The 53,689-nt window shown below is 61.4% G+C and carries 48 protein-coding genes and 1 pseudogene (1 of these 49 only partly in view); 27 read left to right on the plus strand and 22 right to left on the minus strand.

Translation table 11 applies throughout. From position 1 onward, the window contains the following. The 4 genes from scpB to IFT99_RS23385 form a co-directional block, all read right to left on the minus strand. Nucleotides 1–136, minus strand: partial view of an SMC-Scp complex subunit ScpB gene (scpB, locus tag IFT99_RS23370; protein WP_065986944.1) — the 5' end (the start) only. Its footprint begins 656 nt before the window's first position; 136 of the gene's 792 nt are visible here — the first part of the coding sequence; it begins with the start codon at nucleotides 134–136; its stop codon lies off the left edge, out of view. A 17-nt stretch (nucleotides 137–153) separates the two neighbouring features. Further along, entirely contained in the window at nucleotides 154–852 is a 699-nt protein-coding gene (locus tag IFT99_RS23375) for a segregation and condensation protein A (RefSeq protein WP_163022142.1), read from the minus strand. A 140-nt stretch (nucleotides 853–992) separates the two neighbouring features. Next, nucleotides 993–1,625: an L-threonylcarbamoyladenylate synthase gene (locus IFT99_RS23380; RefSeq protein ID WP_108121457.1), complete on the minus strand. Its 633-nt coding sequence runs from the start codon at nucleotides 1,623–1,625 to the stop codon at nucleotides 993–995. A gap of 13 nt (nucleotides 1,626–1,638) precedes the next feature. Beyond that, the gene (locus tag IFT99_RS23385; protein WP_192135444.1) at nucleotides 1,639–2,499 is read right to left on the minus strand and encodes a PHP domain-containing protein; all 861 of its coding nucleotides are present in this window, start codon (nucleotides 2,497–2,499) and stop codon (nucleotides 1,639–1,641) included. Nucleotides 2,500–2,564: 65 nt separating this feature from the next. On the opposite strand from IFT99_RS23385, the gene IFT99_RS23390 reads away from it, so the two are divergent. The 6 genes and pseudogenes from IFT99_RS23390 to IFT99_RS23410 all read left to right on the plus strand — a co-directional run bounded on the left by IFT99_RS23390 (nucleotide 2,565) and on the right by IFT99_RS23410 (nucleotide 6,561). Next, the gene (locus tag IFT99_RS23390; RefSeq protein ID WP_192135445.1) at nucleotides 2,565–3,173 is read left to right on the plus strand and encodes a septation protein A; all 609 of its coding nucleotides are present in this window, start codon (nucleotides 2,565–2,567) and stop codon (nucleotides 3,171–3,173) included. Between the two features lies 1 nt (nucleotide 3,174). Then, complete coding sequence (locus tag IFT99_RS23395) at nucleotides 3,175–3,474, plus strand: YciI family protein (RefSeq protein ID WP_192135447.1); 300 nt, start codon at nucleotides 3,175–3,177, stop codon at nucleotides 3,472–3,474. Between the two features lie 169 nt (nucleotides 3,475–3,643). Next, a pseudogene (locus IFT99_RS26985) lies at nucleotides 3,644–3,742 on the plus strand (translation initiation factor 2); the annotation flags it as partial. A 3-nt stretch (nucleotides 3,743–3,745) separates the two neighbouring features. Next, complete coding sequence (locus tag IFT99_RS23400; protein ID WP_065986934.1) at nucleotides 3,746–4,423, plus strand: response regulator transcription factor; 678 nt, start codon at nucleotides 3,746–3,748, stop codon at nucleotides 4,421–4,423. 263 nt (nucleotides 4,424–4,686) lie between these two features. Beyond that, nucleotides 4,687–5,130 (plus strand): Spy/CpxP family protein refolding chaperone, encoded by a 444-nt coding sequence (locus tag IFT99_RS23405; RefSeq protein ID WP_192135449.1) that lies wholly within the window; start codon nucleotides 4,687–4,689, stop codon nucleotides 5,128–5,130. Nucleotides 5,131–5,223: 93 nt separating this feature from the next. Beyond that, nucleotides 5,224–6,561 carry a sensor histidine kinase gene (locus IFT99_RS23410; protein ID WP_192135451.1) on the plus strand — a complete coding sequence of 446 codons (1,338 nt, stop codon included), beginning with the start codon at nucleotides 5,224–5,226 and terminating at the stop codon, nucleotides 6,559–6,561. Nucleotides 6,562–6,736: 175 nt separating this feature from the next. Here the strand turns inward: IFT99_RS23410 and IFT99_RS23415 are convergent, their stop codons facing one another. Next, nucleotides 6,737–7,297: an NAD(P)H nitroreductase gene (locus IFT99_RS23415; RefSeq protein WP_065986926.1), complete on the minus strand. Its 561-nt coding sequence runs from the start codon at nucleotides 7,295–7,297 to the stop codon at nucleotides 6,737–6,739. 174 nt (nucleotides 7,298–7,471) lie between these two features. Between IFT99_RS23415 and IFT99_RS23420 the strand changes: the two genes are divergently transcribed. After that, nucleotides 7,472–8,926, plus strand: a complete 1,455-nt coding sequence (locus IFT99_RS23420; RefSeq protein ID WP_065986924.1) for a TrkH family potassium uptake protein — start codon at nucleotides 7,472–7,474, stop codon at nucleotides 8,924–8,926. 106 nt (nucleotides 8,927–9,032) lie between these two features. Beyond that, nucleotides 9,033–9,344 (plus strand): Mpo1-like protein, encoded by a 312-nt coding sequence (locus tag IFT99_RS23425; RefSeq protein WP_192135453.1) that lies wholly within the window; start codon nucleotides 9,033–9,035, stop codon nucleotides 9,342–9,344. 64 nt (nucleotides 9,345–9,408) lie between these two features. On the opposite strand, the gene IFT99_RS23430 is transcribed toward IFT99_RS23425, so the two are convergent. From IFT99_RS23430 to recQ, 5 genes are all read right to left on the minus strand, one after another. Next, the gene (locus tag IFT99_RS23430) at nucleotides 9,409–10,227 is read right to left on the minus strand and encodes a UDP-2,3-diacylglucosamine diphosphatase (RefSeq protein WP_065986920.1); all 819 of its coding nucleotides are present in this window, start codon (nucleotides 10,225–10,227) and stop codon (nucleotides 9,409–9,411) included. 120 nt (nucleotides 10,228–10,347) lie between these two features. Next, nucleotides 10,348–10,644 carry a SelT/SelW/SelH family protein gene (locus tag IFT99_RS23435; protein WP_065986919.1) on the minus strand — a complete coding sequence of 99 codons (297 nt, stop codon included), beginning with the start codon at nucleotides 10,642–10,644 and terminating at the stop codon, nucleotides 10,348–10,350. 3 nt (nucleotides 10,645–10,647) lie between these two features. Continuing rightward, entirely contained in the window at nucleotides 10,648–12,987 is a 2,340-nt protein-coding gene (locus IFT99_RS23440; protein WP_192135454.1) for a FimV/HubP family polar landmark protein, read from the minus strand. 143 nt (nucleotides 12,988–13,130) lie between these two features. After that, nucleotides 13,131–13,565 carry a MarR family transcriptional regulator gene (locus IFT99_RS23445; protein WP_065986915.1) on the minus strand — a complete coding sequence of 145 codons (435 nt, stop codon included), beginning with the start codon at nucleotides 13,563–13,565 and terminating at the stop codon, nucleotides 13,131–13,133. A 182-nt stretch (nucleotides 13,566–13,747) separates the two neighbouring features. Continuing rightward, nucleotides 13,748–15,874 carry a DNA helicase RecQ gene (recQ, locus tag IFT99_RS23450; protein WP_192135456.1) on the minus strand — a complete coding sequence of 709 codons (2,127 nt, stop codon included), beginning with the start codon at nucleotides 15,872–15,874 and terminating at the stop codon, nucleotides 13,748–13,750. A gap of 210 nt (nucleotides 15,875–16,084) precedes the next feature. On the opposite strand from recQ, the gene IFT99_RS23455 reads away from it, so the two are divergent. Next, nucleotides 16,085–16,672 (plus strand): UPF0149 family protein, encoded by a 588-nt coding sequence (locus tag IFT99_RS23455; protein WP_192135458.1) that lies wholly within the window; start codon nucleotides 16,085–16,087, stop codon nucleotides 16,670–16,672. Between the two features lie 75 nt (nucleotides 16,673–16,747). On the opposite strand, the gene pap is transcribed toward IFT99_RS23455, so the two are convergent. Beyond that, a complete protein-coding gene (gene pap / locus IFT99_RS23460; RefSeq protein ID WP_065986909.1) occupies nucleotides 16,748–18,250 on the minus strand; it encodes a polyphosphate:AMP phosphotransferase in 1,503 nt (500 codons plus the stop codon). A gap of 156 nt (nucleotides 18,251–18,406) precedes the next feature. After that, nucleotides 18,407–22,705 carry a dermonecrotic toxin domain-containing protein gene (locus IFT99_RS23465; RefSeq protein ID WP_192135460.1) on the minus strand — a complete coding sequence of 1,433 codons (4,299 nt, stop codon included), beginning with the start codon at nucleotides 22,703–22,705 and terminating at the stop codon, nucleotides 18,407–18,409. A gap of 136 nt (nucleotides 22,706–22,841) precedes the next feature. Between IFT99_RS23465 and mnmC the strand changes: the two genes are divergently transcribed. The 9 genes from mnmC to IFT99_RS23510 all read left to right on the plus strand — a co-directional run bounded on the left by mnmC (nucleotide 22,842) and on the right by IFT99_RS23510 (nucleotide 35,158). Continuing rightward, entirely contained in the window at nucleotides 22,842–24,857 is a 2,016-nt protein-coding gene (gene mnmC / locus IFT99_RS23470) for a bifunctional tRNA (5-methylaminomethyl-2-thiouridine)(34)-methyltransferase MnmD/FAD-dependent 5-carboxymethylaminomethyl-2-thiouridine(34) oxidoreductase MnmC (protein ID WP_192135462.1), read from the plus strand. 148 nt (nucleotides 24,858–25,005) lie between these two features. Further along, nucleotides 25,006–25,674 (plus strand): ABC transporter ATP-binding protein, encoded by a 669-nt coding sequence (locus tag IFT99_RS23475; protein ID WP_065986903.1) that lies wholly within the window; start codon nucleotides 25,006–25,008, stop codon nucleotides 25,672–25,674. A gap of 1 nt (nucleotide 25,675) precedes the next feature. Continuing rightward, nucleotides 25,676–28,156 carry an FtsX-like permease family protein gene (locus IFT99_RS23480; RefSeq protein WP_192135464.1) on the plus strand — a complete coding sequence of 827 codons (2,481 nt, stop codon included), beginning with the start codon at nucleotides 25,676–25,678 and terminating at the stop codon, nucleotides 28,154–28,156. Further along, nucleotides 28,146–29,264 carry a lipocalin-like domain-containing protein gene (locus tag IFT99_RS23485; RefSeq protein ID WP_192135466.1) on the plus strand — a complete coding sequence of 373 codons (1,119 nt, stop codon included), beginning with the start codon at nucleotides 28,146–28,148 and terminating at the stop codon, nucleotides 29,262–29,264. The genes IFT99_RS23480 and IFT99_RS23485 overlap by 11 nt, the downstream gene beginning before the upstream one ends. 135 nt (nucleotides 29,265–29,399) lie before the next feature. Beyond that, nucleotides 29,400–29,627: a hypothetical protein gene (locus IFT99_RS23490; RefSeq protein WP_065986897.1), complete on the plus strand. Its 228-nt coding sequence runs from the start codon at nucleotides 29,400–29,402 to the stop codon at nucleotides 29,625–29,627. Nucleotides 29,628–30,061: 434 nt separating this feature from the next. Further along, a complete protein-coding gene (locus IFT99_RS23495) occupies nucleotides 30,062–31,834 on the plus strand; it encodes an N-acetylglutaminylglutamine amidotransferase (RefSeq protein WP_065986895.1) in 1,773 nt (590 codons plus the stop codon). A gap of 3 nt (nucleotides 31,835–31,837) precedes the next feature. After that, on the plus strand, nucleotides 31,838–33,586 hold the full coding sequence (gene ngg, locus IFT99_RS23500; protein WP_192135468.1) for an N-acetylglutaminylglutamine synthetase: 1,749 nt from the start codon (nucleotides 31,838–31,840) through the stop codon (nucleotides 33,584–33,586). Between the two features lie 92 nt (nucleotides 33,587–33,678). After that, the gene (locus tag IFT99_RS23505) at nucleotides 33,679–34,863 is read left to right on the plus strand and encodes an osmoprotectant NAGGN system M42 family peptidase (protein ID WP_065986892.1); all 1,185 of its coding nucleotides are present in this window, start codon (nucleotides 33,679–33,681) and stop codon (nucleotides 34,861–34,863) included. 64 nt (nucleotides 34,864–34,927) lie between these two features. Continuing rightward, a complete protein-coding gene (locus IFT99_RS23510) occupies nucleotides 34,928–35,158 on the plus strand; it encodes a YheU family protein (RefSeq protein ID WP_192135470.1) in 231 nt (76 codons plus the stop codon). 1 nt (nucleotide 35,159) lies between these two features. On the opposite strand, the gene csrA is transcribed toward IFT99_RS23510, so the two are convergent. From csrA to IFT99_RS23525, 3 genes are all read right to left on the minus strand, one after another. Then, entirely contained in the window at nucleotides 35,160–35,357 is a 198-nt protein-coding gene (csrA, locus tag IFT99_RS23515; RefSeq protein ID WP_065986888.1) for a carbon storage regulator CsrA, read from the minus strand. A 201-nt stretch (nucleotides 35,358–35,558) separates the two neighbouring features. Continuing rightward, nucleotides 35,559–35,891, minus strand: a complete 333-nt coding sequence (locus tag IFT99_RS23520) for a YnfA family protein (RefSeq protein ID WP_074890245.1) — start codon at nucleotides 35,889–35,891, stop codon at nucleotides 35,559–35,561. A 72-nt stretch (nucleotides 35,892–35,963) separates the two neighbouring features. Next, the gene (locus IFT99_RS23525; RefSeq protein ID WP_192135472.1) at nucleotides 35,964–36,776 is read right to left on the minus strand and encodes an SDR family oxidoreductase; all 813 of its coding nucleotides are present in this window, start codon (nucleotides 36,774–36,776) and stop codon (nucleotides 35,964–35,966) included. Nucleotides 36,777–37,223: 447 nt separating this feature from the next. On the opposite strand from IFT99_RS23525, the gene IFT99_RS23530 reads away from it, so the two are divergent. Continuing rightward, complete coding sequence (locus IFT99_RS23530) at nucleotides 37,224–37,382, plus strand: DUF3309 family protein (protein ID WP_092410703.1); 159 nt, start codon at nucleotides 37,224–37,226, stop codon at nucleotides 37,380–37,382. A gap of 566 nt (nucleotides 37,383–37,948) precedes the next feature. Here the strand turns inward: IFT99_RS23530 and IFT99_RS23535 are convergent. The 4 genes from IFT99_RS23535 to IFT99_RS23550 all read right to left on the minus strand — a co-directional run bounded on the left by IFT99_RS23535 (nucleotide 37,949) and on the right by IFT99_RS23550 (nucleotide 41,846). After that, the gene (locus IFT99_RS23535; protein ID WP_192135474.1) at nucleotides 37,949–38,248 is read right to left on the minus strand and encodes a hypothetical protein; all 300 of its coding nucleotides are present in this window, start codon (nucleotides 38,246–38,248) and stop codon (nucleotides 37,949–37,951) included. A 540-nt stretch (nucleotides 38,249–38,788) separates the two neighbouring features. Further along, nucleotides 38,789–40,447, minus strand: coding sequence for a cation acetate symporter (locus IFT99_RS23540; RefSeq protein ID WP_192135476.1), 1,659 nt, complete (start codon nucleotides 40,445–40,447; stop codon nucleotides 38,789–38,791). Beyond that, a complete protein-coding gene (locus IFT99_RS23545; protein ID WP_065986881.1) occupies nucleotides 40,444–40,755 on the minus strand; it encodes a DUF485 domain-containing protein in 312 nt (103 codons plus the stop codon). The genes IFT99_RS23540 and IFT99_RS23545 overlap by 4 nt, the downstream gene beginning before the upstream one ends. Nucleotides 40,756–40,988: 233 nt before the next feature. Further along, entirely contained in the window at nucleotides 40,989–41,846 is an 858-nt protein-coding gene (locus IFT99_RS23550) for a glycine betaine ABC transporter substrate-binding protein (RefSeq protein WP_065986879.1), read from the minus strand. A gap of 361 nt (nucleotides 41,847–42,207) precedes the next feature. Here IFT99_RS23550 and IFT99_RS23555 point away from each other — a divergent pair, with 361 nt between their 5' ends. Continuing rightward, a complete protein-coding gene (locus tag IFT99_RS23555; protein ID WP_192135478.1) occupies nucleotides 42,208–43,809 on the plus strand; it encodes a glycoside hydrolase family 17 protein in 1,602 nt (533 codons plus the stop codon). 592 nt (nucleotides 43,810–44,401) lie between these two features. On the opposite strand, the gene IFT99_RS23560 is transcribed toward IFT99_RS23555, so the two are convergent. After that, on the minus strand, nucleotides 44,402–44,767 hold the full coding sequence (locus tag IFT99_RS23560) for a hypothetical protein (RefSeq protein ID WP_065986985.1): 366 nt from the start codon (nucleotides 44,765–44,767) through the stop codon (nucleotides 44,402–44,404). Between the two features lie 221 nt (nucleotides 44,768–44,988). Here IFT99_RS23560 and IFT99_RS23565 point away from each other — a divergent pair, with 221 nt between their 5' ends. The 3 genes from IFT99_RS23565 to IFT99_RS23575 all read left to right on the plus strand — a co-directional run bounded on the left by IFT99_RS23565 (nucleotide 44,989) and on the right by IFT99_RS23575 (nucleotide 48,395). Next, nucleotides 44,989–46,287 carry a serine/threonine protein kinase gene (locus IFT99_RS23565; protein WP_065986875.1) on the plus strand — a complete coding sequence of 433 codons (1,299 nt, stop codon included), beginning with the start codon at nucleotides 44,989–44,991 and terminating at the stop codon, nucleotides 46,285–46,287. Continuing rightward, nucleotides 46,280–47,083 carry an MlaA family lipoprotein gene (locus IFT99_RS23570; protein WP_065986871.1) on the plus strand — a complete coding sequence of 268 codons (804 nt, stop codon included), beginning with the start codon at nucleotides 46,280–46,282 and terminating at the stop codon, nucleotides 47,081–47,083. The genes IFT99_RS23565 and IFT99_RS23570 overlap by 8 nt, the downstream gene beginning before the upstream one ends. 457 nt (nucleotides 47,084–47,540) lie before the next feature. Then, on the plus strand, nucleotides 47,541–48,395 hold the full coding sequence (locus tag IFT99_RS23575; protein ID WP_192135480.1) for a pirin family protein: 855 nt from the start codon (nucleotides 47,541–47,543) through the stop codon (nucleotides 48,393–48,395). A 30-nt stretch (nucleotides 48,396–48,425) separates the two neighbouring features. Here IFT99_RS23575 and IFT99_RS23580 read toward each other — a convergent pair whose 3' ends face one another. Together IFT99_RS23580 and IFT99_RS23585 are read right to left on the minus strand one after the other, a co-directional pair. Further along, nucleotides 48,426–49,658 (minus strand): patatin-like phospholipase family protein, encoded by a 1,233-nt coding sequence (locus IFT99_RS23580; protein WP_192135482.1) that lies wholly within the window; start codon nucleotides 49,656–49,658, stop codon nucleotides 48,426–48,428. A gap of 19 nt (nucleotides 49,659–49,677) precedes the next feature. Continuing rightward, complete coding sequence (locus IFT99_RS23585; protein ID WP_065986866.1) at nucleotides 49,678–50,610, minus strand: lipid A biosynthesis lauroyl acyltransferase; 933 nt, start codon at nucleotides 50,608–50,610, stop codon at nucleotides 49,678–49,680. 142 nt (nucleotides 50,611–50,752) lie between these two features. Between IFT99_RS23585 and minC the strand changes: the two genes are divergently transcribed. From minC to IFT99_RS23605, 4 genes are all read left to right on the plus strand, one after another. Continuing rightward, nucleotides 50,753–51,499: a septum site-determining protein MinC gene (gene minC / locus IFT99_RS23590; RefSeq protein WP_074890214.1), complete on the plus strand. Its 747-nt coding sequence runs from the start codon at nucleotides 50,753–50,755 to the stop codon at nucleotides 51,497–51,499. Nucleotides 51,500–51,699: 200 nt separating this feature from the next. Next, nucleotides 51,700–52,512, plus strand: coding sequence for a septum site-determining protein MinD (gene minD / locus IFT99_RS23595; protein WP_037013830.1), 813 nt, complete (start codon nucleotides 51,700–51,702; stop codon nucleotides 52,510–52,512). After that, nucleotides 52,512–52,766 carry a cell division topological specificity factor MinE gene (gene minE, locus IFT99_RS23600; protein ID WP_037013831.1) on the plus strand — a complete coding sequence of 85 codons (255 nt, stop codon included), beginning with the start codon at nucleotides 52,512–52,514 and terminating at the stop codon, nucleotides 52,764–52,766. Before minD ends, minE begins: the two co-directional genes overlap by 1 nt. A gap of 151 nt (nucleotides 52,767–52,917) precedes the next feature. Then, nucleotides 52,918–53,553 (plus strand): RluA family pseudouridine synthase, encoded by a 636-nt coding sequence (locus IFT99_RS23605; protein WP_192135484.1) that lies wholly within the window; start codon nucleotides 52,918–52,920, stop codon nucleotides 53,551–53,553. Nucleotides 53,554–53,689: the final 136 nt, after the last annotated feature.

Here is a 53,689-nt window from a genome sequence, read left to right on the forward strand (position 1 = left end):
TTTTGAACACCGGCGGTTCGGGCCGCTCGCCCTCTTCGAAGAGCTCGTAGAGACGCTCCAGGGACTGCGGTTTTCCGGAGGCGAGCAGAAACGCTTCGAGCAACGGCGCCAGATCGCGGGGTTCATTCAGGTTCATTGATCAGCTCTTGCTCTTTATTCGGCTCGCGCCCGCACATGAATAACGGCGAAGGCTTCGTTTTGCACCAGCTCCACCAGTTGCTCCTTGACCAGTTCCAGCACCGCCATGAACGTCACCACCACGCCCAGCCGCCCCTCTTCTGCCGTGAACAGCTCGGCGAAGGGCACGAAACCCGCGCCTTTCAAGCGCTCCAGCACATCACTCATGCGCTCGCGGGTGGACAGCGCTTCGCGGCTGACCTGGTGACTTTCGAACATGTCGCCACGGCGCAGCACGTCGGCCATCGACATCAACAGCTCTTCGAGGGCGACGTCCGGCAACAACTTGCGCACCCGCGCTTCGGGCGCCTCCAGCCGGGGCACCAGTACATCGCGGCCCACGCGGGACAGTTGATCGATGCCTTCTGCCGCTGCCTTGAACCGCTCGTACTGCTGCAAGCGACGGATCAGTTCGGCGCGGGGATCGCCCTCTTCCTCCTCGGCCATTTCCGAGCGCGGCAGCAACATGCGCGATTTGATCTCGGCGAGCATGGCCGCCATCACCAGATACTCGGCGGCGAGTTCCAGGCGCACGGTTTTCATCAGCTCGACATAGCCCATGTACTGGCGGGTGATTTCCGCCACGGGGATGTCGAGGATGTTGATGTTCTGTTTGCGAATCAGGTAAAGGAGCAGGTCCAGCGGGCCCTCGAAAGCTTCGAGGAACACTTCCAGCGCATCCGGCGGGATGTACAGGTCGACCGGCATCTGTGTGACGGCCTGACCGTAGACCATGGCAAACGGCAGCTCTTGCTGGGCGTTGGCCTGCGGGTCGGGCTGAGCGCCGGTCTGAACATCCAGCGTTTGCGCCTCGGTCACTCGACTTCGACCCCGAACGGCGTCGGATCGCCGCAACCCACACGCACCACCTGGGGCTCGCCATCGGTCAGGTTGACCACGGTCGAGGCCGAGATGCCGCCCTCGCCGGCGTCGATGATCAGGTCCACCTGATGCTCGAGAATCCCGCGCATCTCGTAAGGGTCACTCATCGGAATGGTCTCGCCCGGCATGATCAGGCTGACGCTCATCAGCGGCTCACCCAGTTCCTGCAACAGCGCCTGCGCGATGGGATGACCCGGCACGCGCAGGCCAATGGTGCGCCGCTTGGGGTGCAGGACCAGACGCGGTACGTCACGTGTGGCGCCGAGAATGAAGGTGTACGGCCCCGGCGTGTGCGCCTTGAGCACGCGAAACGCCGCCGTGTCGACCTTGGCGAACAATCCCAGCTGGGACAGATCGCTGCACATCAGCGTGAAATTGTGTTTGTCATCGAGTTGACGCAGGCGACGGATGCGCTCGACGGCCGTCTTGTCGCCCATCTGGCAACCCAATGCGTAGGACGAATCGGTGGGATAAACCACCAGACCGCCCGCCCGGATGATTTCCACGGCCTGCTTGATCAGGCGCGCTTGCGGGTTTTCCGGGTGGACCTGGAAAAATTGACTCACGGTAATTTCCTGTTCAGACGGCAGTAGGCTGGTCATGTTTGAACCGACACCAAAGGGGCGGCAGGTCTTCGGGCAATGGGCGATAAACGCCGATTTCAGACCATGCGCCTGGGGCATGAAAATCACTGCCGGCACTGACCAGCAGACCGAACTCACGGGCCAGAATCGCCAGACTGCCGACCTGATCGGCAGGCTGCAGGCCGTTGACCACTTCTATGGCGTGGCCGCCGGCCTGAATGAAGTCAGCGACCAGCTTGCGACGCTTGCTGCGGGTGAAATCGTAATGCGAAGGGTGCGCGAGGCTGACCCACGCCCCGGCGGCGCGCAGGGTCGCCACCGTTTGCTCAAGGGTCGGCCAGTGTTGCTTGACGTCGCCCAGCTTGCCCGCACCGAGCCATTTGCGGAACGCTTCGGCGCGGTCCTTGACGAACCCCTGGTTGACCAGAAAGTCGGCAAAGTGCGGCCGGGCCGGCGCATTACCGCTGTCGCCCAGCGCCTGCTGCACCGCACGCGCACCTTCGAGCGCGCCGGGCATACCTTTCATCGCCAACTTGCGGCTTATTTCTTCGGCCCGCAACCAGCGGCCGGTGTGCAATTGCTCGATCGCCTCACGCAATTGCGGGGCGTCCACATCGAACCCATAGCCCAGCACATGGATGGTGGCACCGCCCCAGGTGCAGGACAATTCGATGCCGTCGATCAGCTGCATACCCAGCGCAAGCGCCGCAGCACGGGCCTCGGCGAGGCCTTCGAGGGTGTCGTGGTCGGTGAGTGCGAGGACTTTCACGCCGTGCTCGTGGGCACGCGCGACGAGTACCGCGGGCGCAAGGGCGCCATCGGAAGCGGTGCTGTGGCAGTGCAGATCGACGTTCATAGGGGCGCTTTCGCAGTCATTGATGTTTGTTATTATGCCGTCACATCCAGCTTCTGGCTCTTACTGTGAAACAATTCATCGACTTCATCCCGCTCATCCTGTTCTTCATCGTTTACAAAATCAGCCCGCAAGCCGTCGATGTCCTTGGCCACAGCTTCATGGTAGGCGGGATTTACAGCGCCACCGCGATGCTGATCGCCAGTTCCCTCGTGGTTTACGGCGTCCTCTATGTCCGTCAGGGCAAACTGGAAAAAAGTCAGTGGCTGACGCTGATTGCCTGCCTCGTGTTCGGTAGCCTGACCCTGGCGTTCCACAGCGAAACCTTCCTCAAGTGGAAAGCCCCGGTGGTGAACTGGGTCTTCGCGCTGATCTTCGCCGGCAGTCACTTCATCGGCGATCGTCTGTTGATTCAACGCATCATGGGCCACGCGCTGACCCTGCCGCAGGCGGTCTGGACCAAACTGAACATCGCCTGGATCGTGTTCTTCCTGTTCTGCGGCGCGGCCAATCTCTATGTGGCGTTTACCTATCAAGAATTCTGGGTCGACTTCAAGGTGTTCGGCAGCCTGGGCATGACCCTGCTGTTCCTGGTCGGCCAGGGCATCTACCTGGCTCGCCACATCCATGACACCGATCCGTCAACCCAGCCAACAAACAAAAAAAGAGAGGACTGACATGCTTTATGCAATCGTGGCAACCGACGTCGCCAACTCGCTGGAAAAACGCCTGGCCGCGCGCCCTGCGCACCTTGAGCGCCTGAACGCAATGAAGGCCGAAGGGCGCATCGTCCTCGCCGGCCCGATGCCTGCGGTAGACAGCGTCGACCCGGGCACTGCAGGGTTTACCGGCAGCCTGATCGTCGCCGAATTCGAGTCCCTCAAGGACGCCCAGGCCTGGGCTGAGGCGGATCCCTATGTGGCAGCGGGTGTCTACGCTGACGTGATCGTCAAACCGTTCAAGCAAGTCCTGCCCTGAAACGTCTGTCAGGCGCCCGGCTCTGTACACCGGGCCGGACCGCCTTCACCCGCCCTCTGAAGTTCACCCTACGCACTGCCCTGCCGATAAGTTGCTAGAACCAAAGGCTTTGACTGCGGCTCAAAGAGGCACGGGCGGTCATGCCTTGTGGGTATTGACCGAACAATAATGGTTTGTCACGAGGGGTCACGCAGCCAGGGTGGCCCTCCAGTGCGGTATCTTTGCCAGCGGCCGGCGTCGACGTCGTCGGCAATGGCTAAATGAGTGAGTCATGAGCGAGCTGTTACTTATTGATGATGACCAGGAGCTGTGTGAGCTCCTGAGCAGTTGGTTGAGTCAGGAAGGGTTCGCAGTGCGTGCCTGCCACGATGGCCAGAGCGCGCGCAAAGCGCTTGCCGAATCCGCACCCGCTGCGGTGGTGCTGGACGTGATGCTCCCCGACGGCAGCGGTCTGGAAGTGCTCAAACAATTGCGCACCGATCACCCCGACCTTCCCGTGCTGATGCTCTCGGCGCGCGGCGAACCGCTGGACCGCATTCTGGGTCTGGAGCTGGGCGCCGATGATTATCTGGCCAAGCCCTGCGATCCTCGCGAACTGACAGCGCGTCTGCGCGCGGTGCTGCGCCGTAGCCATCCGACGGCGGTATCGTCGCAAATCGAACTGGGTGATCTGTGCTTCAGTCCCGCACGGGGCGTGGTCACGATTGACGAGCAGGAATTCACCCTGACGGTCTCCGAAGCGCGTCTGCTTGAGGCCTTGCTCGGCCAGCCCGGTGAACCGCTGGAAAAGCAGGAGCTGGCGCAACTGGCCCTGGGCCGCAAACTGACCCTCTACGACCGCAGCCTTGATATGCACGTCAGCAACCTGCGCAAGAAGATCGGCCCCCACGCCGACGGCCGCCCGCGCATCGTTGCCCTGCGCAGCCGCGGGTATTATTACAGCCTCTGACGAGGCAGCTGCAAGCTGCAAGCTGCAAGCAACAGCGACAGCACAAGCAACAGCATCGGCAGCGACGCCGGACTGCTTTTTGGCTTGAAGCTTGTGGCTTGCCGCTTACAGCTGGGCGCGCACTCGGTAGCAGGCACACTACGTCAACACGCCAGCGCGCCCCCTTTACCCAAGCTTTACCGACGCCTGACCTCGCTTGACCTTGATCTCCCTAAACTGGCCTCAACCGGCACAGAGCCGAAATCGAGACAAGGAGATTCACCATGCGCAAGACTTTGATGGCTTTGATGTTCGCCGCAGCCCTGCCTACCGTTGCAATGGCCATGCCTCCAGAAGCTGGCCCTATGGGCGGCCCTGGCGGTCCTGGCTTTGACGGCCCTGGCATGCATCATCGCCACGGCCCGATGGAAAGACTCAACCTGACCCCGGAACAACGTCAGCAAGTCGACCAGATGATGGGCGATCAGTGGCGCGGCCGCTCAGAGATCACCCAGAAGTACCTGGCCAAGCTGTCGCCCGCCGACCAGAAGGCAATGATGGATGAACAGGAAGCTGCCCGGGCCAAAACCCAGTCCGGCATCCGCGCCCTGCTGACGCCAGAGCAACAGAAGACCTTCGACCAGATCCAGAAGGATGAAGCCCAGCGCCGTGCGGATCGCGCCGAGTTCGAAGCGTGGAAAGCGCAGAAAGCGCAAAAAACCCAGTAACTGCCTGCTGGCGCGGCATTACACTTCCCCCAACCCGACACGCTCCCCGGCGTGTCGGGTTTTCTTTTTGACACACTGGGTCGAGGGCAGCACGTGCGTTCATTGTTCTGGAGAATCCTGGCGAGCTTCTGGCTTGCGATCGCGTTGGTAGCGGGCCTGTCGATCCTGATGGGCCATGTCCTCAATCAGGACGCCTGGATTCTCAGCCGTCATCCCGGCCTGCACAACTTGCCGCAGAAGTGGGTCGAGTTGTACGAGGACAAAGGCGAGAAATCCGCCCAGGATTATCTGCAAGACCTCAAGCGCAAATACCACATCGATGTTCAGGTGCTCAACGACAGCGGCGAAGCGGTGATTCCCGGCACCTTCCCGCCCCGCGCGGCGGCTTTTGAAGAGCGGCAGAATGACGACACACGACCACTGCCGTGGCGGCGACTGACCTCCGAATACACCAGTGAAAAAACCGGTGAAACCTACCTGCTGATTTACCGGATCCCACATCCGGAGCTGGACGCGTGGCACCGCGACAGTCTGGTCTGGCCGCTGAGCGCGCTGGGCATCGCGCTGGTGGTGCTGACGTTGTTCAGCCTGATGGTGACGCTGTCGATCACCCGCCCGCTAAGCCGTCTGCGCGGCGCGGTGCATGACCTCGGCCAGACCACCTACCAGCAAAACAGCCTGGCGCAACTGGCCAACCGCCGTGATGAATTTGGCGTGCTGGCGAACGACTTCAACCGCATGGGTGCCCGCCTGCAAAGTCAGATCAGCAGCCAGCGCCAGCTGCTTCGCGACGTTTCCCATGAACTGCGCTCTCCCCTGGCGCGGCTGCGGATTGCCCTGGCCCTCGCCGAACGCGCAGAACCGGTGGAGCGCGACAAGCTGTGGCCGCGCCTGACCCGTGAGTGCGACCGGCTGGAAGAGTTGATCAGCGAAATTCTGGCGCTGGCACGACTGGACGCCGACATGGGCAGCGCCACGGCGGTGGATGTGTCGGGACTTTTGCATCATCTGCAGGCCGAGACGGAGATGGGCGGCGGCGAGCAGACGGTTTCGGTGTCGGTGCAGCCAGGGGTGCAGTTGCAGGGCTGGCCAAGCGTGCTGGAACGGGCGCTGGATAACCTGCTGCGCAACGCGCTGCGCTTCAATCCGGTGGGTCAGCCGATCGAGTTGAGCGCAACCCTTGAGGGGGATGAATGGCGGCTCACCGTGCGGGACCATGGCCCCGGCGCCAATCCGGAGCATCTGGCGCAGTTGGGCGAGCCGTTCTATCGCGCGCCCAACCAGACTGCGCCGGGCTACGGGCTCGGCCTGGCCATTGCCAAACGCGCCGCCGAGAAGCACGGCGGAACGCTGGTGCTGGGCAATCACCCGCAGGGCGGATTCGTGGCCAGCATCGTCGTGCCGCGCGAGTTAACCGCTTTGCACGGTTGATTCCCTGTTCGCAGCCGCTCCCGCTGAATGGGTGCGGTGACTGGTAGGACCGGCTTCAGCCGGGAAGAGGCCTGTCTGTACACCTCAGTTTTGCGGTGTAACGCTTAATGCCTTCCCGGCTAAAGCCAGTCCTACAGATCGGGGCCGGCGCTTATAGCGGGATGAAACCAGTTTGTTACCCCTCCCACGCGCTCACAAAACCAGCAACCTCCGGCTTCGCGGGTTCACGCGGCGGATTTTGCGGCGTGCCGAGGTACAGAAAGCCGACGACTTCTTCTTCGGCTGTCAGCCCCAGCCCTTCGGCGACGTGGCGGGAGTAGGACAAATCCCCCGAGCGCCAGACCGCGCCAATGCCCATCGCATAAGCGGCCAGGAGGATGCCGTGGGCAGCGCACCCTGCGGTGATCACTTGTTCCTTTTTCGGCACTTTGAAGTGGTCAGTCAACTTGGCGATGACCACGACCACCAAGGGCGCGCGCAACGGTCCGTTACGGGCCTTGTCCAGCGCTTTGGCCTCAACATCGCCGCCTTTGTCGATCAATGCCTGGGCCAGCAGTTCGCCCATGCGGTTGCGTGCGTCGCCTTCGACGGTCAGAAATCGATAAGGCCGCAAGACGCCATGGTCAGGCGCGCGCAGGGCTGCGCCGAAGAGGATCTCGCGTTGCTCGGCGTCCGGGGCGGGTTCGATCAAGCGGGGCACGGACACGCGATTAAGCAATACGTCGAGCGCTTCCATTAAGTCGTCTCCAGGAAAAATGACGGGCCATTGTAGTGCCCTCGGTGCAGTCTTGAACTTCAATAACGATTAACCGGGGCAATTACTTACAACACTCTCGGAAATGCCTCGGTTTACACCAACGGGCTCGCGAGTAGAATGGCCGCCCTCTCACTACCTGATCAGAGCGACTGCATGGCGTTGCCGACTCTCCGCATCATCGGTTTCATTATCGGCATCTTCCTGATTACCCTGGCCATCGCCATGGTCGTGCCGATGATCACCCTGATGATCTTCCACCGCACCGCCGACATGCCGTCGTTTCTGTGGTCGAGCCTGATTACCTTCGTGTCCGGGCTGGCGCTGGTGGGCCAGGGCCGACCTGAACACGTACACCTGCGGCCCCGGGACATGTACCTGCTGACGGTCAGCAGCTGGGTCATCGTCTGCATCTTCGCGGCGCTGCCGTTTCTGCTCACCCAACACATCAGCTACACCGACTCCTTCTTCGAAAGCATGTCCGGCATCACCGCGACGGGCTCCACCGTGCTCAGCGGCCTAGACACCATGTCCCCCGGCATCCTGATCTGGCGATCGCTGCTGCACTGGCTCGGCGGCATCGGCTTCATCGGCATGGCCGTGGCGATTCTCCCGCTGCTGCGCATCGGCGGTATGCGCCTGTTTCAGACCGAGTCGTCGGACCGTTCCGAAAAAGTCATGCCGCGTTCGCACATGGTCGCCAAATTCATCGTGCTTGTTTACCTCGGCATCACCGTGCTGGGCACGCTGGCGTTCTGGTGGGCGGGCATGAGCCTGTTCGACGCCATCAATCACGCGATGTCGGCGATATCGACCGGAGGGTTCTCCACCTCGGATCAGTCACTGGCGAAATGGCCGCAGCCCGCCGTGCATTGGGTGGCCATCGTGGTGATGATCCTCGGCGCCCTGCCGTTCACCCTCTATGTGGCGACGCTGCGGGGCAATCGCGGGGCGCTGCTCAAGGATCAACAGGTGCAGGGTTTTCTCGTCCTGCTGCTGGTGATGTGGCTGGTGATGACCGCCTGGTACTGGGCGACGACCGATCTGCCGTGGTACGACGCGTTGCGCCATGTCGCACTGAACGTGACCTCGGTGGTGACGACCACTGGTTTCGCCCTGGGGGACTACAGCCTGTGGGGCAACTTCGCGCTGATGCTGTTTTTCTACCTGGGGTTCATCGGGGGATGCTCAGGGTCAACGGCGGGCGGCGTGAAGATCTTCCGCTTTCAGGTCGCCTACATCCTGCTGCGCGCCAACCTGCACCAGCTGATCCACCCGCGCGCGGTGATCAAGCAGAAGTACAACGGTCACCGGCTGGACGACGAGATCGTGCGTTCGATTCTGACCTTCTCGTTTTTCTTCACCTTCACCATCTGCCTGATCGCGCTGATGCTGTCGCTGCTGGGGCTGGACTGGATGACTGCGCTGACGGGCGCCGCCAGCACCGTGTCAGGGGTGGGGCCGGGGCTCGGTGAAACCATCGGGCCGGCGGGTAATTTCTCGACGCTGCCGGATGCCGCCAAGTGGATTCTGTCGCTGGGCATGCTGCTCGGTCGGCTGGAAATCATCACGGTGCTGGTGCTGTGCATACCGGCGTTCTGGCGGCACTAGAACACTGCGGGCCGGGCAACGTCAGCTGCGCAGCCCCGAGAAATGTCGCGGCGGGCAGTGGGGGCTGGACTAAGCTCAACCAATACCCTGCCCGGAGCATAGCCTTGTGGAAACAGTGAAGCGTTTCGACCGATTCGAAGACTTCTATCCGTATTATCTGCACGAACATCGGGACAGCACGTGCCGACGCTTGCATTTCATCGGCACGAGTCTGGTCATCCTGATTCTGGCATTCGCCGTGCTCAGCGCTCACTGGACATTGTTGTGGGTACTGCCCTTGGCGGGCTACACCTTCGCCTGGATCGGCCACTTCTTTTTCGAGAAGAACCGTCCGGCCACGTTCAAGCATCCGCTCTACAGCCTGCTCGGCGATTTCGTCATGTACGCAGACATGCTCAGGGGCAAAGTACCGTTTTGACCGGCACTCGTCGGCGTCGCGCATGACGCCTTGCTGCACCACGGTTTGAGTAAAAGCTGCCTGCTCAGACCGTCTCGCCCACGGGCTGCGCTGTTTCCGGGCTCTTGGCTTTGACGTGGGCATCGGCCAACCGGAACAGCTCGATCGTGCCATCCCAGTGCTCGATCAACGCCGTGCAGGACTCCACCCAGTCGCCGCAGTTGAGGTATTCCACGCCGCCCACCTGACGGATTTCGGCGTGGTGAATGTGCCCGCACACCACCCCGTCCAGACCGCGCTTGACGCACTCATGGGCGATGGCTTCCTCGAAATCGCTGATGAAATTCACCGCAGTCTTGACCTTGTGCTTCAGATACGCCGACAGCGACCAATAGCCGTAGCCGTATTTGGCGCGCCAGTGGTTGAGCCAGCGGTTGAGGGTCAGGGTGAATTCGTAGGCCGAATCGCCAAGAAACGCCAGCCAGCGGTGGTAGCGCGTAATGACGTCGAACTGGTCACCGTGGATCACCAGCAGACGACGACCATCGGCGGTCAGATGCACAGCTTCATCGACCAGTTGGATGTTGCCTAGAATGAGTTTTGAATAGCGGCGCAGGAATTCGTCGTGGTTGCCGGTGACGTAAATGACTTCGGTGCCGCGCTTGCTCATGGTCAGCAGACGGCGGATGACGTTGGTGTGGGCTTGCGGCCAGTACATGCCGCCGCGCATCTTCCAGCCGTCGATGATGTCGCCCACCAGGTACACCTTGTCGGCGTGGTATTGCTTGAGAAATCCGGAGAGGTGTTCGGCCTGGCAGTCGCGGGTTCCCAGATGCACGTCAGAGATCCACAAGGTCCGGACACGTTGTTTACGACTGGGTTTCACGCTCTCGGCAATGCTCATGGACCACCTCCACTTTGGTTTTCCCAAGCGTGGACGTGGTCGGTGATATGAACATGACGGCGGTGTTTAGCTTTGATGACACGACATATCGATTAACACTTTCCCAGACCCGATGCGCGCTCAGGTATCCAGGCCGGCGTGACGATCGTTGTGCCCCAGGTCCCGGGCCGGATCGATCTGGTCACGCACGCGCTGCTTGAGCACCTTGGCCTCGGGAAACCCGCCGTCGGCCTTGCGCTCCCAGATCTGCACGTCGTCGCAGGTGATGCGGAATACACCGCCGGTGCCGGGGATCAATGACACCTTGCCGAGATCATCGGTGAAGGTGCTCAATAATTCCTGAGCCAGCCAGGCGGCGCGCAACAGCCATTGGCACTGTGTGCAGTAGGTGATGGTGATTTCAGGCTTGGCAGACATCGGTCAGCCCAACCCTGCCAGCAAATCACGGGCGGTTTGCTGCGGGCCGTCGTCGGAGCCGTCGATCACTTCCTGCAACAGCCGACGGGCCTCGTCGACATTGCCTTCATCGATCAGCACCTGCGCCTCATTGATCTTGCTCAGCGGCTCTTCGTCCAGACTCAGCAGATCGAAGCCGCCCTCCTCGATCATGAAACTGTCGAGAAAAGCGTCGTCCAGCAGATCGCTGTTGCTCTGCACAATGACTGCCGGACCGGCTTCGAACTGAACGTCCATTTCCGGCGGCGTTTCCTCTTCGGCGAAGTCGCTGAGGAACTGCTCATCGGGCATCTCGAACACCTCGGGCAGCTGCGTGAGGTCGGACGAGAATGAAGTGTCGAGTTCAGGTTCGGCTTCGAGTACAGGCGCGGGCTTGCGCGGGGCGGGCGTGCTGTCGAACGGATCAACCAGATCCCAGTCGGCGTCCATGGAGAGGTCGTCGAGATTGAGCTGGAAATCGTCGGCAGGGTCGACCGGGTTCAGTGATGCGGCCGCATTTTCGTCCAACTGGGTGGGTTCCGTCAGGCTGAGCGCCGGCGGCTCTTCTGATGCCTGACTGGCCGAGGCTGTTTGGCTGGCCAGCACCGCGGCAGCCCCCAAGGCCGCGGCGGAGGCTGCGGCCGAGGTCATGGCTGGCGACGCGACTGGCGCGGACGGCGCTGCGGGCACCACGGGCTCGGGCTTCAGTTTCGGGTAACGATTGCGAATATCCTGAAGCTTCTGCGCGTCGACGCCCTGACTCAGGAGCACGCGTTCTTCTTCGTCATATGCATCGATGTCGCCCTGCTCGCCAAGCAGTTCGAGAATGCGCAGGCGAACATCGGTGCGCTCGGGCTGTTTGCCCAACGCATCCCGCAGGATGGCCAGTGCTTCGGCGAAGCGACCGTAGGCGATGTAAATGCTCGCGCCATCCAGGGCGTCAGTGGCGGCACCGGCCAGACGTTGGCCGGCAGGTGCTGACGAAGCCGGACGCGCCGGGGTGACCGCCGGCACTTCGAAGACCGGGGTGACCGTGGCCGCAGACCTGACCACCGGTTCCGCCGGCACAGGCTCGAGGGCCAGCTGATTTTTGATCCGGTTGCGGCGCACAGACCAAGCCAGCGCGAGGAGCAGCAATATCACCAACAGCGCTGCCAGAACCGACGTCCAGGGGAAGTCATCCTCGGCGGCAACCGGCACCGGCGCTTGTACGGGAGTGGCTACCGGAGCGGGTGCAGCCGGCGTTGCCGCCGTCGTCTCCGCTGGAGTCGTCGCCACCGTCGAGGGGGCGGGAGCAACTGGCGCCGCCACAGGCTTGGCCGATTGGGCCTTGAGTTCGGCGAGTTGGGTCTGCAGTTCGATGATCTGCTTGTCCTTGTCGGCCTCTTCGACGGTGGATGTCTGGACTTGCTGCTTGAGGTCGTCCAGCGTGTTGTTCAACTGCTGGTTTTCCAGCGCCGCCGCCGACAACTGATCGCTGGCGTTCTGCTTCGCCGAGGCAGGCGTCGGGGCGGAGGCTGCGGCTGAGGTGCCGCTGCCTGCAGCAGACCCATTGGCGGTCTTCGGTTCAACGGCGTTGTCCGGCAGCAACAGGCTCTGACCGACCTTCAACTGGCTGCGCTCACCATTGGGAAACGCTTGCGGATTGAGCGCCACCACGCCTTTTATCAACTCGGCAGAAGAGGTCTTGCTGCCCGGCGCCTGTACCTGCCGGGCAATACCCGCCAGCGTGTCGCCGGACACGACCGTGTAGTGCTTGCCCTGTCGAGCCTGGGGCGGCGCGACCGGCAGACGCGAATCATCATTCTTCGCGCTGGCCGCTGGCGATTGAGTACGGCTGCGCGTCGCGGCGAGCCCGGTCGGCGATGTCGGCGGATCAAGCAGCACGGTGTATTCATGCAGCTGGTCGCCGTTCGGCCGTACCAGCCTGACGAGGAAATTCAGATACGGCTCGGTGACCGCCTTGTGGGATTCGATGTGAATCACGCTGCGGTTGCCACGGATCACCGGAGTGAAACGCAGGTCGTTGAGAAAGAACACGCGCTCCACGCCAGCCTTGGCAAAGGCTTCGGGCGGCGCGAGCCCGACGACGATTTCCTCGGGACTCATCCCACCCGCTTCAATCAATTCGACATCGGCGTTAAAGGGTTGCCCCAACGCAGAATGCAGGCTGATATCGCCCAGACCCAGCGCAGCCGCCACGGAGCTGTGCAGCAACGCGGCCGAGGCGAGCCCGATGACGAGCAAACCCGAACGAAGACCCGACTGAACGCGAAGAGGCGCACCCCCTTCACGACGACTACCGGCCTGAAAACTCTTCAGCATGCGAACCCTTTCGAAGACGAGGCAGGCTTCCCTGCACATTCGGTATGCCCGGACACGTCATCCGGGCAGCATCAGTATGGGTGCAAATAGAACAGGATGTTTCGCCCGCATCAATGTATTTGTCGCAGGCGTTCGCGCGGTTTTCAGGATTTTTCGAGATTGGCGAGGATTTTCGAATGAACGCGCATGCACATGAGCAATTCTTCTTCGTCGATGCCGGCAAACAACTCGTGGCGCAAGGCGGTGGCGATGGTTTCGATTTTCTCGATCAGCGGACGCGCGGTGTCACAGAGGACGATCTTTTTCGCCCGACGATCTTCGAGCACCGCCTGCCGAAGCACCAGTCCCTGATTTTCCAGGCTGTCCAGCAGACGGGCCAGGGTCGGGCCTTCAACGCCCACGCTCTGGGCGAGTTCGCGCTGGGTGGGTGGCGTTTTGAAACGAGCCAGATGCAGTAACACCAGCCAGCGCGCCTGGGACAATCCCAGATCAGCCAGCCGGCGATCCAGCTCCGCGCGCCATCCCCGGGACATATGGGCCAGTTGCATGCCAAAGCGATGTTCTTCGGTTAACGGCATAGGTAACTCGATGGTTAAAGGCGAATCCTAATTAATAGGCAGCTAACCATGGAGTCCGTGATGAGGCAAGCGCCCGGGCGTGGTGATTCGTCGCAGCGGCGAGGAGGTGCCGGGATGCGGCGGGTATGCCTTTGGGTTGCTTGGGATTATTTGAGTGTGCTGCCTGCCGAAGTTGCGACGGGTCAGACCTCAAACTCCGACTGCAACGCCGCCCGCACACAATACAGCACGCCCTCGGGTACGCGCCCGGTAAACAGTTCGGCAATGGCGGCAACGGGGGGCAGCTCGCCTTCGCCGTCGAGAAACGCATCCTGAATCTCGGTCATCAGGTCCTCGGGCAAATCCAGCGCCTGATCCAGGGAAAGCTGCTGTTTGCCAATCGCCTCGGCGAGCATCGTGTAGACGTTCTTCTCCGAGCACTGCAGTTGCCCGGCGATTTGCATCGGCGTCATACCGGCGCGGGCGAGGCTGATGAGTTCGTGCCGTACATCGGTGACGACACGCGGCGCCGGTGCTGCACCGCCGAGCACTTCGAGGAACGCCTCGCCGTAACGCTCCAGCTTGCGAGCGCCCACACCGCTGACCCGGCCCATTTCGGCCATGGTCACCGGCTGGCTGCGGAGCATTTCCAGCAGGGTCGAATCCGGAAAGATGACGTAAGGCGGCACGCCATGTTCTTCGGCCAGCTTGCGCCGCAAAGCACGCAGCGCTTCCCACTGCTCGCGCTCTTCGCCGCGCACCAGCTGACTCGCCGGGCTGCCGGAGGCTTTCGCGGTGGTCTGCGGCTTCAGGTCACGGCGCAGCTGCAAGGTGACTTCGCCACGCAACAGCGGTCGGCAGGTGTCACTCAGGCGCAGACCGCCGTAGCCTTCCAGATCGATGTCGGCCAGACCTCGCGCCACCAGCTGTCGGAACAATGAACGCCATTCGCCTTCGCTGCGGCTCTTGCCGACACCGAACACCGCCAGCTTCTGATGACCGAAGCTTTGAACCTTGTCGTTTTCCTTGCCCAGCAACACGTCGACCAGATGGCCGACGCCGTAGCGCTGGCCGGTTCGATAGATCGCTGAAAGCGCCTGTCTCGCGGGTTCGGTGGCGTCCCAGGTCTGCACGCCGTCGACGCAGTTGTCACAGTGCCCGCAAGGGTTGGGCATGATTTCGTCGAAGTAGGCGAGCAGCGACTGACGCCGGCAGCGGGTTTCTTCACACAGCGCCAGCATGGCGTCGAGCTTGTGCTGCTCGACGCGCTTGTGACGCTCGTCGCCTTCGGAGTTCTGCAGCATCTGCTTGAGCATTAAAACGTCTTGCAGACCGTACGCCATCCACGCATCGGCCGGCAGACCGTCCCGCCCTGCCCGGCCAGTCTCCTGGTAATAGGCTTCCAGCGATTTGGGCAGATCCATGTGCGCCACGAAGCGCACGTTGGGCTTGTCGATGCCCATGCCGAACGCGATCGTGGCGACCATGATCAGGCCTTCCTCATTAAGGAAGCGCCGTTGATTGCCGGAGCGGGTCTCGATGGGCAAGCCGGCGTGGTACGGCAGGGCCGGGTAACCGTTGTCGCTGAGGAACGCCGCGGTCTCTTCGACCTTCTTGCGCGACAGGCAATACACGATGCCGGCGTCGCTGCGCCGCTCGGACAGAAATGCCAGCAACTGCTTGCGTGGCTGTTCCTTGGGCACGATGCGGTAAAAAATATTCGGGCGGTCGAAGCTCGATAAAAAGCGCTCGGCGTTCTGCAGGTGCAGACGCTCGACGATCTCTTCACGGGTGCGCTTGTCGGCTGTGGCGGTCAGGGCGATACGCGGCACGTCCGGAAACAGCTCGGCCAGTTGGCCCAGCTGCAGGTATTCAGGACGGAAATCATGACCCCATTGCGACACACAGTGGGCTTCGTCGATGGCGAACAGGGCGATCTTGAGGTTTTGCAGAAACGACAGCATGCGCGGCTGGACCAGACGTTCCGGTGCCAGATACAGCATCTTGATTTCGCCCAGACGAATGCGGTTAGCGAGGTCGCGCTGCTGCTCGGCGCTGAGCGTGGAGTTCAGTGCGGCGGCTGAAACACCGAGTTCTTCCAGCGTTGCCACCTGATCGTCCATCAGCGCGATGAGCGGCGAAACCACGACCGCAAGGCCGTCGCGCAACAGGCCCGGCACCTGGAAACACAGGGATTTGCCGCCGCCGGTGGGCATCAGCACCAATGCATCACCGCCACTGGCCACGCGCTCGATAATGGCACCCTGGCGACCACGGAAGCTGTCGTAGCCGAAGATGTCTTTAAGTACGCGTTGAGCCTGGTCGAGCATAAATACCCCGGATGGTGCCGCAACAGCGGTCGAGAATCGCTGTGGAAATCGCAAAGCGCGGCAGTATACCGGAGCGCTCCGACAGATTGGACCGCGGTGACACCGGCGGTCGAAATTTACCGGAATACCGATTCCAGTGGCCTCGCCGCTGGCGCCGGGCGCCCTCAGGGCCTAGAATTCAGCATCGTTTATTCCCAAGGTAGTCTGTCAATGTCCTTCGCTGAGCAATTACACCGCCTGCAAGCCTTCCTCGATGCCGATGAGCTGCATGACGAAGCGCTGGACTACGTAGCCGCCCACGGCTATCTCACCGCGCTGTCCATTTGCGCCGAAACCGTTCCTGATCGCGAGTGGATCGACGCACTGTTCGCCGAGCCTCCGCACTACGCCGATGAGGCGCAACACGAGGAAATCGAATCCACCCTGATCCAGCTCAAGGCGCACATCGCTCGCCAGCTGGCATCGGACGAGGAGTTCGAATTGCCGTGCGATCTGGACCTGGGCGATGACCCCGATGACTCCGAGCTGCGTGGCTGGTGCATCGGTTTTATGGAAGGCGTGTTCCTGCGCGAGTCGGCCTGGTTCGAGAACGACGAAGAGGAAGTCAGCGAGATGCTGCTGCCGATCATGGTCGGTTCCGGTCTGTTCGATGAACAGCCAGAGTTCGCCGACATCGCCGCTGACGCCAACCTGATGGACGACATGATCGTGCAGATCCCGGAAGCGCTGACCGCGCTGTACCTGCTGCTGCAAGCCCCGGATGAAAAGCCGGCTATCCTCAAGCCGCGCCATCACTAAGCCCGACCATCAAGTCTCGGCGTTAGCGCAGGAGAAACGTACGAGCCGACGCCGGCTCGTACGCCCCCTTCCCCGCTACTTGTGTTTCTTGTCACTCTTCTTGAATGCCGCCTCGATCGCTTCGTTGATCGTGCGCAGTACCTTGACCCGCGCCCAGCGTTTGTCGTTGGCCTCGACCAGCGTCCACGGCGCGATTTCAGTGCTGGTGCGATCCACCATGTCACTCACTGCCTCGCGATACAGCGGCCACTTGCTGCGGTTACGCCAGTCATCCTCGGTGATTTTGTGGCGTTTGAACGGTACCTTCTCCCTCGCCTGAAAACGCTCCAGTTGGGTTTTGTCGTCGATCGCCAGCCAGAACTTCACCACCACAACCCCGAAGTCGGTGAGCTGCTCTTCGAAGTCGTTGATCTCGCTGTAGGCCCTTAACCAGTCAGCCTCGGAGCAGAAGCCTTCGACCCGCTCGACCAGCACCCGTCCGTACCATGATCGATCGAACACGGTGAATTTTCCCCGCGCCGGAATCTGGCGCCAGAACCGCCACAGATAAGGCTGAGCCAGTTCATCCTGACTGGGCGCGGCGATCGGCACGATGTGGTACTGCCTTGGATCGAGCGCGCCGGCGACACGTTTGATAGCACCGCCCTTGCCCGCTGCATCGTTGCCCTCGAACACCGCCACCAATGAGTGACGGCGCATGCGTTTGTCGCGCATGAGCCCCGAAAGCCGCGCCTGCTCGGTGATCAGTTGCTCGTCGTAATCGTCTTTTTCCAGCGCCAGGGTCATGTCGAGGTTGTCGAGCAGGCTCAGCTCATTGCTGTTGTTGGGCAAAGGGCCGAGTCCGACAAGGTGGGTTGCCCCTTCAGGCGTCTTCAGGGCGTTTTGCAAACCTTCGAGCAGCAACCGGCCGACGGTCAGGCTGCGGTAGTTCGGGTCGACGCCTTCGATGACGTGCCAAGGCGCATAGTCGCGACTGGTTCGGCGCAGCACGCGCTCGCCAAAACGCACGAAGCGGTCGTAGGTCTTCGACTGCTGCCAGTCCAGCGGGCTGATGCGCCAACTGTGCAGCGGGTCATCCTTGAGGGTTTTGAGGCGCAGCTTCATCTGCCGCTTGGACAGATGAAACCAGAATTTGAAAATCACAGCGCCTTCGTCGACCAGCATCTTTTCCAGTCGCTCGGCGCCGTTGATGGCCTGATCCAGCACCGGGTCCTTGAACTGCTTGTGCACCCGGCCCTGGATCATCTGGCTGTACCAGTTCCCGAAAAACACGCCGATCCGGCCCTTCGGCGGCAACTGGCGCCAGTAGCGCCAGACCGGTGGATGGGCCAGTTCTTCATCGGTTTGTTGATCGAAGGTGCGCACTTCGATGTAGCGCGGGTCCATCCAGTCGTTGAGCAACTTGACGGTCTCGCCCTTGCCGGCGCCTTCGATGCCATTGATCAATACGATGATCTGGCGCTTGCCTTGCTCATGCAGTTCGTACTGAGCCTCCAGCAGCGCTTCGCGCAGGGCCGGGACTTCAGCGTCGTAGGTTTCGTCGTCGATGGTGTGGCCGATTTCAGCGGATTCGAACATTCAAGGCTCCCTTCAGGATCGGTCAAGACTAGCAGGCGGCAGGCAGCGCCGATGCAGGTTATGACCGCCAACCGCTGCGATGGATCACTGCTGCGGGAAACATTCGGTTGCAGGAGAAACGAGGCAGCACCGCGCGGCGCCACCTCGTTCAGCCAATTACCAGCCCGCGCGGTACAGATCCGTCAACTGTCTGAGCATCAGTGCTTCAGCCCCATCGCGCTCGGCGATGAGTGCCAGACCTTGTCGGTGGTACTCGTCGGGATCAGCTGGCGGATGTTCTTCCAGCGCTGCCATGCGCGCGCGCACTGACGCGGTGGCCGACGCGAGGGCTGACTCGTGGCCGGATCGCAGTCGCGCGTTCCACTGTTGATTGTCGACGGCAAACTGCAGAAAAGCCGGGCCACGCTCTGCTTCCAGCACACGACCCCGAGCCTCCAGCAACGCACCACGGTCAACCGCTGCCAGGCGCGCCCAGACCATCCGGTAAGGCTGACCGGGCAGCCCGAGGTCGTCCGCCAGTCCGACCCGGTACGCCAGTCGCACCTCGGCATGATCCAGCGCCATCCCCAGACTTTCGCGCCGGGCAATCTCCGCATCCGCGATCGCCTGCACTTCGTTGAGGCGAAAGAGCTGACGAATCACCCCCAGCAACGCGTCCGTGCGCTGACTTTCTGCGACATCCCGCAGCGATCCATGGCTGTATACCGCCACTTGAATATCACTGAAGATCAGCCGTGCCCCGTCCTGACAGGTCTGGTTGGCGCCAAACAGACGGTCGTTGGCCATGACCTCGATCTGCCCGCGCAACACCGCATCCTGCGCGGCCGTTTCCAGAACGGTGAGCACCTCACTGGCAAGCTCGGCGTGGAACTGGCGGAAATCCGGGGTTTCTCTCAGCCGCTGCAACAGCACCAGCAGATGAGGCGCGTCGGCGGCGTGTTCAACCTGAGTCCACGCCGCGAGCAACCGCTGATTCAGCACATCCTCACCCGGGCGCAACCACACCTGAGCGGAGGGTCTGGCAGCACCGGCGCTTGCACCGGCGCGGTGGCCATGAGACTCGCCTTCGTCATCCGATACCTCGGACTCTGTGTCCATCGGCGCGCCTTCGACGTGGATCTCGCGAATGTCTTCGGGAAAATCGTAGTCGAGCTGGTAGCGATGACCGTAGCCGGTGTCGTTGCGCCAGTAATCCTCGAGCGACTGGTGGGTAAACGGGTTGTTGTAGGCGTAGATCACTGTATGGCGGCCATGGTCCTGCGGGTTCTCGATGACTTCGGCGGCGACCTCGGTAATGTGGTTGTCACTGATGTCCAGCTCGCCCAGCCCCAGCGTATGAGTCCATTCCGGCCATTGAGTGAGGCCCGTGTTGTTGATCCACAGGGTCGAGAGGCGCAGGCGGCTGGTGTCGGTGAAGTCGCCCAGACGGCTGCCAGCCAGGCTCAGCGAGTCCAGCGCAGGTATATCCATCAACGTGTTCATGGCGGGCTGGTCCAGCGTCCACGACAAATTTTCCAGCGACAGGTGCTGCAGGGATTGCAGCTGAGACAATCCGTCCGGCAGCGCGGCTAAACTGCCGCGCACGTTCAGGTGAGTGACATTCGGAAAGTTGGCCAGAAACGCATTTGCCCCGGAAGTATCAAACTGAACGTTATTGAGCTCGATCTGCGTGATGTCGGCATAGAAACTATGCAACGGCGGCAATTCCGGAATGACCAGGTGCTCCAGCGTCAGCCAGCGCGACCCCCGGGGAGCATCCCCATGGCTGTAACGCCACGCCCGACCCAGCACGTTGGCCACCCGGCGCCGCGCCAGCCGTTCACCGTCATTGAGCAGCACGCTGATATCGTCGGCCTCCGCCCAGGCGATCAGGCTCATGTGCAGGTGGTCATAGGCGGCCGCACGGGCGTGCGTCGCGGCCAGCAATTGCTCCAGTGATCGCCCGCGCCGGGCCATGGCCCGCAGCTGATCCGCCAGCTCGACACTCTCCGGATAGAGGTGCGTCATTGCCTGGAGCAATTGCTGTTGAATCGCACCTTCGGCCACAGGCAACCCGCGTCCGCTGAGTGGATAACCGATGCGCCCGTCCAGTAAACGCTGCGGCGGCCTGAACTCGGTGGGTAACGTCCATTGCCCCAACTGCTCGGCCGCCCATTTCGGTTGCGACCGAACCCAGTTGAAGACACGGCGCTTGAAAGCGCGCACGCCGGTCTGCGGGTCGTTGAGCCCCATCGCCTGGCGACTGCTCTCGGGCAGCGCGCGCAACAGCGCGGAAAACAGACTGCCTTTTCCCCCCGATGCCTCAGCGGCCTCTACCTGAAAGCCTTTGTCACCCTTGATCAACACACGTTGCCGGGTGGCATTTTCGGCGCCGATGCTGTCAAGTAACGCACCGGTAGCGTCGCCGCTTCGTATCTCAATGCGCACGTCGGCGGGCCATCCCGGGAACGTCGCGAGGCTGCGCAACGTCAGGCGCTGAAGATCGTCATTGGCGGTGCTGGGGGTCAGGAAAAAGCCTTCCAGCGCGCGGCTCATGCGGGTCTGACGCAAATGCCCGCGTACCTTTCCGGCCATTTCCAGCGGGATGCGCCGGGTGTCCAGCATGGCCAGCCGCTGCTCGGCACCGGCCTCAGCGATCAGAGCCTGGCTGGAAGCCAGGGTGAGCGACGGGAAATCGCGTCTCAGCAGTGCAATCAGCGGGTCGTTCGACTGCTCGCTGGCGAGGTATGCCGCGTCCAGGGCCTGGGCAGAGTCGGCCGCCTGCTGACTGAGCCGAAACCGCTTGGCAGTGTCGATCAGCGCTGCGGGCGCGGGTTGCTGACTGATGTGCAATGCGGCCAGACACTCTTCGTCGACGCCGCTCACTGCCATTATCCGGCTGACGGATGGTTCGTCGATGTCTGCGAGTTCGGGGTGCAGACGGCGCAGGGCCGTGCCTACGTCAGTCAGGCGCAGACGACCTGCAGCGTCCCGGGCCGGAAGGCTGCGTTTGATGAACGACGGAGGCTGCGACCCAGCGGATTCTGCGGCCATTGCGCCCATCGCCGCGCCCGCGGCACCCAGCGCGCCTATGAATGCCAGGTTTTGCGCGACACTCCCCAAGTGATCCAACGCCTCATCCATGTCACCATGGCGCCACGCTTCAATGCCTTCGAAGGTCTCGTCGAGCAACTGCGCACCCGCGACCACCATCATGACTTCACCCAGACCGGGAACGAACAGCGCGGCAACATTCAGCGCGTCCATGCCGTAGTCGAGCCAGTCAGCGAGGCGTTGCTCCCGGGTCTTCTGGTCCTCGTCATCGGTAGGGACCGCGAGTACGCGAGCGTCGTCCTTCAGTCGCAGCATCTGATACAGGTAGAAAACATCACCCAATGCGCCGCCCACCTCGATGGCTTCCAGATCGAGAAAAGCAGTCTGATCCACCTCGGAAACGCTGATCAGCTGTCGGTGAAAACCGTCGCCACGGGCGACGCTGTGCAGGACATGGGGCGCCAGTCGTTCGTGCAGACGCTTGAAGAAAGCCGACTTGCTGCGCTGGGGAATAAAGCGATCAAAGTAGCGCTGATACACCTCGGAACGCAGTTTGGTCCTCAGTGCCTGTGTGAAATCTTCCAGGGATGCATGGGACTGAATCGCACCATCAGGCTCGCCTGGCAGGTAAACCACGCAACGCGTCTGACCGGCGGCTTTGAACACCAACGCGTCGCGCAACCGGCAGCCCAGCAGTTGCAGGCTAGACACCTGATCCGCAGGCCCGTAGGCATTGACTTGAAGCAGCATCTGGTACTGGGCCTCATCAATGGAGCCCTTGAGGCGTGCGATGTGGGAATCGACCCGCAAGGCCAGACGGGCGTGCTCGATCATGCGCGCCTTGATGTCATCGCTGTCCAGGCTATCTGGCACGTCCGGCCTCGCGACGGGGTGCAGTACATGGTGCAGGTGCCGCTGATACTGGCCGCCCAGATCAAGCCGGCGGCACAGCTCGATGAAGCGACCGGGGCTGACACCCAAGGGATGAACGTTTTCCGTCCCCGCCGGCGCATCCGACGCGCCGCCAATGATAGCCGAGGTGCTTTCGCGATCAGCGTCCGTCGCTTCGACCTCTTCGAAATTCTGCAGCGCAGCGGCCAGCAGCGGACGCGTGCTGGAACCCTGAGGCGAGGCGCGACCTGTCAGCCAGTCACGCTGGAATCTGGCGTGAAAGAAGTGGTCACGGTCGACATCCAGACCCGGACCGAATTCGGTGTCGAGGGCCTGAGTCAGCAACGGCCCCGCAAACGACGGCAAGTCCTGAATGCGCAGGAGAACCTGATTGAGGTGTTCGCGGGCCGCTTGCGCGAAGGTCATGTCCCGGCGCAGCGCGTCGCGCATCGCCGGCGTCGCCTGGATAAACCATTGCGGCAGCGTGTTCCGAATGAATGAAGCAGTGAGAGCCAGACTGGCGGTGTTCATGTGACGTCCTTGTTTCTGCGTGTGATCAAAGGCGCATAGATAAACAGGAACGCGCCCGCAAAGTGGCATACATATGTAGTGCACCGCCCACCGGACGCTGGAGTAACATCGCCACCTTGCCCGCCCCGAGCCGAACATGATCACCACTGACCACACCCAGATCGCCAACGCCCAGATTGACTGGGACGAACACGGCAATCCGCATTCGCGGGTGTTCTCCGACGTCTATTTCTCGACCCAGTCGGGCCTGGATGAAACCCGCCATGTGTTCCTGACCCAGAACGAGCTGCCCGAACGCTTTGCCGCTTTGCCGGCGGGCGGGCGGCTGGTAATCGGTGAGACCGGCTTTGGCACCGGGCTGAATTTCCTGTGCGCCTGGCAGCTGTTCCACGCCAACGCAGTCGCAGATGCACGGCTGCATTTCGTCAGCGTCGAAAAATACCCGCTGAGCCGTGCTGATCTGGAGCGCGCGCTGAATTTGTGGCCCGAGCTCAAGGTGCTGGCGGATCAATTGCTGGGCCGGTACGTGGCGGTGCATCAGGGCTTTCAGCGGTTGGTGTTCGATGGCGGGCGCGTCACGCTGACCTTGCTGATCGGTGACGCGCTGGACATGCTGCCGCAACTCGACGGACAGATCGACGCCTGGTTTCTCGACGGTTTCGCGCCCGCGAAAAACCCGGAAATGTGGACACCCGAGCTATTCGCCGAGCTGGCACGGCTGGCGGCACCGGGCTCGACCATCGGCACTTTTACCAGCACCGGCTGGGTGCGCCGGGCACTGAACGCAGCCGGTTTCAAAATGAAGCGCGTGCCGGGCATCGGGCATAAGTGGGAGGTACTCAAAGGCCGCTTCATCGCATGGCCTGAAGACGTGCCAACGCCTCCGCGCGCCAAGCCCTGGTTTGCCCGGCCCAGTTCCCTGCCACGTCTACTGCCCCGTTCACCAGACACCCCTCGCACAGCATTGGTGATTGGCGCAGGGCTGGCCGGGTGCGCCACGGCGGCGAGCCTGGCGGCGCGCGGTTGGCACGTCAGTCTTCTGGAGCGCCATGGTGATCTGGCGCAAGAAGCATCGGGCAATCCACAAGGCGTGCTTTACCTGAAACTGTCGGCCCATGGCACTGCGTTGTCGCAGCTGATCCTGAGCGGGTTCGGTCACACCCGACGCTTGCTGGAGCGCCTGCAACGGGGCATCGACTGGGACGATTGCGGCGTGCTGCAACTGGCCTTCGACGACAAAGAGCAGGCGCGTCAGGCGCAACTGGCTGAGGCGTTCCCCGACGATCTGCTGCATGTACTGGACCGGGCTGACGCCGAGTTGCGGGCCGGTATCGTGTTGAAGAGCGGCGGCTTGTTTTACCCACAAGGCGGCTGGGTGCACCCACCGGCGTTGTGTCGTGATCAGGCCAGCGCAAGCAACATCAAGCTGCTGACTCACAACGATGCGATCGAGCTGCGGCGGGACGGGCCGCTGTGGCAGGCGTGGGATGGCGAGCGTCTGCTGGCTTCTGCTCCAGTCGTCGTGTTGGCGGGCGCGGCCGAGATCAAACGCTTCCCGGCCAGCGCTGACCTTCCACTCAAGCGTATTCGGGGGCAAATCACCCGACTGGCTGCCACGCCCGAAAGCCAGGCCTTGAAGACTGTCGTCTGCGCCGAGGGTTACGTGGCGCCTGCACGCGGCGACGAACACACGCTGGGCGCAAGCTTCGCCTTCAACAGCGATGACCTGACGCCGAGTACGGCCGAACATCTCGGCAATCTCGAGCTGCTGCGGGAAATCTCCGAGGACCTGACCGAGCGGCTGAACGCCAATGGTTTGCCCGCCGAGGACCTGCAAGGTCGCGCCGCATTTCGCTGCACCAGCCCGGATTACCTGCCCATTGTCGGGCCACTGGCGGACCGGGCGGCATTCCTTGAGACGTACGCCGTGCTGCGCAAGGACGCGCGCCAGACGCCGGATACCGAATGCCCATGGCTGGACGGTTTGTATGTCAACAGCGGTCACGGTTCACGCGGCCTTATCACTGCGCCGCTGTCCGGCGAACTGATCGCCGCCTGGCTGGATAACGAACCCTTGCCCCTGCCGCGAACCGTGGCCGAAGCCTGTCATCCCAATCGGTTCGCGCTGCGAGGGCTGATTCGCGGGAAATAGCAAAGCCTGCGGTATCGGGTGTCCCGCGCCCGTCATCGCTATCCGACGCAACTTCTTTGTCCTGCCGAAGATCCACTGCTTCGCCGGCTACATCGGCTCCGGTCAAACCGTTATCCTCCAGCCCATCCCTTCAATCAGGTGCGTGTCGATGCTGCAAGTCCAGGGTGTGTTCAAGAGCTATGCCACGGCCCAGGGCCCTTTGGCCGTTTTGCGTGGCGCGGACCTGCAACTGGATCAGGGTGGCAGCCTCGCGTTGATGGGTGAGTCGGGCAGCGGCAAGAGCACGCTTCTGCATCTGGTGGCCGGGCTGGACAATGTGGACACGGGCAGCATCGAGATTGCCGGACAGCGTCTGGATCAGATGAACGAGGCGCAACTGGCCAACTGGCGGCGCACGGAAGTCGGTCTGGTGTTCCAGCAGTTCAACCTGATCGGCAGTCTGAAGGTAGAAGACAACCTGGCATTTCAGGCGCGTCTGGCCGGGCGCTACCAGCCTGAATGGCAGGCCGAACTGACTGAGCGGCTGGGCCTGGGCGCGCTGCTCAGGCGCTATCCCGAACAACTCTCGGGCGGCCAGCAACAGCGCGTTGCGATCGGACGCGCCCTTGCTTCGCGCCCCGCCCTGCTGCTCGCTGACGAACCCACCGGCAACCTTGACGAAGCCACGAGCGATGAAGTGCTGCAACTGCTGCTGGACCTTCTGGCCGACAGCACCACCAGCCTGTTGATGGTCACCCACAGCCCGAGGGTGGCGGCACGATTGCAGCGTCAGGCCGTGCTGCACCTGGGTCGTCTGGTCAGCGAAGGCGAACGCTGAAATGCCTGTCTTCTACTGGACCTTGAAAGCGCTGCTGAGCCACTGGCGGCGCCACCCCGTGCAGTTTTTCAGCGTGCTGACCGGCCTGTGGCTGGCAACCAGCCTGCTGACCGGGGTGCAGGCGCTGAACAGTCAGGCCCGTGAAAGCTACGCCAAGGCCAGCCAGATGATCGGCGGCGAGCCGCAGAAGATTCTGGTCTCGCCCAACGGCGCCAACTTTTCCCAGGACCTGTTCGTAACCCTGCGCCGGGCCGGATGGCCGGTCTCTCCCGCACTGCGCGGGCGCGTCGCCCTCAAAGAGGCGCCGGAGCAACGTCTGACCGTGCTCGGCATCGAGCCGGTCTCGCTGCCGGTGAACACCGCGCTGGCAGGGCAATCCCTGGACACCGCGCAGATCGTCGACTTCTTCACCCCTCCCGGCACCACCTGGATTTCACCGCAGACCCTTGCCGCCCTCGGTCTCCATGAAGGCCAGCAGCCGGTCACCGACTCCGGAAAGGTACTGCCGCCATTGCGCGCGAAAACCGACATGGCGCCGGGCGTACTGCTCATGGACATAGGCTTCGCTCAGCAACTGCTCAACCAGCCGGATCAGATCTCGCGGCTGGTGCTGCCAAAGGACTTTGCGGATAACGCCCCCGCCCTGCCGGCCGAGCTGAATGGCGAGCTGGTGCTGCGCAAAAGTGGCGAAGACAACGATCTGGGCAGGCTTACCGAAAGCTTCCACCTGAACCTCGACGCACTGGGTTTCCTTTCGTTCGTGGTCGGACTGTTCATCGTCCATGCCGCCATTGGTCTCGCGCTGGAACAGCGTCGCGGGCTGCTGCGCAACCTGCGCGCCTGCGGGGTCAGCGCACGCGGGTTGATGGTGAGTCTGGTGGTCGAGCTCGGCGTGCTGGCCCTGCTCGGCGGCATAGCAGGTGTCATCAGCGGTTACTGGCTGGCGAGCGCGCTGTTGCCGGACGTGGCGGCGAGTCTGCGCGGGCTGTACGGCGCTGAAGTCGCCGGCCACCTGAACCTTAGCGTCTGGTGGTGGCTGAGCGGTCTGGGCGTCAGTCTGCTCGGCGCATTTCTCGCGGGGGCCAGCAGCCTGCTGCGTGCTGCGCGCCTGCCTTTGCTGGCGCTGGCCAATGCCCAGGCGTGGCATGAAACCCATTCCAAATGGCTGCGACGCCAGGGCTGGGTGGCCGGAATATCGGCGTTGATTGCCATATCGGCCGCGCTGTTTGGCGACAGCCTGGCACTGGGCTTCGTGCTGATGGCGAGCCTGTTGTTGAGCGCGGCGCTGGGGCTGCCGGTGCTGCTTAATCTGCTGCTCGACGCACTGCTGGGCAGGAGCCGTTCGGTGCTGGGTCAGTGGTTTCTCGCTGACTGCCGGCAGCAATTGCCGGCCCTGAGCCTGGCGCTGATGGCCTTGCTGCTGGCAATGGCAGCAAACATCGGCGCGGGCAGCATGACGTCGGGCTTCCGCCAGACGTTCACCCACTGGCTGGAACAACGCCTCAGCGCCGAGCTGTACATCAATCCGCAGAACCCGGCGCAAGCCGCGCCGCTGCAGCAATGGCTGAGCCAGCAGCCGCTGACGTCGGCCGTGCTGCCCAACTGGCAGGTTTCGTTGCAACTGAAGGGCTGGCCGGCCGAGCTGTATGGGGTGATCGATCATCCGCACTACCGCCAGCACTGGCCGCTGCTGGAGTCGGCAAGCGGTGATGCCTGGAAGCAACTGGCGCAGGAAGACACGCTGATGCTCAGCGAACAACTGGCCCGCCGCCTGGACGTCAGCGTTGGCGATGAAGTAAAACTGCCCGCGCCCGACGGGCCGTGGCCGCTGCGCGTCGTTGGCATTTATGCCGATTACGGCAATCCCAAGGGCCACGTGCTGGTGAACGCCGAGCACCTTCTCAAGCATTGGCCGCAGCTGACACCCAACCGCTTCAATCTGCGCATCGATCCCCGCGCCATCCCGCAACTGCTGCGGGTGCTGCACAACAAATTCACCATCGACGACAACCGCATCGTCGATCAGATCCAGCTCAAGGCCTGGTCGCAACAAGTCTTCGAACGCACATTCGCCGCCACGGCTGCGTTGAACAGCCTGACGTTGATGGTGGCCGGAGTTGCCTTGTTCATCAGTCTGCTGACCCAGAGCCAAAGCCGCCTCGCGCAACTGGCGCCGTTATGGGCGCTGGGTGTGACGCGGCAGCAATTGATGCTGCTTAATCTGGCGCAGACCTGGCTTCTGGCGGTGCTGACACTGGTGCTCGCAATTCCGCTGGGGCTGTTGCTGGCCTGGTGCCTGGACGCCGTGATCAACGTGCAAGCGTTCGGTTGGCGCCTGCCACTGCAAGTGTTCCCTATGCAGCTGGTGCGCCTGACGCTGCTGGCAATGCTCGCCACACTGCTGGCGTCGGCCTGGCCGCTCTACCGCCTGTACCGCACCCGCCCCGCTGATTTGCTGAGGACTTTCGCCAATGAAGGTTAAAGCCCTGCCCCTGATCACCGTTCGCCTGCAGATCGTCGCCCTGCTGATGCTCGGTCTGCTGCTGAGCGGCTGCGACGACAAACCCGAAGAAGAAAAAGGCTTCGCCGGCCTTGCCGACGACGCCTCAAGTTACGCACGGGTAACGCCGGGCAAGCGGTTCGAGTTTCCCGACGATCACGGCCCCCACGCTGATTTCCGCATCGAGTGGTGGTACGTCACCGCCAATCTGAAGGATGCCGACGGCCAGTCGTTCGGCGTGCAATGGACGCTGTTTCGCAACGCCCTGCCCCGCGCAAAAGGTCTGCAGGGCGATGGGGCTGGATGGAGCAACCGCAACCTGTGGATGGGACACGCGGCGGTGACCTCCCAGGACGAGCACTTCGCAGCGGAACGCTATGCCCGTGGCGGCGTGCAGCAGGCCGGCGTGACACTGGCGCCGTTCGCGGCCTGGATCGACGACTGGTCCTTCACCAGCCAGTCCGCCAGCGATGACCCGCTGGCGGATATGCAGCTGCAGGCCAGCGGGCCACAGTTCAACTACCGCCTGCGCCTGAAAGCCACCAAGCCTTTGGTGCTGCAAGGTAAACAGGGCTTTAGCCAGAAGTCCGAGCAGGGGCAAGCGTCGTACTACTACAGCCAGCCGTTCTTTCAGGCGAATGGCAGCATCGAGATCGACGGCAAAACCTACCAGGTGTCCGGGCCTGCATGGCTGGATCGGGAGTGGAGCAGTCAGCCGCTCACCGATAATCAAACGGGTTGGGACTGGTTCTCGCTGCACCTGGGGGATGGTGCCGAAGTCATGCTCTACCGCATGCGGCAGAAGGACGGCGAGCCGTACCTGACCGGGACGTGGATCAACGCCGACGGCAGCACCGAACAACTGGCGGCGGCAGACATAGCGCTGGCACCCGAAGACACCACTGACGTTGAAGGCCGCGACATGCCCACACGCTGGTCGGTGAAAATCCCGTCCAAGGCCGTGGACATCGCCGTCGAAGCGCTCAACCCACAGGCGTGGATGAACTTGCAAATTCCCTACTGGGAGGGACCGGTGACTATAAGCGGCAGCCACGAGGGCGTGGGGTATCTGGAGATGACGGGCTACTGACACGCCGCCGCGACAGACCCTGATAAGCCTCTAAAGTTTCTTCGTCGCTGCCGATAAACAAAGAATCGGACAGTGAACCCGATAGCCCAACCCCGTCAGGCCAGGACGCCTGCTTCAATAGCGTCTGGAGCCTCAATGCCTACATTAAGCTTGAAAGATATGCAGCTGGATCTCGAAGATTCGGCGGCTTACTTTGACTCTCTGTCGCAATTTCTCGAAGGTCATGCCATCTACCTGAAGGCTCAGAGAGTTGTGTGTCGACAAGAGGACCTCATGCTCCTCGAAAGTCATGCCGGTAACCTTGCCAACTCGGTGAAGTACATCAAAAGCGCTGCTTTACGGATCGCCAACCGCTCGCGTTGACTCGGGCGAGGTATGCGCTCCCAAGACATGACGTGGGGATGCTTCTTGGACCTATGAGCGAGTCGACACCCCACGAAAAACGTCGTCAGTGATTGAAAACCCGGGCACACCTCCCTCGCCTGCAATGTTTTTATTGAACGATCCACGCCTGCCGGTACTCGATAAAGCTAGGCCGCTGACGGCAGCGCGCCCTGATGATGTGTCTGCGCCATAAGGAAGTGGGCTCAGGTCAGGGCTGTATATCCACGCCGGGACAGGGCCCAAACGTTACTGGCTGAGTGCATTGCGCAAGCTTGGGATTTGACAGCGCAGGATGTACGAAACGCGCCATACGTACGCAACCACGTGCCTGATGCCCGGTGTGAACCCGGCCTTCATCGCCGCGCAATCCCAGTAACGCCAAACACGCCGAAAACATAAAGGGTTTAGGACAGATGTGCGGATTAGCTGGCGAACTACGCTTTGACAATCAACCTGCGGATCTCGCCGCAGTAGAACGTATCACCCATCATCTCGCGGCTCGCGGCCCGGATGCGTGGGGATTTCACAGCCAGGGGCCGGTTGCCCTCGGCCATCGTCGCTTGAAGATCATGGACCTGTCGGACGGATCGGCGCAGCCGATGATCGACAGTCACCTGGGCCTGTCCCTGGCCTTCAACGGCGCCATCTACAACTTCCCGGAACTGCGTGCCGAACTCGAAGGCCTCGGCTATCAGTTCCATTCCGGCGGCGACACCGAAGTGCTGCTCAAGGGCTATCACGCCTGGGGCGCCGACATGCTGCCCAAGCTCAACGGCATGTTCGCGTTCGCCATCTGGGAGCGCGACAACAGAAGCCTGTTCATTGCCCGCGACCGTCTTGGTGTGAAGCCGCTGTATCTGTCGCGCACCGACAAGCGCCTGCGTTTTGCTTCTGCCCTGCCGGCGCTGCTGAAAGGCGGCGACATCAGCCCGATGCTCGACCCGATCGCACTCAACCATTACCTGAACTTCCACGCCGTAGTGCCTGCACCGCGCACCCTGCTGGCGGGGGTTGAAAAACTGCCGCCGGCGTCGTGGATGCGCGTCAGTGCCGAAGGCAAGGTTGAGCAGAAAGTCTGGTGGACGCTGCCCTATGGCCCGCACGCCGACGAAGCGAATCTGACCCTTGAAGACTGGCGCGACCGTGTGCTCGACAGCACGCGCGAAGCCGTTGCCATCCGTCAACGCGCTGCGGTGGACGTCGGCGTGCTGCTGTCCGGTGGCGTTGACTCGAGCATGCTGGTCGGTTTGCTCCGCGAAGTGGGCGTTAAGGATCTGTCGACCTTCTCCATCGGCTTCCAGGATGCCGGCGGCGAACGCGGCGATGAGTTTCAGTATTCGGACCTCATCGCCAAACACTACGGCACCAACCATCATCAGTTGCGCATCAAGGAAAGCGAGATCATCGAGCAACTGCCCGCCGCGTTCCGTGCGATGAGCGAGCCGATGGTCAGCCACGACTGCATCGCGTTTTATCTGCTGTCCCGCGAAGTCGCCAAGCATTGCAAGGTGGTTCAGAGCGGTCAGGGCGCGGACGAGTTGTTCGCCGGTTACCACTGGTACCCGCAAGTGGACGGCGCCAGCGACCCCTATGGGGCCTATCGCGATGCGTTCTTCGACCGCAGCTACGCCGAATACGCCGAAACCGTTACCCCGAAGTGGCTGACGGCGAATGACGCAGCCGGTGATTTCGTGCGCGAGCACTTCGCGATGCCGGGCGCTGATGCCGCAGTGGACAAAGCCCTGCGACTGGACAGCACTGTCATGCTGGTGGATGACCCGGTCAAGCGCGTCGACAACATGACCATGGCCTGGGGCCTCGAAGCGCGCACCCCGTTTCTGGACTATCGACTGGTCGAGCTGTCTGCCCGCGTTCCCGGCCGCTTCAAATTGCCGGACGGCGGCAAGCAAGTGCTCAAAGAAGCCGCGCGCCTGGTGATCCCGTCAGAAGTCATTGATCGCAAAAAAGGTTATTTCCCGGTACCGGGCCTCAAGCACCTGGAAGGCAACACGCTCAACTGGGTGCGCGATCTGCTGCTCGATCCAAGCCAGAACCGCGGGCTGTTCAACCCGGTCATGCTCGACAAACTGCTGACAGATCCGCAGGGTCAATTGACGCCACTGCGCGGCTCCAAGCTGTGGCAGCTTGCAGCGCTGAACCTCTGGCTCAGCGAACAAGGACTCTGACCGATGAAAGCCAACGCTTCGATTCACAACCAGCGCTTGTTGCGCGGCCAGGCGCCGTCGTACGAACGCTTGCAGGCTCGCCTTGCCGAAGACGGCAGCACGCCTGAGACAGAACCGCTGGCTCTGCATTGCGGCTGGGGACGGCTGCTGATTGGCCATACCTACCCTGACCCGGCCTCTCTCGCGCAGGATTTGATCAACGAAAAGCAGGGCGAGCGCGACATCGCTTTATACGTCGCTGCCCCGCAACAGGTGCTGGCGCAATCGCCGCAACAGCTGTTTCTCGATCCGTCGGACACCCTGCGCCTGTGGTTCAGCGATTACCGCCCGGCCCAGCGCGTGTTTCGTGGCTTCAGGATTCGCCGGGCACAAAGCGAGGGAGACTGGACGTCGATCAACAACCTGTACATCGCCCGTGGCATGTTGCCCATCGACCCCAACCTGCTGACACCGCGTCATCACGGCGGCCCGGTTTACTGGATCGCGGAAGACGAGGCCACCAATGCCGTGATCGGCAGCGTGATGGGCTTGAATCACCAAAAGGCTTTCAACGATCCCGAAAATGGCAGCAGCCTGTGGTGTCTGGCGGTTGATCCGCAATGCACACGGCCCGGTGTCGGCGAAGTGCTCGTGCGTCATCTGGTCGAGCACTTCCAGAGCCGGGGTCTGGCGTACCTGGATCTGTCGGTGCTGCATGATAATCAGCAGGCAAAGAGCCTTTACGCCAAGCTGGGGTTCCGCAACCTGCCGACCTTCGCCATCAAGCGTAAAAACGGCATCAACGAGAAGCTGTTTCTCGGCCCCGGCCCCCAGGCGGACTTCAACCCCTATGCCCGGATCATCGTAGAAGAAGCCCATCGCCGCGGCATCGAGGTGCAGGTGGATGACGCGGAAGCCGGGCTGTTCACGCTGATTCATGGCAGTCGCCGCGTGCGTTGCCGGGAGTCACTGAGCGACCTGACCACCGCGGTCAGCATGACGCTGTGTCAGGACAAACGCATGACCCAGAAAACGCTGAAGGCCGCAGGTCTGGCAGTGCCGGTGCAGCAGCTGGCCGGCAATGGCGACGATAACCTGGCGTTTCTTGAAGAACATCAGCGCGTCGTGGTCAAACCGGTCGACGGTGAGCAGGGTCAGGGCGTGGCCGTGGACCTGCGCACCATCGAAGACGTCCAGGCAGCAGTCGAGCGTGCTCGCCAGTTCGACAGTCGTGTGCTGCTCGAGAGCTTCCATGAAGGCCTGGACCTGCGCATCGTCGTGATCGGATTCGACGTGGTCGCCGCCGCGATCCGTCGGCCCGCCGAGATCATCGGCGATGGCCGTCACACCGTCGGCCAATTGATCGAGGCCCAGAGCCGGCGACGGTCTGCCGCTACCGACGGCGAGAGCAAGATCCCGGTGGACGATGAAACCCACCGCACCGTTGAAGAAGCGGGGTTCAGCTTCGACAGTGTATTACCGGCCGATCAGCGCCTGGCCGTGCGACGTACCGCGAACCTGCACACCGGCGGCTGTCTGGAAGACGTCACCGCGATTCTTCACCCGGTACTGAAGGACGCCGCAGTACGCGCCGCGCGCGCCCTCGATATCCCGGTGGTCGGCCTGGACCTGATGGTCCCCGCCGCCGATCAGCCGGAGTACGTATTCATCGAAGCGAACGAGCGCTGCGGTCTGGCCAATCACGAGCCACAACCGACGGCCGAGCGCTTCGTCGATCTATTGTTTCCCCACAGCCAGCCTGCCCATGGCTAAGGCGCCATTCCTGTAGCAGTGAGCTTGCCGGCGGATCGAATCCGCCAGCGAGCCCGCTATCAGGTCATTCAGCGCCCCACACTGAGGTTCCTATGACGACTGCAAACATCCATGAACCGGATCTGAATTACCTGCAGAAAGTCCTGCTGGAAATGCTCGCGATCCCGAGCCCCACCGGTTTCACCGACACGATCGTGCGCTACGTCGCTGAGCGCCTGGAAGAACTGGGCATCCCGTTCGAGCTGACCCGCCGCGGCACCATCCGCGCCACGTTGAAAGGTAAACAGAACAGTCCCGACCGCGCCGTTTCCGCGCACCTGGACACCATCGGTGCCAGCGTTCGCGAAGTCAAAGACAACGGCCGGCTGGGTCTGGCCCCGGTCGGTTGCTGGTCCAGCCGCTTTGCCGAAGGCAGCCGCGTCAGCGTGTTCACCGACAATGGCGTGATTCGCGGCAGCGTGCTGCCGTTGATGGCGTCCGGGCACGCGTTCAACACGGCCGTCGACACGATGCCCATCAGTTGGGACCACGTCGAAGTGCGCCTGGACGCCTACAGCGCGACCCGCGCGGATTGTGAATCGGTGGGCATCAACATCGGCGACTTCGTGGCATTTGACCCGTTGCCCGAGTTCACCGACAGCGGGCATATCAGCGCGCGCCATCTGGACGACAAGGCCGGCGTCGCCGCCCTGCTCGCGGCGCTCAAAGCCATCGTCGACAGCGGCGTCGAGCCCCTGATCGATTGCCACCCGCTGTTCACCATTACCGAAGAAACCGGCAGCGGCGCTGCGGGGAGCCTGCCGTGGGACGTCAGCGAGTTCGTCGGTATCGACATCGCCCCCGTTGCCCCCGGCCAGCACTCCAGCGAACACGCGGTCAGCGTGGCGATGCAGGATTCCGGCGGCCCCTACGACTATCACCTGTCACGCCATTTGCTGCGCCTGGGCGAGCAAAACGAACTGTCCGTACGACGCGACCTGTTCCGCTATTACTACAGCGACGCGCACTCGGCGATCACTGCCGGTTACGACACGCGCACCGCCCTGCTGGCGTTCGGCTGCGACGCGACCCATGGTTACGAACGCACCCACATCGACAGCTTGAGCACGCTGAGCCGTCTGCTCACCGCCTACATCATGAGCCCGCCAGTGTTTGCCAGCGACGCGCATCCGTCCAACGCATCGCTGGAGAACTTCAGCCATCAGCTGGAGCACGACGCGCAGATGGAAAGCGACACTCGTGTGCCGTCGGTGGATACATTGGTGGGGCAGCGGTAGCCTGCCCGCACGGGGCGCGATAGCATCGCCGCCCCGTGTACTTTTTGTGATGGCCGAGAAACCTATGCTGATCCCTTACGACCAACTCGAAGCCGACACCCTGACGCGCCTGATCGAGGATTTCGTGACCCGCGACGGTACTGACAACGGCGACGACACCCCCCTCGAAACCCGCGTATTGCGGGTGCGCCATGCGCTGAGCAAAGGTCAGGCAGTGATTTTTTTCGACATGGACAGCCAGCAATGTCAGCTGATGCTCAAGTATGACGTGCCAAAGGAATATTTCGAGGAATAGGTCACCTGCCCGGCAACCGGTTGGCGAGGTGCTGCAGCCGCGAGGCGATCCGTCGGATAACTTCTGCCCGATGAATCCTGATGCTCTGCGGCGCATCGATTCCCAGGCGCACCTGATTGCCGGTGATGCCCAGCACCTTCACGGTGATGTCATCGCCAATGTTGAAGGTCTCTCCGATTTCCCGCGTCAATACCAGCATACGTCCTACTCCTTGGCTGTAACCGAGGAAGCAGGTTGACGCTCAGGTCCCCGCGCTTCAATGCGCCAGAGCAAAATCAGTAACGCCCTTCATCCCTTCAAGAACATGGCCGACAGACGCTTCCTACGCACTTGGACATTTCCGGCCCACGGGTCGGAGAAAGGTACGGCAGACGTCAGGTTGTGCCTCAGGCACGGCGCATCAGGCGGCTGACCAGCGCGGGCCGAGCAGGATGATGGTCGCGCCGATCACGCACAGGCCAACGCCGATCCAGTCGGACGTCAACGGGCGGACACGTTCGATAACGCCCAGCCAGGCAATGGAAGCAATGATGTAGATGCCACCGTAGGCTGCGTAGGCGCGCCCGGCATACGTGGCTTCGACCCGGGTCAACAGCACGGCGAACAGCGTCAGGCTGATCAGCGCCGGAATCACCCACAGCGCGCTCTTGCCCTGGCGCAGCCACATCCAGAAGGCATAACACCCGGCGATCTCGAACAGCGCGGCGAGGAAAAACCACAGGTAATTGAGCACAATGAGCCTCGTCTTGGGCAGCCGGAAAGTGCCGGCCACCCTATCAGAAAAGACCCGTTCAGAATGTCTGGCTCAGCTTCCGGACTTCGCCTTGGCGCGCATCTTCTCCGCCATAGTGGCCATCTCGTCGTACAGCAACTGAGGATTTTTCTGCTTGAGCTGCCAGGCCATTCGCCCTTGCTCATGGGGCAGGATCATGAACTCGCCACTGGCCACCTGCTGGTAGATGTAATCGGCGATGTCCGTCGCGCTGATGGGCGAACTCTCCAGCAACTTGCCGACCTGGGCTTTCATCGCCGGCGTGGGGCCGCGAAAGGAATCCAGCAAGTTGGTCTGGAAGAACGACGGACACACCACATGCACGCTGATTTCCTGCTGGCGCAGTTCGATCAGCAGGCTCTCCGACAGCGCAACCACCCCCGCTTTGGCGACGTTGTAATTGCTCATCGCCGGCCCCTGCATCAACGCCGCCATGGAAGCGATGTTGATGATCTTGCCCTTGCTCTGTTCCAGCAGCGACAAAAACGCTTTGCAGCCCTTGACCACCCCCATCAGGTTGATCGCGATCTGCCAGTCCCAATCCTCCAGGGACAATTCGCCAAAGAATCCGCCTGAAGCGACGCCGGCGTTGTTGACGATCACATCGATGCCGCCGAGTTTCTGTTCGCAGGCCTGGGCGAACGCGGTGAGCTGGCTGTAGTCCCGCACGTCACAGCGCTGAACGAAACCGTCCCCCCCTCCTTCGCGCACCAGGCGCAGGGTTTCCTGAAGGCCGCTGTCACTGACATCCGACAGCGCCAGCTGCCACCCTTCGCGCGCCCAGCGCAGCGCGATCTCGCGTCCCAGCCCGGACCCTGCGCCGGTGATCATGATGCGATTGTGCATAGCAGACGCCCTGTCGGTTACGAAGAAGTAGCCAGAGTGTAAACAGGAGGATTGTCCGACAAACCCTTCATCAGGTCGCTGAATATGAGAGGCAAACCGATGCTTTGAATGGATGGCCACTCTTTTGGATGTATTCGGTCTGCGGGTTGATTAAAGCGCGGCGTGTTATATCAAACTTGGCGACCAGTTAGTTGCAGGTTCGTTCCACACTAAGCCAGGCACTTTTTGCGCATTTTTAATCAAAATCTGCTGCGATAAATTGTCTTGCTAAAATTTCAAACCCATGATTTATATCGATTTTTTCACAGGCGTTAATTTTTATTTCCGCCGCTCAGAACCTTTTGATTAAAGCGACAGTCGGATTCATCAAGCAGCACAATGACTCGCCTGAGAGGCAACGTCTTGAGTTGCATAGCCATCTTCCAAGAACACTAGAAGGAACTCGTCATGGGCATCGGCACAATTCTGATCATCATCCTCATCCTGCTGTTGATCGGTGGACTTCCGGTATTCCCGCACTCCAGAAGCTGGGGCTACGGTCCGTCGGGCATCATCGGTACGATCCTGGTGATCCTGCTGATATTGGTGCTGCTGGGCAGGATCTAACTGCCGGGCTGACATTAAAAAGAACCGCGCTTAGGCGCGGTTTTTTTATGGAAGCGGTTCTGCTGGAGCAGAACTGTTTCGCCTTCGGCGAGTTACTTGGAAAAGCACCCCAAGTAACCAAGGGTGCTTGCTCTCGGTTAGGCCCGACTTCGTCGGGTTCCTTCACTCCGGTCTCGCTCCGTGGGCCCGCGCCGAACGGGCATCCATGCCCTGACGGCGCTCTCGCCGCATCCATGCGGCTCGGCCCACTCCACGAGACCTGCGTTCAGCCTGCACCAAAGTCGCGATTGGCGGTGTTTGAGCCTTTTGTGTACGAAGATCAAAAGCGCTTTAAAGCAGATCAAGAGCTTCCCGGCTGAAGCCGGTCCTACCGGGGTGTACGCGGTGCTTTTTAGTGGGACCGGCTTTAGCCGGGAATGGGTCGGTTTGAACATTAACAATTCAGAAACTTGCGTTCGCCCGTCAGCGGCAGCCACTGGGTGTTGAGGAGATCGGGGGGGATTTACAACGATCGAACAGAACGTTCTGGGGAAGCTAGGGCGTGAAGCCCTAGCCAGGTGCAGATATTACTTTTTCTTTTTTGCAGGCTTGTCAGCCTTTTCTGCCTTGTCTGATTTCTTGGCCTTTTCTGGCTTGCTGTCAGCTTTCTTTGCCGCCTTCTTTGGCTCAGCGGCTTTCTTTGGTTCAGCCGCTTTCTTGGTGTCTTTCTTGGTGTCTTTCTTGGTGTCTTTCTTTTCAGAAGACTTGGAAAGAGTCGAGGCCGCCGCTGATTTCTTTTCCGGAGAGGACTTTTTGTCCTTCAAATCCTTGCTGGCTTTCGAAGCTTCACCTTTGGTTTTCTTGTCGTCTTTAGCCACGTTAACCACCTCTCGAAGAGTGCCGGTATTAGCACAAGGCCTGTGGGAATCTCCACACGCTGATCATTAGGCGAACCGGCGTAAAAGCGGTTCAATCTTTTTTAAGCACTGATCGCAAAAATGACATCTGCCTCAGATTTACCCGCGCCTGAACTGGACCCTTCCCGGCTAAAGCCGGTCCTACACCGGACGCGCTTGTGATCTTGCTCTTCCTACGCAAAAAGCCCAGTCACCACCAATCGCGACTTGGGTGCAGGCTGAACGTAGGTCTCGCGGAGTGGGCCGAGCGGCATGGATGCCGCGAGAGCGCCGTCAGGACATGGATGTCCGTTCGGCGCGGGCCCACGGAGCGAGACCGGAGTGAAGGAACCCTGACGAAGGAAGGGCCAAACCAGGAGCGAGCACCCTTGGTTACTTGGGGTGCTTTTCCAAGTAACTCGCCGAAGGCGAAACAGTCTGCCCCCAGGCAGACGCTCTTGATCTCAAACGCTTTCAAAACAAAAACGCCCCGAATTAATCGGGGCGTTTCCACAACAGCACTACCTCACATCAATGCGACACCGCACCACTGGCCCCCAGGCCCGTCTGCGAACGCACAAACTGCGGGAAGAACAACGCGCGCTCACCTTCTGCCGCCTTCGACTTATCCGTAATCGAGAAAAACCAGATCCCGACAAACGCAATCGCAATCGAAAACAACGCAGGATACTCGTACGGGAAAATCGCCTTCTCGTGATGCAGAATCTGCACCCAGATGGTCGGACCGAGGACCATCAACACCACCGCACTGACCAGCCCCATCCAGCCGCCGATCATCGCGCCACGCGTGGTCAGGTTCTTCCAGTACATCGAAAGCAACAACACCGGGAAGTTACAGCTCGCCGCAATCGAGAACGCCAGGCCCACCATGAACGCAATGTTCTGACTCTCGAACGCGATACCCAGCAGAATCGCCACGACCGCCAACGCCACCGTGGTGTACTTCGACACACGGATCTCGTCTTTCTCGTTAGCCTTGCCCGCCTTGATCACACTGGCATACAAGTCGTGAGACACCGCCGACGCACCGGCCAGGGTCAGACCTGCCACCACCGCCAGGATGGTTGCGAACGCCACCGCCGAGATAAAGCCCAGGAACAGACTGCCACCGACCGCATCGGCCAGGTGAACCGCTGCCATGTTATTGCCGCCGAGCAGCGCGCCCGCCGCGTCCTTGAACGCCGGATTGGTGCTGACCAGCAGGATCGCGCCAAAACCGATGATGAAGGTCAGGATGTAGAAGTAGCCGATGAAACCAGTCGCGTAGAGCACCGACTTACGGGCTTCCTTCGCATCACTCACGGTGAAGAAGCGCATCAGAATGTGGGGCAGGCCCGCGGTGCCGAACATCAGCGCCAGACCCAGGGAGAACGCCGAGATCGGATCTTTCACCAGACCGCCCGGGCTCATGATCGCCTCACCTTTCGGGTGAACCTTCACAGCTTCCGAGAACAGCACGTTGAAGTCGAAGTTGACGTGCTTCATCACCATCAACGCCATGAACGACGCACCGGAGAGCAGCATCACCGCCTTGATGATCTGTACCCATGTGGTCGCCAGCATGCCGCCGAACAGCACGTACAGGCACATGAGGATACCGACGAGCACCACCGCCACCGCATAGTCCAGACCGAACAGCAGCTGGATCAGCTTGCCGGCGCCGACCATCTGCGCGATCAGGTAGAACGCCACGACCACCAGCGAACCGCAGGCGGACAAGGTACGGATTTCCTTCTGCTTGAGGCGATAGGACGCCACGTCAGCGAAGGTGTACTTGCCCAGGTTACGCAGGCGTTCGGCGATCAGGAACAGGATGATCGGCCAGCCCACCAGGAAGCCGATGGAGTAGATCAGACCGTCGTAGCCGGAGGTGTACACCAGCGCGGAAATCCCCAGAAAGGACGCCGCCGACATGTAGTCACCGGCAATGGCCAGACCGTTCTGGAAACCGGTGATTTTGCCGCCTGCCGAGTAATAGTCCGACGCTGTCTTGTTCTTTTTCGACGCCCAGTACGTGATGTACAGGGTGAATCCGACGAAGACCACAAACATGATGATCGCCGACACGTTCAACGGTTGCTTCTGCACCGCACCGGTCAGCGCTTCGGCTGCCCAGAGTGTCGGTGCGAAAGCCGCAAGGCCGAAGGCCGCAAGCAGGCGCCGGATCATTGCTGTGCCTCCTTCAGGATCGCGTTGTTCAGGTCATCGAACTCACCGTTTGCGCGGCGAACGTAGATGGCGGTCAGAATAAACGCGGACAGAATCAGCCCGACGCCGATCGGCATACCCCAGGTAATGGTTGATGTGGCGCTGAGTTTAGCGCCGAGAATCTGAGGCCCATACGCAATCAGAAGGATGAATGCGGCATAGAGCCCAAGCATGATTGCCGAGAGAATCCAGGCGAATCGTTCCCTTTTCGAGACCAGCTCCTTGAAGCGCGGGCTGTTCTGAATCGAGAGGTAAATGCTGTCGTTCATTGTTTTTGTCCTCGCAGCACAGATGGATGTCACGGTTTGCACTTTAGTCCGCTCTGCGTTGCACTCCAGACGACCTTAGTATTAGAACGACATTAGTTGAGATACGTCGAATTGCACCGCTTCTGCCGACCGCTTTGAAAGAAGTCATGACAGGCGAGCTGAATGGCCAAAAAAAAACCGCCTGGCGATGGCTCACCAGACGGTTCGGTGCAACGTTAAACTTTTGTGACCGGTTACTTGCCGGTCCACTCCTTGACGCGATCCGGGTGTTTCGCGACCCAGTCCTTGGCCGCCGCTTCAGGCTTGGCGCCGTCCTGGATGGCGAGCATGACTTCGCCGATTTCATCCTTGTTGGCCCACTGGAACTTCTTCAGGAAGTCCGCCACGTCGGGGGCCTTCTTCGCCAGGTCCAGGCTGCCGATGTTGTCGACGGTTTCAGCCGCACCGTATACACCTTTCGGGTCTTCGAGGAACTTCAGCTTCCACTTCGCGAACATCCAGTGCGGCACCCATCCGGTCACCGCAATGGACTCCTTCTTGTTCTCCGCGCGGGTCAGCTCGGCGATCATGCCGGCGCCCGAACTGGCCTGCAGCTTGTAACCGTCGAGGCCGTAATCCTTGATCGCCTGGTCGGTCTTGATCATGACGCCTGAACCGGCGTCGATGCCGACGATTTTCTTCTTGAAGGAGTCGTCGGTCTTGAGGTCTGCCACCGAGTTGGCTTTCACGTACTCAGGCACGATCAGGCCGATTTTCGCGTCCTTGAAGTTGGGGCCGTAGTCGGTGACCTTGTCCTTGTTCTTGGTCCAGTACTCGCCGTGGGTCACGGGCAGCCAGGCGGAGAGGATCATGTCCAGCTTGCCGGTCGCGACGCCCTGCCACATGATCCCGGCGGCAACGGCCTGCAGCTTCACCGGATAACCCAGTTTCTGCTTGATCACCTCGGCGGCGACGTTGGTGGTGGCAACACTGTCGGACCAGCCATCGACGTAACCGATGCTCAGCTCGGGTTTGGCGTCGGCATGGGCCAGCGTGGAACTGATGGCCAGTGCCAGCGCGGCACCGACACCCAGGATTTTTCGCATCGTCATTTTCACTTCCCCGGTAGTCCAGAACCCGACAGCGGTCGGGCGTCGTTAACGTTCTTATAACGTCGCACTCGCGCCCTGGTTCGGGGCAAGCCACGCGTTTCACGCTTCCACCACGTGCCCGCGCAGACGCAATCACTGCGTGGACAGTGGATCATCAACCCCCACAGACCTTGTGCCTTTCCTGCCAGCGACACCCAGCCACCCGGTAAACGACATCACAGGGCCATCAACGACAGACAGGTCGTAAAGACGCTATGAAACCGTCCGAAAATTGCATGGTGTGCAAAAGCGCTGAGAGGATGAGGTGTGTAACCGCGTCATCTTGCTACTATGCCGACCTTCGCCCCACTTCGGCCCCGTCATGTCCGCAACCTCCCGCTCCCCTGTCGCCCTCCTTTATCTGCTCTCCTGTCTGATTGCCCTGCTTGGCCTGTGCGGCTATTGGTACTGGCTGGGCAAGCCGGTGATTCTGCCGGACGCCGCCACGCCGACCCACAAACTGCAGTGCGCGTCCTACACGCCGTTTGACAAGGATCAATCGCCCTTCGACCAGCCGTTCACCCTGCGCCCCGCGCGCATGGACGCTGACCTCGCGTTGCTGGCAACCCGTTTCGACTGCATTCGCACCTATTCGATGACCGGCATGGAAGCGCTTCCCGACATTGCTCGCAAGTACGGCCTCAAGCTGATGCTCGGCGCCTGGGTCAACGGCAATCCGGTCGACACGGCCAAGGAAATCAAGGCACTGGTGACGGCAGCCAATACGCATCCGGATGTCGTGACGGCAGTGATCGTCGGCAACGAAAGCCTGTTGCGCAAGGAAGTCACTGGCGCTCAACTGGCCACGTTGATTCGTCAGGTCAAGGCTCAGGTCAAGCAGCCGGTGACCTACGCAGACGTCTGGGAGTATTGGCGGCAATACCCTGAAGTCGCGCCTGCCGTGGATTTCCTGACGATCCACCTGCTGCCGTACTGGGAAGACGACCCCACCGGCATCGACGAAGCCCTGGCCCACGTCGCGCAGATCCGCGAAACGTTCGGCAAGCAATTCGCGCCCAAGGACATTCTCATCGGCGAGACCGGCTGGCCCAGCGAAGGCCGCCAGCGTGAAACGGCGTTGCCCAGCCGGGTCAACGAGGCGCGATTCATTCGCAGTTTCGTCACGATGGCCGAGCAGCACGGTTGGCACTACAACCTGATCGAGGCCTTCGACCAGCCCTGGAAGCGCCAGTCCGAAGGCGCCGTGGGCGGTTACTGGGGGCTGTTCGACGCGGATCGCCAGGACAAAGGCGTGCTGGCCGGGCCGGTCTCGAACCTGCCCTTGTGGCCATTCTGGCTGACGGTCAGTGGTGCCATCGCCCTGATGGCCCTGGCGTGGGCCGGCCGTGTCAGTCAACCACGCAGCGCGCTGATGCTCCCGTTGCTGGCGGCGTTCGCCGGTTGCTGCATCGGCACGTGGGGTGAACTGGCCCGGGTGACCAGCCGCTTCGCCGGCGAATACCTGTGGGCGGCGGCGCTGGTAGCGCTCAATCTGCTGGTCCTTGCCCACGCAGCGCTGGCGTTGTCAGCCCGCGCGGGCTGGCGCGAGCGCGTGTTCGCCTGGCTGGACGCTCGGGCCGCGTGGTGGTTGTACGCCAGCGGCTTCGCAGCGGCGGTGATGATGCTGGCGATGGTCTTTGATCCGCGCTACCGCAGCTTCGCGACGGCGACGCTGTGGCTCCCCGCCTTGGTCTACCTGATTCGCCCGGTGGCGGCACCGCGCCGGGAAATCGGCCTGCTGATGTTCATCGTCGGCGCGGGCATCGTGCCGCAGCTGTTTCGCGAAGGCTTGAGCAATCCTCAAGCGTGGGCGTGGGCGGCGGTGAGCCTGCTGATGGCGCTGGCACTGTGGCGCAGCGTGCGCATCGATGTTCGGTTAACCGCGCCGAGCGGTACGCGGACCCGCAGCGAAGAGGCTGTGTAACCGAGTGTGCGGCGCCACGGATACATTGTGTTACCGCCGAGGGACTGAAAAGCCCGAAGGCGGGTAACACGGAAACAAAAAACCGTTACACCGCAGGGGTGGCGATTGATCAGATTTCACAACCCCTTGATTTAAAAGGGATTACAAAAGTTGGCACGCACCCTGCTATATCTCCTGCATAACAAGAACAAAATGTGAAAACCCAATAAAAATAAGATGAATCGGCTCTGACATAACAAGAACAACGGCACAGAGACGCAGCCAACAGATTTTTTTGGAGTAGAAACGCTTTACCGAGGCCCCGGCCTCGCAGCCCGACCGAGAGCAATAAAACTACCCTCAGGTAGCGGCCAGAACGGGTTGGATCACCTCTCGCAGAAGAGGAATCAAAGCAGGTCAGCGCTCAAAAAAATACGTTTGCTCTTGTATCCCGTATGGGGATCACCGAAGACGCTGTAAAGGGACCGGTTGCCAATAACAACAACAGACCGCCCTACAACAATAAGAAAGAGCACGTGCAACGATTTAAAGGGGAGCCTCGGCTCCCCTTTATGCTGTCTGGGCTTTGGCGTTCAGCGCTCGGTTTTTTAAGTCACGCCTGCCGAGCCCGCACCAGCCGCAACCCGGCAATCACCACCGCGAACACCGCCAGACTGGCCGTGTACAGCACCAGCGCCAGTATCCCCAGCAACAAGCCAACGACCGCGAGCGCCCGGCCAACCTGACGGGGCACAAAGAACGCGACCAGCGATGCAATCAGCGCGCCCCACCCGAACACACCGAAGTGAATCCACAGGCCCAGGTTCGAGCGCAACTGGCACTGCCATTTCGACGCCTCGTCAGCGCAAATTCCTACCCATTGCACGTCTTCCATCAGGCCGTAGCGCAAGCCATAACTGACGGCCAGCCACAGCAACAGGATAAAAAACAGCACCACCAACGGCAGACGACGGGACACGACACACTCCAGAAAATAACCAACGGCGCGCAGGATAGCCGCAGCCGCCCGGGCAAAACCATACGGGCGATAAAAAGCACGAGCAGACAGGCCAGAAGTGCCATAACCTGTATCGTCGCGGAGGGTCATGCGAGAGTCGCTTGCCGTCACGGCACTTTGGCACTACACCCGTGTCATAGCCTGCGTATTTCAACAGCACATCATTCCCAAGGGATTCAGTCATGCTTCGTTTTCTGCGCCTCGCCGCCTTATCAGGCGGCCTGTTTTTGAGTGCGTCCGTGATGGCGGTCGATATCGATCCGTCCAGCTATGGCTTCCCCTTGACCAATCCGTTCGAAGCGACCATCGCCACGACCCCACCGGATTTGCGTGCCAAGGTGCCTGAAGACGCCGACATCGATCAGGACGATTACAGCCTCACGATGCGCCCGGAGCGTGAGTTCACACTGCCGGACAACTTCTGGGCCGTGAAGAAACTGCGTTATCGCCTCGCCAAACAAGACCACCCTGCGCCGCTGATCTTCCTGATCGCCGGCACCGGCGCGCCTTATAACAGCACCCTGAACGAATACCTGAAGAAGCTTTATTACGGCGCGGGTTACAACGTCGTACAGCTTTCGTCGCCGACCAGTTATGACTTCATGAGCGCCGCCTCGCGTTTCGCCACCCCTGGCGTGACCAAGGAGGACGCCGAAGACTTGTACCGCGTCATGCAGGCCGTTCGCGCCCAGCAGTCCAAACTGCAGGTCACCGAGTATTACCTGACCGGCTACAGCCTCGGCGCGCTGGATGCGGCCTTCGTCAGCAAACTCGACGAAACCCGCCGCAGCTTCAACTTTAAGAAAGTGCTGCTGATCAACCCGCCGGTGAACCTCTACACGTCGATCACCAACCTCGACAAAATGGTTCAGACCGACGTTAAAGGCATCACCAACAGCACCACCTTCTATGAACTGGTGCTGCAGAAGCTGACCCGCTACTTCCGCGAAAAAGGCTACATCGACCTGAACGATGCCCTGCTGTATGACTTCCAGCAGTCCAAGCAGCACCTGTCCAATGAACAGATGGCGATGCTGATCGGCACCTCGTTCCGCTTCTCCGCCGCCGATATCGCGTTCACTTCCGACCTGATCAACCGTCGCGGCCTGATTACCCCGCCCAAGACCCCGATCAGCGAAGGCACCAGCCTGACGCCGTTCCTCAAGCGCGCACTGCAATGCGATTTCGATTGCTACGTGACCGAGCAGGTCATCCCGATGTGGCGTGCCCGCACCGACGGCGGCAGCCTGCTGCAACTGGTTGATCAGGTCAGCCTGTACGCGCTGAAGGATTACCTGGCCAGCAGCAAGAAGATTGCGGTGATGCACAACGCCGACGACGTGATCCTCGGCCCGGGCGACCTCGGTTTCCTGCGCAAGACATTTGGCGATCGCCTGACCGTTTACCCTTACGGCGGTCACTGCGGCAACATGAACTATCGCGTCAACAGCGACGCCATGCTGGAGTTTTTCCGTGGCTAAACGTCTATTGCTTATCGCCGCCCTCCTCTGCGCTGGCGCCGTCCACGCGGCCGACGCGCCGATCGTTTCCCAGGCAGCCCCGGTCCAGCGGATCGACAACCCGGATGGGTTCACCGAGCCGTTGAAGTCGCTGAAATTCAACCCGGGCCTGGACGCTCAAGAGTTCGAGCGCTCGTCGCTCAACGCACTGAATGTCTACGATCCGCTCGAGTCCTGGAACCGCCGGGTTTACCACTTCAACTATCGCTTCGATGAGTGGGTGTTCCTGCCGGTGGTCAACGGCTACAAATACGTCACGCCGAGCTTCGTGCGCACCGGCGTCAGCAACTTCTTCAGCAACCTGGGCGATGTGCCGAACCTGCTGAACAGCCTGCTGCAGTTCAAGGGCAAGCGCTCGATGGAGACCACCGGCCGCCTGATCGTCAACACCACCCTGGGCATCGCCGGGCTGTGGGACCCGGCGACCATGATGGGTCTGAAGAAACAGAGCGAAGACTTCGGTCAGACCCTGGGTTTCTATGGCGTTCCGGCCGGTCCGTACCTGGTGCTGCCGATCCTCGGCCCATCGAACCTGCGTGACACTGGCGGTCTGGTCTTCGACTTCACCGCTGAATCGCAGATCAACTTCCTCAACGTCGCCCAGGTCAGCGAAGACCACCCTGAGCTGTACCTGCTGCGCGCCATCGACCGTCGCTACACCACCAGCTTCCGCTACGGTCAGATGGACTCGCCGTTCGAGTACGAGAAAGTGCGTTACGTGTACACAGAAGCCCGCAAGCTGCAGGTTTCCGAGTAACGCGGCCTGAACGCTGCCGGCACTGCTGGCAGCAAAACCTGTAGGACCGGTTTCAGCCGGGAAGAGGCCGGTTGGCGCGCCATCACATTGCGGTGTGACTGCACGCGGTACTTTTTGGTAGGACCGGCTTCAGCCGGGAAGAGGCCCGTCGGCACGCCATCACATTCGGGGTGTTAATGCCGGCGTCTTCCCCGCGAAAGCCAGTCCTACCAGTGCGCGGTCCGGCCGGTGGCGATATGTCGGATGTTCGGGCCTCTTCGCGAGCAAGCTCGCTCCCACATGGACAGTGTTTGCTGCTCGACCTTACGGCGCCCGGATGAAGGGGCTCCCCGACAGTATCCGGAACAAGCCCCAGACCCATCGCCAAACCCGATCATTCCCCCGCAAAAACCTCACCCATCCATCGCCCCAACAGGCCTACCATAGGCGCCATTCCCCTTCTGCCGGAGTGAGCCCCATGCCTCAATTTCGTAACGTGCTGTCGATCCAGGCCGGCCAACCGACGTCGGACGGCGCTGGCGTCAAGCTGACCCGAGTGTTCGGCGGGCCAGGCGTTGAATCCTTCGACCCGTTCCTGATGCTCGACGAGTTCGGCTCCGAGAACCCTGATGAATACATTGCCGGCTTTCCGCCGCATCCCCATCGCGGGTTTGAAACCGTGACCTACATGCTCGAAGGCCGCATGCGCCATGAAGATCACATGGGCAATGTCGGCCTGCTGCAAGGCGGCGGCGTGCAATGGATGACCGCGGCGCGCGGGGTCATTCACAGCGAAATGCCCGAGCAGGAAAAAGGCGCCATGCGCGGCTTCCAGCTGTGGCTCAACCTGCCCGCCAAATCAAAGATGGGCGACGCCGGCTACGACGACATTCAGCCTGAGCGCATTCCGCGCATCACCACGCAGAACGGCGTCGACGTTGTGGTCATCGCAGGTCAATTCGACGACGGTCAGATGTCCCAGGCAGGCGCCGTGCAGCGTCCGGACACCGAGCCGCAGTATTTCGACTTCCACATGCCCGCCGGCAGCCACATCAACCCGCGCGTCGCCGAGGGCCATCGCGTGCTGCTGTACGTGTACGAAGGTGAAGTCGAGATTGCAGGACAGCCGCAGAAACTGGGCACGAGCCGTCTCGCACGGTTGTCGGAAAGGGGTGAAATTCAGCTGAATACCCAGGCGGGCGCCCGCGTGCTGCTGATCGCTGGCAAGCCGCTGAACGAACCGATCGTGCAATACGGCCCGTTCGTGATGAACAGCCGTGAAGAAATCGAACAGGCCATGCGGGATTTTCGGGATGACAAACTGACGGCGTGATCGCCGTCCCTCCGGCATTCAGCAACGCAGTCAGTCCAGCCGCAAGAACCGCTTCAACTCTTGCTTCTGGGCCATCGCATCGCGGCGGCCCAGCTCGATGAGCTCGCTGCAATAACCCGACTCGAACAGCAGATAACTCAGCACCCCCGCCCCGCTGGTCTTGGTCGCGCCCGGGCCGCGCAGAAACGTGCGCAGCGCCGGGGGCAGTTCGCGGCGATGGCGGGCGGCGATTTCGTCGATGGGCTGGCTGGGCGAAATCACCAGCACCTCCACGGGCGCCAAGGACTGAATGGGCGTGGATTCCGACGACTGCGGCCTGGGCTCGTCGGGCCCGGGCAGCATACGGCTGACCAGATTCAGCCGCTCCAGCAATTCAATGTCACTCTCCAGGCTGTCGATGAACGTACTGTTGAGCATGTGCCCGCCGATCTGCGCGAGGCTCGGCTGCGTGCCACGGACCGCGCGCGGCACAGGCGGGTTCGCGCCCGGGCCACGGGGGTTGCCGCTGACGCCCACCACCAGCACACGGTTGGCGCCCAGGTGCAGCGCCGGACTGATCGGCGCCGACTGCCGCACCGCGCCGTCACCAAAATATTCCTGCCCCAGTTTCACCGGCGCGAACAGCAAGGGAATCGCCGAACTGGCCAGCAGATGGTCGATGGTCAAGCGCGTGGGCAGGCCGATGCGGCGGTGCCGCAGCCAGGATTCGATCGTGCCCTTGCCCTGATAAAACGTGACCGCCTGCCCCGACTCGTAACCAAACGCGGTGATTGCCACCGCGCGCAGATGCTTTGCTTCAATGGCTTCCTGGATGCCGTCGAGGTTGAGCCGCGCGGTCAGCAGATCCTTCAGCGGCGAACTGTTGAGCAGCGCCACCGGCACCTGTTGGCGACCGATCCCCAACAGGCTGCGACCGAAGAACCGCGCGGCCTGCCGAACGACCCCGGGCCAGTCACTGCGCAACACTTGGTGGCTGCGAAAGCCCTGCCAGAAGTCGGTCAGTTCGTGGATCGCGGTACGAAATTGCGCCGCGCCGCTGGCCAGCTTCACCGCGTTGATCGCCCCGGCGGAGGTGCCGACAATGACCGGAAAGGGGTTTTTGGCGCCGACCGGCAGCAGGTCGGCAATGCCGGCGAGCACGCCCACCTGATACGCCGCGCGGGCGCCACCGCCGGACAGGATCAGCCCGGTGATGGGCTCGACGCCGGGAGATATCGCTGAGTCGTCGCGCACCGCTTGTTGTTCTATGGCGCTTGTCGTCATGGGGATTGAGTTCTCGGTTTCAGCCACGCTTCTTGTACAGCTTCGGCTCACCCGGCGGCCGACTCTTGAAGCGCCGGTGCGCCCACAGGTACTGCTCGGGGCATTCGGTGACCGCGCGCTCGACCCAATGATTGATGCGAATGCAGTCCGCCTCGTCGCTCTCCCCCGGAAAATCGCTCAGCGGCGGATGGATCACCAGTTTGTAACCACTGCCGTCGGCCAGACGCTCCTGAGTGAACGGCACGACCAGCGCGTGCCCGAGCTTGGCGAATTTGCTGGTGGCCGGCACGGTGGCCGCCTGAATACCGAACAGCGGCACGAAGATGCTCTGCTTGGCGCCGTAGTCCTGATCAGGCGCATACCAGATCGCGCGGCCCTTGCGCAGTTGCTTGATCATGCCGCGCACGTCTTCGCGCTCGACAGCGATGGAGTCCTGGTTATGCCGCTCGCGGCCGCGTCGCTGCACATAATCGAACAGCGCATTCTTGTGCTCGCGGTACATGCCGTCGATGGTGTGCTGCTGGCCGAGCAAAGCCGCGCCGATTTCCAGCGTTGTGAAGTGCAGCGCCATGAGGATGACGCCATGGCCGTCCAGCTGCGCCTGCTTTAAATGATGAAGGCCTTCGATGTGGGCCAGCCGCGCAAGACGGGGCTTGCTCCACCACCAGCTCATGGCCATCTCGAAAAAGGCGATGCCGGTAGAGGCGAAGTTCTCCTTGAGCAGGCGTTTGCGCTCGGCCTTTGAATACTGGGGAAAACACAGCTCGAGGTTGCGCGCGGCAATCACCCGTCGATCGGTCGCCTGGTAATACATGACCCAGCCCAGCGCACGGCCAATCACAAGCAAAACGCGAAACGGCAACTGCACGATCAGCCAGAGCACGCCCAGCCCCAGCCACAGCAGCCAGAAGCGGGGATGAAGAAAGTGAGCTCGAAAACGCGGGCGATCCATTACAGCTTCCGTCAAGACAAAGGCGGGCATTCTACATCGGTTCGCGCAGATCGTGCCCCCGTCGGTTGCGCCTCCCTTGCGGCTGGCGGGCGTTATCGTTATAAGTCTCGGCACTTTTAGCGACAAGCCGCTGTATGCCGACATGAGCCAAATCGAATTGCAAGACAAGGACCCCGTGTTCCAGCTGAAGGGCAGCATGCTGGCCATCACTGTGCTGGAACTGGCCCGCAACAACCTCGAAGCGCTGGATCGTCAACTGGCGGCAAAAGTCGCCCAGGCGCCGAACTTCTTCAGCAATACACCGCTGGTGCTGGCCCTCGACAAGTTGCCGCCGGATGAAGGCGCGATCGATCTGCCGGCAATGATGCGCATCTGCCGCCAGCACGGGTTGCGCACCCTGGCCATTCGCGCCAATCGCATCGAAGACATCGCCGCCGCCATTTCCATCGACCTGCCGGTATTGCCGCCTTCGGGCGCGCGGGAGCGACCGCTCGATCCGACGGAAGGCGAAGTCAAAAAGAAGCCGGAAATCATCGAAAAACCGCCCGAGCCGCTGATCAAGCCGACCAAGATCATCACGGCGCCTGTGCGCGGTGGTCAGCAGATCTACGCCCAAGGCTCGGATCTGGTGGTGATTTCCTCGGTCAGCCCCGGCGCCGAACTGCTCGCCGACGGCAACATTCACGTGTACGGCCCGATGCGCGGCCGCGCGCTGGCCGGGATCAAAGGCGATACCAAGGCTCGGATTTTCTGCCAGCAAATGGTCGCCGAACTGATCTCCATCGCCGGTCAGTACAAGGTGTCCGAAGACCTGCGCCGGGATCCGCTGTGGGGCGCCGGTGTGCAGATCAGTCTGTCCGGCGACGTGTTGAACATCACCCGTCTTTAACGGATACTGCGCCATTTTTAAGCCACTCTGATTCGTCGCGAAAACGACGCGAAGGCACCGGAATGTTCGGGTTATTTTTTTGTTTTCCCGAGCAGGGATTCCGTTACGGATTCCGATCACCGCCCTCGCCCGCTTTAGTTGCGCCGTCACGAGGGGCTCTTCAGGGACTCAACGTCCTTTTCCTCTAGGGGTGATACACCTTGGCCAAGATTCTCGTGGTTACATCCGGCAAGGGTGGTGTGGGCAAGACCACCACCAGCGCCGCCATCGGTACCGGTCTCGCACTGCGCGGCCACAAAACAGTTATCGTCGACTTCGACGTCGGCCTGCGTAACCTCGACCTGATCATGGGTTGCGAACGTCGCGTCGTTTACGACTTCGTCAACGTAGTCAACGGCGAAGCCAACCTGCAGCAAGCGCTGATCAAGGACAAGAAGATCGAAGGTCTTTACGTCCTCGCTGCCAGCCAGACCCGTGACAAAGACGCGCTGACCAAGGAAGGCGTGGAAAAAGTCCTGATGGAACTCAAGGAAACCTTCGAGTACGTCGTCTGCGACTCCCCCGCCGGTATCGAAACGGGCGCTCACCTGGCGATGTATTTCGCCGACGAGGCCATCGTTGTGACCAACCCGGAAGTGTCTTCGGTTCGTGACTCGGACCGCATGCTGGGCCTGCTGGCCAGCAAGTCCCGTCGCGCCGAGCGTGGCGAAGACCCGATCAAGGAGCACTTGCTCCTGACCCGTTACAACCCCGAGCGCGTGAGCAAGGGCGAGATGCTGGGCGTGGAAGACGTCAAGGAGATCCTCGCGGTGACCCTGCTGGGCGTGATTCCGGAGTCCCAGGCCGTACTCAAGGCGTCCAACCAGGGCGTGCCGGTCATCCTTGATGATCAGAGCGACGCTGGCCAGGCGTACAGCGATGCCGTTGACCGTCTGTTGGGCAAGGACCGTGAGCACCGCTTCCTGGACGTACAGAAAAAAGGATTTTTCGAACGCCTGTTCGGGGGTAACTGATGAGCATTTTTGACTTCTTTCGTGCCAACAAAAAGCCCAGCACCGCGTCGGTAGCGAAAGAGCGTCTACAGATCATCGTGGCGCATGAACGCGGCCAACGCAGCACCCCGGATTACCTGCCTGCCTTGCAGAAGGAGCTGGTCGAGGTGATCCGCAAGTACGTCAATATCGGCAACGATGACGTGCATGTCGCCCTTGAAAACGACGGCAGCTGCTCGATTCTGGAACTGAATATCACCCTGCCTGATCGTTGATCGAGAAGGCAGTCGCCACGGCGGCCCGGTTGCCTGAATCCCTTGGCGGAATCAGGCAAGCGCGCCGCCGTTGGCGTTCCTGAAGACCTGTTTTCTGCGCCGCGATGGCTGTTTCGATCGTGCGGCGCCCGTTTGAGTGATGAGGCGTTCAATGCCGCTGTCCAACGTTCATATCCTCCATCAGGACGACGCTGTCCTGGTGGTGAACAAACCCACCCTGCTGCTCTCGGTCCCTGGTCGCGCTGACGATAACAAGGACTGTCTGATTACCCGCCTGCAGGAAAACGGCTACCCCGAGGCGCGCATCGTCCATCGCCTGGACTGGGAAACCTCCGGGATCATTTTGCTGGCCCGTGACGCGGACACCCACCGTGAGTTGTCCCGGCAGTTTCATGACCGCGAGACGGAGAAGGCCTATACGGCACTGGCCTGGGGTCAGCCCGACCTGGACAGTGGCAGTATCGATTTGCCGTTGCGCTACGATCCGCCGACCAAGCCGCGTCATGTGGTGGATCATGAGTTCGGCAAGCATGCGTTGACGTTCTGGAAGGTGCTGGAGCGGTATGACACCCATTGTCGGGTTGAGTTGACGCCGATCACGGGGCGTTCGCATCAGTTGCGGGTGCATATGTTGTCAATCGGGCATCCGTTGCTGGGCGATGGTTTGTATGCCCATCCGGAGGCCCTGGCGGCGTATCCGCGGTTGTGTCTGCATGCGAGCATGCTGGCGTTTACCCATCCGGGGACGGGCGAGCGGATAAGGTTTGAGTGTCCGGCGCCGTTTTGATGGTTGTTGTGGCTCTGCCTAACGGCAGAGCTGTTTCGCCTTCGGCGAGTTACTTTTAAAAAGCCCTCCATGTCAGGATAGTTGTCGCCTCTTCATAGCTGGAGGGCGTAGGACTATCAAATGAAACAACGTCGCT

The organism is Pseudomonas sp. CFBP 8772, from assembly GCF_014841665.1.
Classification (GTDB): domain Bacteria; phylum Pseudomonadota; class Gammaproteobacteria; order Pseudomonadales; family Pseudomonadaceae; genus Aquipseudomonas; species Aquipseudomonas graminis_B.

Excerpts from the sequence above, each read along its gene's own strand:
- pap (WP_065986909.1), bottom strand. The coding sequence starts at position 18,250 with ATGTTCGAATCCGCTGAAATCGGCCACACCATCGACGACGAAACCTAC.
- IFT99_RS23540 (WP_192135476.1), bottom strand. The coding sequence starts at position 40,447 with ATGATCCGGCGCCTGCTTGCGGCCTTCGGCCTTGCGGCTTTCGCACCG.
- csrA (WP_065986888.1), bottom strand. The coding sequence starts at position 35,357 with ATGCTGGTATTGACGCGGGAAATCGGAGAGACCTTCAACATTGGCGAT.
- IFT99_RS23485 (WP_192135466.1), top strand. The coding sequence starts at position 28,146 with ATGAAGGTTAAAGCCCTGCCCCTGATCACCGTTCGCCTGCAGATCGTC.
- IFT99_RS23435 (WP_065986919.1), bottom strand. The coding sequence starts at position 10,644 with ATGTCTGCCAAGCCTGAAATCACCATCACCTACTGCACACAGTGCCAA.
- IFT99_RS23400 (WP_065986934.1), top strand. The coding sequence starts at position 3,746 with ATGAGCGAGCTGTTACTTATTGATGATGACCAGGAGCTGTGTGAGCTC.
- IFT99_RS23480 (WP_192135464.1), top strand. The coding sequence starts at position 25,676 with ATGCCTGTCTTCTACTGGACCTTGAAAGCGCTGCTGAGCCACTGGCGG.
- IFT99_RS23495 (WP_065986895.1), top strand. The coding sequence starts at position 30,062 with ATGTGCGGATTAGCTGGCGAACTACGCTTTGACAATCAACCTGCGGAT.
- IFT99_RS23530 (WP_092410703.1), top strand. The coding sequence starts at position 37,224 with ATGGGCATCGGCACAATTCTGATCATCATCCTCATCCTGCTGTTGATC.
- IFT99_RS23455 (WP_192135458.1), top strand. The coding sequence starts at position 16,085 with ATGTCCTTCGCTGAGCAATTACACCGCCTGCAAGCCTTCCTCGATGCC.
- IFT99_RS23605 (WP_192135484.1), top strand. The coding sequence starts at position 52,918 with ATGCCGCTGTCCAACGTTCATATCCTCCATCAGGACGACGCTGTCCTG.
- IFT99_RS23580 (WP_192135482.1), bottom strand. The coding sequence starts at position 49,658 with ATGACGACAAGCGCCATAGAACAACAAGCGGTGCGCGACGACTCAGCG.
- recQ (WP_192135456.1), bottom strand. The coding sequence starts at position 15,874 with ATGCTCGACCAGGCTCAACGCGTACTTAAAGACATCTTCGGCTACGAC.
- IFT99_RS23555 (WP_192135478.1), top strand. The coding sequence starts at position 42,208 with ATGTCCGCAACCTCCCGCTCCCCTGTCGCCCTCCTTTATCTGCTCTCC.
- IFT99_RS23490 (WP_065986897.1), top strand. The coding sequence starts at position 29,400 with ATGCCTACATTAAGCTTGAAAGATATGCAGCTGGATCTCGAAGATTCG.
- mnmC (WP_192135462.1), top strand. The coding sequence starts at position 22,842 with ATGATCACCACTGACCACACCCAGATCGCCAACGCCCAGATTGACTGG.
- IFT99_RS23440 (WP_192135454.1), bottom strand. The coding sequence starts at position 12,987 with ATGCTGAAGAGTTTTCAGGCCGGTAGTCGTCGTGAAGGGGGTGCGCCT.
- IFT99_RS23420 (WP_065986924.1), top strand. The coding sequence starts at position 7,472 with ATGGCGTTGCCGACTCTCCGCATCATCGGTTTCATTATCGGCATCTTC.
- IFT99_RS23510 (WP_192135470.1), top strand. The coding sequence starts at position 34,928 with ATGCTGATCCCTTACGACCAACTCGAAGCCGACACCCTGACGCGCCTG.
- IFT99_RS23505 (WP_065986892.1), top strand. The coding sequence starts at position 33,679 with ATGACGACTGCAAACATCCATGAACCGGATCTGAATTACCTGCAGAAA.
- IFT99_RS23475 (WP_065986903.1), top strand. The coding sequence starts at position 25,006 with ATGCTGCAAGTCCAGGGTGTGTTCAAGAGCTATGCCACGGCCCAGGGC.
- IFT99_RS23550 (WP_065986879.1), bottom strand. The coding sequence starts at position 41,846 with ATGACGATGCGAAAAATCCTGGGTGTCGGTGCCGCGCTGGCACTGGCC.
- IFT99_RS23585 (WP_065986866.1), bottom strand. The coding sequence starts at position 50,610 with ATGGATCGCCCGCGTTTTCGAGCTCACTTTCTTCATCCCCGCTTCTGG.
- ngg (WP_192135468.1), top strand. The coding sequence starts at position 31,838 with ATGAAAGCCAACGCTTCGATTCACAACCAGCGCTTGTTGCGCGGCCAG.
- IFT99_RS23525 (WP_192135472.1), bottom strand. The coding sequence starts at position 36,776 with ATGCACAATCGCATCATGATCACCGGCGCAGGGTCCGGGCTGGGACGC.
- IFT99_RS23405 (WP_192135449.1), top strand. The coding sequence starts at position 4,687 with ATGCGCAAGACTTTGATGGCTTTGATGTTCGCCGCAGCCCTGCCTACC.
- IFT99_RS23545 (WP_065986881.1), bottom strand. The coding sequence starts at position 40,755 with ATGAACGACAGCATTTACCTCTCGATTCAGAACAGCCCGCGCTTCAAG.
- IFT99_RS23395 (WP_192135447.1), top strand. The coding sequence starts at position 3,175 with ATGCTTTATGCAATCGTGGCAACCGACGTCGCCAACTCGCTGGAAAAA.
- IFT99_RS23575 (WP_192135480.1), top strand. The coding sequence starts at position 47,541 with ATGCCTCAATTTCGTAACGTGCTGTCGATCCAGGCCGGCCAACCGACG.
- IFT99_RS23565 (WP_065986875.1), top strand. The coding sequence starts at position 44,989 with ATGCTTCGTTTTCTGCGCCTCGCCGCCTTATCAGGCGGCCTGTTTTTG.
- IFT99_RS23430 (WP_065986920.1), bottom strand. The coding sequence starts at position 10,227 with ATGAGCATTGCCGAGAGCGTGAAACCCAGTCGTAAACAACGTGTCCGG.
- IFT99_RS23415 (WP_065986926.1), bottom strand. The coding sequence starts at position 7,297 with ATGGAAGCGCTCGACGTATTGCTTAATCGCGTGTCCGTGCCCCGCTTG.
- IFT99_RS23385 (WP_192135444.1), bottom strand. The coding sequence starts at position 2,499 with ATGAACGTCGATCTGCACTGCCACAGCACCGCTTCCGATGGCGCCCTT.
- minC (WP_074890214.1), top strand. The coding sequence starts at position 50,753 with ATGAGCCAAATCGAATTGCAAGACAAGGACCCCGTGTTCCAGCTGAAG.
- IFT99_RS23445 (WP_065986915.1), bottom strand. The coding sequence starts at position 13,565 with ATGCCGTTAACCGAAGAACATCGCTTTGGCATGCAACTGGCCCATATG.
- IFT99_RS23465 (WP_192135460.1), bottom strand. The coding sequence starts at position 22,705 with ATGAACACCGCCAGTCTGGCTCTCACTGCTTCATTCATTCGGAACACG.
- minE (WP_037013831.1), top strand. The coding sequence starts at position 52,512 with ATGAGCATTTTTGACTTCTTTCGTGCCAACAAAAAGCCCAGCACCGCG.